This window comes from Rossellomorea oryzaecorticis (assembly GCF_038405515.1).
GTDB lineage: Bacteria > Bacillota > Bacilli > Bacillales > Bacillaceae_B > Rossellomorea > Rossellomorea oryzaecorticis_A.
The window spans coordinates 1-57,671 of record NZ_JBBYAF010000021.1; the positions used below are offsets into that span (position 1 = coordinate 1).

The 57,671-nt window shown below is 46.4% G+C and carries 57 protein-coding genes; 29 read left to right on the forward strand and 28 right to left on the reverse strand.

Annotated elements, in window-relative coordinates; genetic code table 11:
* Nucleotides 1-390 precede the first annotated feature (390 nt).
* The 3 genes from AAEO50_RS11695 (at nt 391) to AAEO50_RS11705 (ending at nt 4,257) form a co-directional block, all read left to right on the forward strand.
* Complete coding sequence (locus AAEO50_RS11695) at nt 391-1,581, forward strand: glycine C-acetyltransferase (RefSeq protein WP_341983778.1); 1,191 nt, start codon at nt 391-393, stop codon at nt 1,579-1,581.
* A gap of 90 nt (nt 1,582-1,671) precedes the next feature.
* Nucleotides 1,672-2,613, forward strand: a complete 942-nt coding sequence (locus AAEO50_RS11700; RefSeq protein ID WP_341983779.1) for an L-threonine 3-dehydrogenase — start codon at nt 1,672-1,674, stop codon at nt 2,611-2,613.
* Between the two features lie 375 nt (nt 2,614-2,988).
* The gene (locus AAEO50_RS11705; protein WP_341983781.1) at nt 2,989-4,257 is read left to right on the forward strand and encodes an ATP-binding protein; all 1,269 of its coding nucleotides are present in this window, start codon (nt 2,989-2,991) and stop codon (nt 4,255-4,257) included.
* A gap of 323 nt (nt 4,258-4,580) precedes the next feature.
* Here the strand turns inward: AAEO50_RS11705 and AAEO50_RS11710 are convergent, their stop codons facing one another.
* From AAEO50_RS11710 to AAEO50_RS11720, 3 genes are all read right to left on the reverse strand, one after another.
* Entirely contained in the window at nt 4,581-5,939 is a 1,359-nt protein-coding gene (locus AAEO50_RS11710) for a YjiH family protein (protein ID WP_341983783.1), read from the reverse strand.
* Nucleotides 5,940-6,198: 259 nt separating this feature from the next.
* A complete protein-coding gene (locus tag AAEO50_RS11715; RefSeq protein ID WP_341983903.1) occupies nt 6,199-7,479 on the reverse strand; it encodes a short-chain fatty acid transporter in 1,281 nt (426 codons plus the stop codon).
* A gap of 437 nt (nt 7,480-7,916) precedes the next feature.
* On the reverse strand, nt 7,917-9,434 hold the full coding sequence (locus AAEO50_RS11720) for a BCCT family transporter (protein WP_341983785.1): 1,518 nt from the start codon (nt 9,432-9,434) through the stop codon (nt 7,917-7,919).
* Between the two features lie 217 nt (nt 9,435-9,651).
* Here AAEO50_RS11720 and AAEO50_RS11725 point away from each other — a divergent pair, with 217 nt between their 5' ends.
* Together AAEO50_RS11725 and AAEO50_RS11730 are read left to right on the forward strand one after the other, a co-directional pair.
* Nucleotides 9,652-10,521: an HAD family hydrolase gene (locus tag AAEO50_RS11725; protein ID WP_341983787.1), complete on the forward strand. Its 870-nt coding sequence runs from the start codon at nt 9,652-9,654 to the stop codon at nt 10,519-10,521.
* A 60-nt stretch (nt 10,522-10,581) separates the two neighbouring features.
* On the forward strand, nt 10,582-11,673 hold the full coding sequence (locus AAEO50_RS11730) for a sorbosone dehydrogenase family protein (protein WP_341983789.1): 1,092 nt from the start codon (nt 10,582-10,584) through the stop codon (nt 11,671-11,673).
* Nucleotides 11,674-11,775: 102 nt separating this feature from the next.
* On the opposite strand, the gene AAEO50_RS11735 is transcribed toward AAEO50_RS11730, so the two are convergent.
* From AAEO50_RS11735 to AAEO50_RS11795, 13 genes are all read right to left on the reverse strand, one after another.
* Complete coding sequence (locus tag AAEO50_RS11735) at nt 11,776-11,940, reverse strand: YvrJ family protein (RefSeq protein WP_175989946.1); 165 nt, start codon at nt 11,938-11,940, stop codon at nt 11,776-11,778.
* A gap of 58 nt (nt 11,941-11,998) precedes the next feature.
* A complete protein-coding gene (locus AAEO50_RS11740; RefSeq protein WP_341983792.1) occupies nt 11,999-12,547 on the reverse strand; it encodes an N-acetylmuramoyl-L-alanine amidase in 549 nt (182 codons plus the stop codon).
* Between the two features lie 18 nt (nt 12,548-12,565).
* A complete protein-coding gene (locus AAEO50_RS11745) occupies nt 12,566-13,198 on the reverse strand; it encodes a D-Ala-D-Ala carboxypeptidase family metallohydrolase (protein WP_341983794.1) in 633 nt (210 codons plus the stop codon).
* A 343-nt stretch (nt 13,199-13,541) separates the two neighbouring features.
* A complete protein-coding gene (locus AAEO50_RS11750; RefSeq protein WP_341983796.1) occupies nt 13,542-13,760 on the reverse strand; it encodes a hypothetical protein in 219 nt (72 codons plus the stop codon).
* Between the two features lie 2 nt (nt 13,761-13,762).
* Nucleotides 13,763-14,332, reverse strand: coding sequence for a sigma-70 family RNA polymerase sigma factor (locus AAEO50_RS11755; RefSeq protein WP_341983798.1), 570 nt, complete (start codon nt 14,330-14,332; stop codon nt 13,763-13,765).
* Nucleotides 14,333-14,809: 477 nt separating this feature from the next.
* Nucleotides 14,810-15,601 carry an SDR family oxidoreductase gene (locus tag AAEO50_RS11760; RefSeq protein WP_341983800.1) on the reverse strand — a complete coding sequence of 264 codons (792 nt, stop codon included), beginning with the start codon at nt 15,599-15,601 and terminating at the stop codon, nt 14,810-14,812.
* A 163-nt stretch (nt 15,602-15,764) separates the two neighbouring features.
* Nucleotides 15,765-16,412, reverse strand: a complete 648-nt coding sequence (locus AAEO50_RS11765) for a TetR/AcrR family transcriptional regulator (RefSeq protein WP_341983802.1) — start codon at nt 16,410-16,412, stop codon at nt 15,765-15,767.
* Nucleotides 16,413-16,441: 29 nt separating this feature from the next.
* Nucleotides 16,442-17,458: an ABC transporter permease gene (locus AAEO50_RS11770; protein WP_341983804.1), complete on the reverse strand. Its 1,017-nt coding sequence runs from the start codon at nt 17,456-17,458 to the stop codon at nt 16,442-16,444.
* Nucleotides 17,448-18,176 (reverse strand): ABC transporter ATP-binding protein, encoded by a 729-nt coding sequence (locus tag AAEO50_RS11775; RefSeq protein ID WP_341983806.1) that lies wholly within the window; start codon nt 18,174-18,176, stop codon nt 17,448-17,450. Before AAEO50_RS11775 ends, AAEO50_RS11770 begins: the two co-directional genes overlap by 11 nt.
* 414 nt (nt 18,177-18,590) lie before the next feature.
* Nucleotides 18,591-19,274 carry a bacillithiol biosynthesis deacetylase BshB2 gene (gene bshB2 / locus AAEO50_RS11780; RefSeq protein ID WP_341983808.1) on the reverse strand — a complete coding sequence of 228 codons (684 nt, stop codon included), beginning with the start codon at nt 19,272-19,274 and terminating at the stop codon, nt 18,591-18,593.
* Nucleotides 19,275-19,290: 16 nt separating this feature from the next.
* The gene (locus AAEO50_RS11785; RefSeq protein WP_341983811.1) at nt 19,291-19,638 is read right to left on the reverse strand and encodes a YojF family protein; all 348 of its coding nucleotides are present in this window, start codon (nt 19,636-19,638) and stop codon (nt 19,291-19,293) included.
* Between the two features lie 521 nt (nt 19,639-20,159).
* The gene (gene pdxK / locus AAEO50_RS11790; protein ID WP_341983812.1) at nt 20,160-20,969 is read right to left on the reverse strand and encodes a pyridoxine/pyridoxal/pyridoxamine kinase; all 810 of its coding nucleotides are present in this window, start codon (nt 20,967-20,969) and stop codon (nt 20,160-20,162) included.
* Between the two features lie 150 nt (nt 20,970-21,119).
* Complete coding sequence (locus tag AAEO50_RS11795; RefSeq protein WP_341983814.1) at nt 21,120-21,470, reverse strand: general stress protein; 351 nt, start codon at nt 21,468-21,470, stop codon at nt 21,120-21,122.
* 162 nt (nt 21,471-21,632) lie between these two features.
* On the opposite strand from AAEO50_RS11795, the gene AAEO50_RS11800 reads away from it, so the two are divergent.
* The 5 genes from AAEO50_RS11800 to AAEO50_RS11820 all read left to right on the forward strand — a co-directional run bounded on the left by AAEO50_RS11800 (nt 21,633) and on the right by AAEO50_RS11820 (nt 24,295).
* Complete coding sequence (locus AAEO50_RS11800; protein WP_341983816.1) at nt 21,633-22,391, forward strand: DUF4230 domain-containing protein; 759 nt, start codon at nt 21,633-21,635, stop codon at nt 22,389-22,391.
* Nucleotides 22,392-22,406: 15 nt separating this feature from the next.
* Nucleotides 22,407-23,081, forward strand: a complete 675-nt coding sequence (locus tag AAEO50_RS11805) for a uracil-DNA glycosylase (RefSeq protein ID WP_341983818.1) — start codon at nt 22,407-22,409, stop codon at nt 23,079-23,081.
* A 152-nt stretch (nt 23,082-23,233) separates the two neighbouring features.
* Nucleotides 23,234-23,410, forward strand: a complete 177-nt coding sequence (locus tag AAEO50_RS11810) for a uracil-DNA glycosylase (protein ID WP_341983820.1) — start codon at nt 23,234-23,236, stop codon at nt 23,408-23,410.
* A gap of 90 nt (nt 23,411-23,500) precedes the next feature.
* Nucleotides 23,501-23,797 (forward strand): YwdI family protein, encoded by a 297-nt coding sequence (locus AAEO50_RS11815; RefSeq protein ID WP_341983821.1) that lies wholly within the window; start codon nt 23,501-23,503, stop codon nt 23,795-23,797.
* 126 nt (nt 23,798-23,923) lie between these two features.
* Nucleotides 23,924-24,295 (forward strand): DUF423 domain-containing protein, encoded by a 372-nt coding sequence (locus tag AAEO50_RS11820; protein WP_175989961.1) that lies wholly within the window; start codon nt 23,924-23,926, stop codon nt 24,293-24,295.
* A 161-nt stretch (nt 24,296-24,456) separates the two neighbouring features.
* On the opposite strand, the gene gerQ is transcribed toward AAEO50_RS11820, so the two are convergent.
* Both gerQ and AAEO50_RS11830 read right to left on the reverse strand, forming a co-directional pair.
* Complete coding sequence (gene gerQ, locus AAEO50_RS11825; protein ID WP_425383194.1) at nt 24,457-24,954, reverse strand: spore coat protein GerQ; 498 nt, start codon at nt 24,952-24,954, stop codon at nt 24,457-24,459.
* 36 nt (nt 24,955-24,990) lie between these two features.
* On the reverse strand, nt 24,991-25,413 hold the full coding sequence (locus tag AAEO50_RS11830; RefSeq protein WP_341983826.1) for a cell wall hydrolase: 423 nt from the start codon (nt 25,411-25,413) through the stop codon (nt 24,991-24,993).
* Between the two features lie 255 nt (nt 25,414-25,668).
* Between AAEO50_RS11830 and AAEO50_RS11835 the strand changes: the two genes are divergently transcribed.
* A complete protein-coding gene (locus AAEO50_RS11835; RefSeq protein ID WP_341983828.1) occupies nt 25,669-26,589 on the forward strand; it encodes a LysM peptidoglycan-binding domain-containing protein in 921 nt (306 codons plus the stop codon).
* Between the two features lie 88 nt (nt 26,590-26,677).
* Here the strand turns inward: AAEO50_RS11835 and hemQ are convergent, their stop codons facing one another.
* Nucleotides 26,678-27,421 carry a hydrogen peroxide-dependent heme synthase gene (gene hemQ / locus AAEO50_RS11840; RefSeq protein WP_341983830.1) on the reverse strand — a complete coding sequence of 248 codons (744 nt, stop codon included), beginning with the start codon at nt 27,419-27,421 and terminating at the stop codon, nt 26,678-26,680.
* A gap of 317 nt (nt 27,422-27,738) precedes the next feature.
* On the opposite strand from hemQ, the gene pta reads away from it, so the two are divergent.
* Nucleotides 27,739-28,710: a phosphate acetyltransferase gene (pta, locus tag AAEO50_RS11845; protein WP_341983832.1), complete on the forward strand. Its 972-nt coding sequence runs from the start codon at nt 27,739-27,741 to the stop codon at nt 28,708-28,710.
* Between the two features lie 406 nt (nt 28,711-29,116).
* Nucleotides 29,117-29,959: a lipoate--protein ligase family protein gene (locus tag AAEO50_RS11850; protein WP_341983834.1), complete on the forward strand. Its 843-nt coding sequence runs from the start codon at nt 29,117-29,119 to the stop codon at nt 29,957-29,959.
* 102 nt (nt 29,960-30,061) lie between these two features.
* On the opposite strand, the gene AAEO50_RS11855 is transcribed toward AAEO50_RS11850, so the two are convergent.
* Entirely contained in the window at nt 30,062-30,721 is a 660-nt protein-coding gene (locus AAEO50_RS11855) for a peroxiredoxin (protein WP_341983836.1), read from the reverse strand.
* Nucleotides 30,722-31,286: 565 nt separating this feature from the next.
* Entirely contained in the window at nt 31,287-32,096 is an 810-nt protein-coding gene (locus AAEO50_RS11860; RefSeq protein WP_341983905.1) for an RsfA family transcriptional regulator, read from the reverse strand.
* 472 nt (nt 32,097-32,568) lie between these two features.
* Here AAEO50_RS11860 and AAEO50_RS11865 point away from each other — a divergent pair, with 472 nt between their 5' ends.
* The 3 genes from AAEO50_RS11865 to AAEO50_RS11875 all read left to right on the forward strand — a co-directional run bounded on the left by AAEO50_RS11865 (nt 32,569) and on the right by AAEO50_RS11875 (nt 35,100).
* On the forward strand, nt 32,569-32,793 hold the full coding sequence (locus AAEO50_RS11865; RefSeq protein WP_341983838.1) for a DUF1450 domain-containing protein: 225 nt from the start codon (nt 32,569-32,571) through the stop codon (nt 32,791-32,793).
* Between the two features lie 406 nt (nt 32,794-33,199).
* Nucleotides 33,200-34,501, forward strand: coding sequence for an HD domain-containing protein (locus AAEO50_RS11870; protein WP_341983840.1), 1,302 nt, complete (start codon nt 33,200-33,202; stop codon nt 34,499-34,501).
* An 89-nt stretch (nt 34,502-34,590) separates the two neighbouring features.
* Nucleotides 34,591-35,100, forward strand: coding sequence for a YwgA family protein (locus tag AAEO50_RS11875; RefSeq protein ID WP_341983842.1), 510 nt, complete (start codon nt 34,591-34,593; stop codon nt 35,098-35,100).
* Between the two features lie 459 nt (nt 35,101-35,559).
* Here AAEO50_RS11875 and AAEO50_RS11880 read toward each other — a convergent pair whose 3' ends face one another.
* Nucleotides 35,560-35,745, reverse strand: a complete 186-nt coding sequence (locus tag AAEO50_RS11880; protein WP_032086972.1) for a 2-hydroxymuconate tautomerase — start codon at nt 35,743-35,745, stop codon at nt 35,560-35,562.
* Between the two features lie 173 nt (nt 35,746-35,918).
* On the opposite strand from AAEO50_RS11880, the gene AAEO50_RS11885 reads away from it, so the two are divergent.
* Both AAEO50_RS11885 and AAEO50_RS11890 read left to right on the forward strand, forming a co-directional pair.
* A complete protein-coding gene (locus AAEO50_RS11885) occupies nt 35,919-36,602 on the forward strand; it encodes a site-2 protease family protein (RefSeq protein WP_341983845.1) in 684 nt (227 codons plus the stop codon).
* A 15-nt stretch (nt 36,603-36,617) separates the two neighbouring features.
* A complete protein-coding gene (locus AAEO50_RS11890; protein ID WP_341983847.1) occupies nt 36,618-37,124 on the forward strand; it encodes a YwhD family protein in 507 nt (168 codons plus the stop codon).
* 213 nt (nt 37,125-37,337) lie between these two features.
* On the opposite strand, the gene AAEO50_RS11895 is transcribed toward AAEO50_RS11890, so the two are convergent.
* Both AAEO50_RS11895 and AAEO50_RS11900 read right to left on the reverse strand, forming a co-directional pair.
* The gene (locus AAEO50_RS11895; protein ID WP_341983849.1) at nt 37,338-38,138 is read right to left on the reverse strand and encodes a cytochrome c oxidase assembly protein; all 801 of its coding nucleotides are present in this window, start codon (nt 38,136-38,138) and stop codon (nt 37,338-37,340) included.
* Nucleotides 38,135-38,611, reverse strand: coding sequence for a DUF2243 domain-containing protein (locus tag AAEO50_RS11900; RefSeq protein WP_341983851.1), 477 nt, complete (start codon nt 38,609-38,611; stop codon nt 38,135-38,137). Before AAEO50_RS11900 ends, AAEO50_RS11895 begins: the two co-directional genes overlap by 4 nt.
* Before the next feature lie 193 nt (nt 38,612-38,804).
* Here AAEO50_RS11900 and AAEO50_RS11905 point away from each other — a divergent pair, with 193 nt between their 5' ends.
* Complete coding sequence (locus AAEO50_RS11905) at nt 38,805-39,266, forward strand: GNAT family N-acetyltransferase (RefSeq protein WP_341983854.1); 462 nt, start codon at nt 38,805-38,807, stop codon at nt 39,264-39,266.
* A gap of 57 nt (nt 39,267-39,323) precedes the next feature.
* Here the strand turns inward: AAEO50_RS11905 and AAEO50_RS11910 are convergent, their stop codons facing one another.
* Nucleotides 39,324-41,393 carry a PBP1A family penicillin-binding protein gene (locus tag AAEO50_RS11910; protein WP_341983856.1) on the reverse strand — a complete coding sequence of 690 codons (2,070 nt, stop codon included), beginning with the start codon at nt 41,391-41,393 and terminating at the stop codon, nt 39,324-39,326.
* Between the two features lie 571 nt (nt 41,394-41,964).
* Between AAEO50_RS11910 and speE the strand changes: the two genes are divergently transcribed.
* From speE to AAEO50_RS11935, 5 genes are all read left to right on the forward strand, one after another.
* Nucleotides 41,965-42,795, forward strand: a complete 831-nt coding sequence (gene speE / locus AAEO50_RS11915; protein ID WP_341983907.1) for a spermidine synthase — start codon at nt 41,965-41,967, stop codon at nt 42,793-42,795.
* A 149-nt stretch (nt 42,796-42,944) separates the two neighbouring features.
* On the forward strand, nt 42,945-43,817 hold the full coding sequence (gene speB / locus AAEO50_RS11920; RefSeq protein ID WP_341983909.1) for an agmatinase: 873 nt from the start codon (nt 42,945-42,947) through the stop codon (nt 43,815-43,817).
* Between the two features lie 484 nt (nt 43,818-44,301).
* Nucleotides 44,302-44,751: a DUF1934 domain-containing protein gene (locus tag AAEO50_RS11925; RefSeq protein WP_425383195.1), complete on the forward strand. Its 450-nt coding sequence runs from the start codon at nt 44,302-44,304 to the stop codon at nt 44,749-44,751.
* Between the two features lie 4 nt (nt 44,752-44,755).
* Entirely contained in the window at nt 44,756-46,426 is a 1,671-nt protein-coding gene (argS, locus tag AAEO50_RS11930) for an arginine--tRNA ligase (protein ID WP_341983860.1), read from the forward strand.
* A gap of 121 nt (nt 46,427-46,547) precedes the next feature.
* A complete protein-coding gene (locus AAEO50_RS11935; protein WP_341983862.1) occupies nt 46,548-46,727 on the forward strand; it encodes a XapX domain-containing protein in 180 nt (59 codons plus the stop codon).
* Between the two features lie 47 nt (nt 46,728-46,774).
* Here the strand turns inward: AAEO50_RS11935 and AAEO50_RS11940 are convergent, their stop codons facing one another.
* From AAEO50_RS11940 to cls, 3 genes are all read right to left on the reverse strand, one after another.
* A complete protein-coding gene (locus AAEO50_RS11940; protein WP_341983864.1) occupies nt 46,775-47,437 on the reverse strand; it encodes a diphthine--ammonia ligase in 663 nt (220 codons plus the stop codon).
* A gap of 104 nt (nt 47,438-47,541) precedes the next feature.
* The gene (gene uvsE / locus AAEO50_RS11945; protein ID WP_341983866.1) at nt 47,542-48,495 is read right to left on the reverse strand and encodes a UV DNA damage repair endonuclease UvsE; all 954 of its coding nucleotides are present in this window, start codon (nt 48,493-48,495) and stop codon (nt 47,542-47,544) included.
* 13 nt (nt 48,496-48,508) lie between these two features.
* The gene (gene cls, locus AAEO50_RS11950) at nt 48,509-49,693 is read right to left on the reverse strand and encodes a cardiolipin synthase (protein WP_341983868.1); all 1,185 of its coding nucleotides are present in this window, start codon (nt 49,691-49,693) and stop codon (nt 48,509-48,511) included.
* Between the two features lie 352 nt (nt 49,694-50,045).
* Here cls and AAEO50_RS11955 point away from each other — a divergent pair, with 352 nt between their 5' ends.
* From AAEO50_RS11955 to AAEO50_RS11975, 5 genes are all read left to right on the forward strand, one after another.
* Nucleotides 50,046-52,160 (forward strand): 4Fe-4S dicluster domain-containing protein, encoded by a 2,115-nt coding sequence (locus AAEO50_RS11955; protein WP_341983870.1) that lies wholly within the window; start codon nt 50,046-50,048, stop codon nt 52,158-52,160.
* A gap of 377 nt (nt 52,161-52,537) precedes the next feature.
* Nucleotides 52,538-53,725: an acetyl-CoA C-acetyltransferase gene (locus AAEO50_RS11960; protein ID WP_341983872.1), complete on the forward strand. Its 1,188-nt coding sequence runs from the start codon at nt 52,538-52,540 to the stop codon at nt 53,723-53,725.
* 404 nt (nt 53,726-54,129) lie between these two features.
* A complete protein-coding gene (locus AAEO50_RS11965) occupies nt 54,130-54,981 on the forward strand; it encodes a 3-hydroxybutyryl-CoA dehydrogenase (protein ID WP_341983874.1) in 852 nt (283 codons plus the stop codon).
* 72 nt (nt 54,982-55,053) lie between these two features.
* Nucleotides 55,054-56,190 carry an acyl-CoA dehydrogenase gene (locus AAEO50_RS11970; protein ID WP_341983875.1) on the forward strand — a complete coding sequence of 379 codons (1,137 nt, stop codon included), beginning with the start codon at nt 55,054-55,056 and terminating at the stop codon, nt 56,188-56,190.
* Between the two features lie 281 nt (nt 56,191-56,471).
* Complete coding sequence (locus AAEO50_RS11975; RefSeq protein WP_341983877.1) at nt 56,472-57,611, forward strand: acyl-CoA dehydrogenase; 1,140 nt, start codon at nt 56,472-56,474, stop codon at nt 57,609-57,611.
* Nucleotides 57,612-57,671 lie beyond the last annotated feature (60 nt).

The window sequence follows — 57,671 nt, forward strand, 5'->3', positions numbered from 1 at the left end:
AGTGGAAGACGAAGACTCCTGCGGGAAAAGTAGCTAATGTGAGACCCCACAGGGAGGTACGACCGAGGAGGCTCACGGGCTACCCGCGGAAAGCGGAGTCTTCCACGGAAATCAACTGCGGTATTAACAGACTATACTTATATAAAATTTTGAATAAAAGATCCTTAAGAAAAAAGCTGCAGTCTAACAAAAAACTGCAGTTTTTTTCATTTATCGGGAACACTAAAAAGTATCGATAAAAACATGAATTTTTTTGTCCATCACCAAAAAACATGTTAAACTAATAAGTAGATAAAAAACAAGGAAATATATAGAAATATCTGATATTAACTGTATTTTTGGAGTGGACAATTGTTTGTAAAGCGCTTACATAAAAAGGAGGATATCCAAATGACAAGTAAAACTCTCGATTCTTTTTTAACAGAAAATCTGGAAGATTTAAAATCACGCGGTCTATACAATGAAATCGATCCGTTGGAAAGTGCGAACGGACCAGTCATTACAATCAGAGGAAAGAAGCTTGTGAACCTTTCTTCAAATAACTATTTGGGACTTGCGACAGATGAGCGTCTGAAAAAGGTAGCGATTGAAGCTGTCAAAGAATACGGTGTGGGTGCCGGTGCGGTACGTACAATCAATGGTACGCTTGATTTGCACGTGAAACTGGAAGAAAAGCTTGCGAAATTCAAAGGAACAGAAGCGGCAATCGCTTATCAATCTGGTTTCAATTGTAATATGGCGGCGATTTCTGCAGTTATGGATAAAAATGATGCCATCCTTTCCGATGAACTGAATCACGCGTCCATCATTGATGGCTGCCGTCTATCAAAAGCAAAGGTCATCCGTTTCAACCACTCTGATATGGAGGATCTTCGTGCGAAGGCGAAGGAAGCGAAGGAATCAGGTCAATATAAGAAAATCATGATCATCACAGACGGGGTATTCTCCATGGATGGTGATGTTTGTAAGCTTCCTGAAATCGTTGAGATTGCGGAAGAATTCGATATGATGACATATGTGGATGACGCCCACGGCTCAGGTGTCCTTGGAAAAGGTGCAGGAACAGTGAAACACTTCGGGCTGCAGGATAAAGTCGATTTCCAAATGGGTACCCTATCGAAAGCAATCGGGGTAGTCGGCGGATATGTGGCAGGTACACAGAACCTGATTGATTGGTTGAAAGTACGCTCCCGTCCATTCCTGTTCTCCACTTCTTTAACACCTGCAGACGTGACTGCATGTACAGAAGCGCTCGATCTTCTGATGAACAGTACAGAGCTTCAGGATAAGATGTGGGAAAACAGCGCTTATTTGAAAGACAACCTGAAGAAACTGGGCTTTGATATCGGTGACAGTGAGACACCGATCACACCAGTCATCATCGGGGAAGAGCAGGCGACTCAGAACTTCAGTAAACGCCTGTATGAAGAAGGCGTTTATGCAAAATCGATCGTTTTCCCGACTGTACCAAGGGGAACGGGCCGTGTGAGAAACATGCCATCAGCAGCTCATACAAAAGAGATGCTTGATCAGGCGGTCGCTGCTTATGAAAAAGTCGGCAAGGAAATGGGTATTATCTAAACCAGGAAATTAGAATATATATGGTACCGTGCCGGATGAATGGAAGCTTCATTTAACCGGCTGCGTGCTTTCTTAGCAGGAGGAAACAAAATGAAAAAGATTTTACTAACAGGGGCATTGGGGCAGATCGGCTCTGAGCTGACGGCAAAGCTCAGAAGTGTATATGGACCGGATAATGTCATTGCAACCGATATCCGTGAAACGGACAGCCATGTGGTTCACAACGGCCCGTTTGAAAAACTGGACGTGACGGATGCAGAAAAGATGTTCGACATCGCTAAAAAGAATAACGTCGATACGATCATTCACTTAGCTGCGTTATTATCAGCTACAGCAGAGAAGAAGCCACTCCTTGCGTGGAATTTGAATATGGGCGGATTGGTGAATGCACTTGAAACAGCAAGAGAATTAGATTGCAAGTTTTTTACACCAAGCTCAATCGGTGCATTTGGTCCAAGTACGCCGAAAGACTCGACACCACAGGATACAATTATGCGTCCTACAACGATGTACGGCGTCAATAAAGTATCAGGTGAACTGTTATCCGATTACTATTTCCACAAGTTCGGAGTGGATACAAGAGGGCTCCGCTTCCCCGGCTTGATTTCTTATGAAACACTCCCTGGCGGAGGTACGACGGATTACGCGGTTGAAATTTATTACGAAGCGATTAAGAACAATGCCTATACTTCCTACATCGGTGAAGGAACGCATATGGACATGATGTATATGCCGGATGCACTTCAGGCGATCATTGATCTGATGGAAGCCGACCCTGCGAAGCTTCAGCACCGCAACTCATTCAACGTATCAGCCATGAGCATCGCACCTGAAGATGTAGCAGAAGCGATCCGCGTTCACCAGCCGGACTTCAAACTCGACTATGACGTAGATCCTGTCCGCCAATCAATCGCAGAAAGCTGGCCCGACGCCATCGACTCAAGCGCTGCAAAAGCCGAATGGGGCTTCAAAACAAACTACGATCTGACTAAAATGACAGCTGATATGCTGGACAAACTAAAAGCAAAATAATGACAAAAAGATTGATTGCCTTCTTTTGCAAGGTAATCAATCTTTTTTTATGAATTCTTATTTTTGATGAGACAATTTTATTGCATGGATGTCTGTTAAAGATTGTTCTTATTATGAGCCCGTTCCAACAGTTGATTGGAGTGGAGACCCTGGAGCTGGACAATTTCTCCCCCATTGAGGAGGCTCACCGGCCGCCCGCTGAAAGCGAAGTCTTCCACGGAAATCAACAGCGGTGATTAGATGTTAAAGCTTGTTAAAGATATTGGCCATTCCTATTTGTAATATTCCTAGAATTATAGAATAATACAAATAAAGTTATTCCGAAAATTAAGACATATGATACGATAAAAGAAAAATGATCGCGCAGGTGGCATCATGAAAGAGAAGAAAATTGATTTCAAAAATGAAAAATTCAATAAATCACTGACGCTGATTGGCCTGCTATTCGTACTTCAGCTGCTGTCTGTGCTATTTTTAGCGAAGCCATGGAACATCCTCGTCTCTGTACTCGTACTTGTTCTCGGCGGTTTCCTTCTACTGAGTATGAAAAGAAAAGCAACCTCCTTCTTCTCAGAGTATCACCAATTGATTGAAGAAGAGAATCAATTATCGACTCTTCTCCACTCTTTGCCTGACTTCGTCTGTTTCAAAGACGGAGAAGGACGCTGGCTGAAGGTCAATCAATTCGGCCGGCAGCTGTACAATCTTGAGGATATTGACTATCTTGGGAAAACCGATCGTGACTTAGGTGAAGTGGTTCCGTTTTTCAAAGAAGCCTTTGACTATTGTGCAGATTCGGATGAACAGTCCTGGCAAGAAGGAAACGTGACAAGATGTGAAGAAGGCTTTTATGTTCCGAGCGGGGAGTTCAAGACTTTTGATGTAATAAAAGTACCTTTATTTAACAGTGATGAAAGTCGAAAGGGACTTGTCATCATAGGAAGGGATATTTCCCAGCAGAAAATGGCTGAGGAGATGCTCTTAAGGAAAGAAAAGCTTTCTGTGGTAGGTGAACTGGCGGCAGGGATTGCCCACGAAATCAGGAATCCACTCACAAGTATTAAAGGATTCATTCAACTGCTTGAAGAAAACGAGCATGTGGCTGAAAGTTATTTAGCGGTCATGTCTTCTGAAATGGACCGCATCAATCAAATCGTTGGTGAACTATTGATATTGTCAAAGCCTCAAATGAGGGAATTCACAACGTTTGATATGAAGGAAGTCCTTGATTACACCACAAAAGTAATGGGGCATGAAGCGCTACTGAAAGGGATCACCATTTATGAAAATTGTCCAGATGCACCTATGAAAGTGTACGGCGACAAAAATCAAATCATACAGGTGCTGATCAATATCGTCAAAAACGCAATCGATGCCATGAATGAAGGAAACATTACGGTGGACTGTTCAATAGGAGATAAACATATCAACATCTCCGTTCTCGACCAGGGTACCGGCATCTCACCCGAACGACTAAAACGCCTTGGCGAACCATTCTTCACCCTCAAAGAAAAAGGAATGGGCCTCGGCTTAACAATCAGCCAGAAAATACTCGAGGACCACAAAGGCAGCCTCCACATCGAATCCGAAGTCAACAAAGGTACAAAAGTAAACGTACTACTTCCTCGGTATATGGAAGAATAAAAAGCGAAAGACTGGTGCAAAACGCTGCGCCAGTCTTTTTTTGATGGGGAAGGGTTGGCTGGGATTTCAACCTGTATTTAATGGCTCTGTGTAACATTGTTCCTTTTATTTACCGTTCCAGCGGTTGATTGTAGTGGAAGACGAAGACTCCTGCGGGAAAAGTGACAAATGTGAGACCCCACAGGAGCGCAGCGACGAGGAGGCTCACGGACTACCCGCGGAAAGCGAAGTCTTCCACGGAAATCAAAAGCGGTATTAAGGAATACAAACTAAGTTTTGCACATAAAAAACCAGGTCCCTTCAAAAAGGAACCTGGTTTTCAATTAAAATATCATATGAGCAATCGCCACAATGACAAACAATGTCAAGAACGTACGCTGCAAGAAAATGATCACAAGATCCTTAAAGTCTACAGGAATCTTTGAACCTAGTAACAAACCGCCGACCTCAGACATGTAAATCAGCTGTGTAACAGATAGTGACGCAATCACAAATCGTGTCATTTCACTCTCAATTCCTGAACCAAAAATCGCCGGCAGGAACATATCGGCAAATCCGACAAGAATGGACTTCGATGCTTCCGCCGCTTCAGGAACCTGCAGAAGCTCCAATAGTGGAATGAACGGCATGCCGATCCATTCGAAAAATGGCGTGTTTTCCGCGATGATCAGTGCCGTTGTACCGATCGCCATAACGATAGGGGCAACCCCCATCCACATATCGAGTACGTTCTTCATCCCATCTGTGAAGAATTTCACTGCACTGTTGTTCCCTTTCGCCTGCACAATGGCAGACTTGTAACCATAACCTAAACGGCTGTAGCCTTCAGGAATGACCTCCATCGTGTCTTTTCCTTCCTGGCCGTTATAGTACGTGTTCGGCTTGCGGGATAAAGGAGGAATACGCGGCAGTATGATTGCTGCGATCAATCCGGAAACCGCTACTGTTATATAGAAAGGAATGAAATAGCTGCCCAATCCAACCTCTGAAATGACAACCAGACTGAACGTAATCGATACAACCGAGAAAGTCGTACCAATGATGGCTGCTTCCTTTTTTGTGTAGTATCCTTCTTCGTATTGCTTGTTTGTAAGTAAAACCCCGATCGTCCCATCTCCTAACCATGAAGCGAGACAGTCAATGGAAGAACGTCCCGGCAAACCAAATAAAGGACGCATAACCTTCGTTAAAATAGCTCCGAATAATTCCAGTAAACCAAAATTCAATAATAAAGGAAGAAAAAGTCCTGCAAATAAAAATACAGAGAATAAAATCGTCAGAAGTCCTTCGGCATTTAAAAGCAGTCCTCCCGTTGCATCTGACCAAACCCATTCAGGCCCAAGTTTAAACAGTGTCATTACAGCAAAAATTGCACCCAATACTCTGACGGCCACCCATACAGGACGTACATCAAATAGGTTTAAGAAAAAAGGGTATTTCGTGATAAATGCAGGACGTGCTGCTTTAGTGATGAATGTACCGATGACAGTTAAAATAATGAGAGCTGTCATAATAACGGGTACATAGGACCCGATCTGATCCTGCAGCCATCCGGATAAAACCGCAATTGGAATTGTAATGCCGTCTTCCTGTGGAATAGGCACCATGAAGAGAAAAATTCCTATTAAAGAAGGAATGAGAAATTGTAAATGATTAATGAGTGGAAAACGTTGCTGGTTCATATATTCACCTCTGATGATAATTATGCTCGAATGAAACATTATTCATTTTAATGCATACATATAAATTTGTCTAGATGGAATTATAGGGTAAAGTTTTCTAATTGGGCATGACTGCGTGTATACAGCAGTCATTGCGGCTTATTCGGCACAATCCATTAGTACCCTTTTCATGTAATCCATAAACCAAATTGATTATACCGATATACCTTTAAATGTTGGAAGAAGGCCGATTGAAGGAAAGTCAGCCCTCTCAAATGATTTATAGAAATAATAATCCTAGCGAAATGATGATTCCGCTGATAATAAGAATAAATACGCAATAGCCCATGATGTCCTTTGCCTTCAATCCTGCGATCGCAAGGGCCGGTAATGCCCAGAATGGCTGGATCAGGTTGGTCCATGCATCTCCCCATGCCACGGCCATGGCCGTTTTCGCCACCGACGCATCCAGGGTTTGGGCAGCATCGAGCATGATGGGAGCCTGAACGGCCCATTGTCCGCCGCCTGATGGAACAAAGAAATTGACGATCCCTGCACTGAGGAATGCAAAGAAATAGAATGTCACATCATTTGAAATGGAAACAAATGCTTCTGACATGACGGCTGCCAATCCAGATGCTGTCATCATTCCCATGATCCCGGCATAGAAAGGGAACTGAATGATGATTCCACCCGCCCCTTTGACCGCTTCCTGAACAGCTGTCAGAAAACGTTTAGGCGTCCCGTGGAAAATGATTCCGAGGAACAGGAACAGGAAGTTTACAATGTCTAAGTTGAGGGCAAACCCATTTTTCACAAAATAGTACCCAAGGAAAAGCACACCAAGTATCCCGATGATCATGGAAAGGACCATACTGTTTTCCATTTTTTCAGCAGGAGTCAGCGAACCTGTTTCAACCGTAGCAGCTGTCTCATTGAATAATGAGGGGTCCACCGTCACGGTTTCATCCTTCGGAGGCATCAGGAACCTTGCAGTAATCGGAAGTACGACGAATAAAACGGCAACAATAATGATATTGAATGAAGCAAAAATCGTATCACTGGTCGAAATGACGCCGATCAGGTCTTGAAATGGATGCCCCTCGGTCGCAATCGATAATGGAATCGAGCCTGAAAAACCTGCATGCCAGACAACGAATCCTGAATAAGCACTTGCTATCAATAAGCGGTAATCGACACCTTTGACCCTTTTGGCCAGCTCTTTTGCAAAAAGGGCACCGATGACCAGCCCGAATCCCCAGTTGATCCAGCTTGCGATCATCGATACGACCGTAACGATGACAATCGCGGAGCCTGGAGATTTGGCAAATGATGCAAGGAAGCCCAAGAAGCGTTTGAATACCGGGCTGCTTGCCAGCACATACCCCGTTACAAGCACCAGTACCATTTGCATGGAAAATGCCAGAAGCGCCCAGAATCCTTCACCCCAGAACTGGACCATCTGCATGCTTGAACTGTCTGTGAAGATCAGCCCCAGCCCGAATACTACCAGGGTCAAGATGACCACAAACAGAAATGGATCTGGCAGATATCTCTGCATAATCCTATTTGATAATGAAATTAGCGGTTTCAATTCTTTTCCTCCCCTTTGTCTGTTTTTTTCTATAAAACCATCCCCATTTCCTATTCTTCTATAATGATATGTGAAAACCCTTTCAAAATTATAAATTTTCTTATTATTTTGTTTGGATGGTACATCGTTGACCGTGCCTCTGCGCTTCAGGCATTTGCTTTCCGCGGGGAAGAAGTCGAGCCTCCTCGTCGCTGCGCTCCTGTGGGGTCTCGACCTTTCCTCTTTCTCCCGTCGGAGTCAAATGCCTTCCGCTCCAATACACTTCGTACTTTCAATTTTTAATAATGTTCAATGTCACTTTATTAGTAAATTTGACAGATTATTATCCAATAAATAACATTCTTGAATAATAAAAATGCCCGGTCCCTCTTTAAAGGAGAAACCGGGCATTTTATTCAGTGCAGTTATTTCTTTGGAACTTTCGGTGTTCGTTTTATTTCTTTTCTCAGCAGCTTGTAGAGGGTGAAGCACATGAGCAGCAGGATGACTGTGAATGGCAGTGCCGATACGAGGGAGGCGGTTTGCAGACCCTCCAGGCCGCTTGAAAGGAGCAGCACGGCTGCGATCGCTGCGATGAGAACGCCCCAGACGATTTTTACAAACATCGGCGGGTTCAGGCTGCCTTCTGTTGTCATGCTGCTAAGAATATATGTTGCCGAGTCTGCTGACGTAATCAGGAATGTGAAGATTAAGATGATGGACAACACATTCAAGAGCATCGTAAATGGCAGCTCTGCATACGTCGTGAATAATGCCTTGGCCACATCCTGATTGACGGCTTGTGCGATGGACGTGCCGCCGAATAAGTCGAAATGCAGGGCCGTTCCGCCAAATACGGCGATCCATAATAAAGCGATCATCGGCGGGATGACCAGCACCCCGATAATGAATTCCCTGATGGTACGCCCTCTTGAGACCCTCGCAACAAAGGCTCCGACGAATGGGGACCACGCGATGGCCCATGCCCAGTAGAAAATTGTCCAGTCCTGCACCCATGATCCGCCCTGATAAGGGGTGAGGCGCAAGCTGTACCGGATGAAGTTGGTGATATAATCACCGATTCCAAGGGTGAACGTATTGAGGATGAATACGGTCGGTCCGGCGATAAAGACAAAGACCATCAATAGGAGAGCCAGTGACAGATTAAGGTTACTGAGCCACTTGATTCCCTTATCAAGCCCTGTAGTGGAAGATGTCAGATAGAGGATCAACAGCACCAATATGATCAGTAATTGTGAGAGGGTGCTGTCATCCATCCCGAATACGGTATTCAGCCCGCCATTGATCTGCAGGATCCCAAGCCCGAGTGACGTCGCAACCCCCATGACGGTTGCGATGACGGCAAGGATATCAATCGTGTTTCTAATTCCTTTGGCGCGTTTACGCTTGCCGAACATCGGGGACAGGGAAGTGGAGATCAACCCGTTCTCCCCTTTCCTGAATTGGAAGTAGGCAATGATCAGCCCGACGACCGCGAACACCGACCATTGGCTGAGTCCCCAGTGGAAAAAGGAATACGCCATCGACAGGCGCGCCGCTTCTTTCGTCAGCGGTTCTGTCGAAGGATAGGGGGTCTCGAAAAAATGACTCATCGGCTCTGCGATTCCCCAGAAGACAAGGCCGATTCCGAACCCGGCTGAAAATAACATCCCAATCCACGTGAAGAACGGGTATTCAGGCCTCTCGTCGTCGCGACCGAGACGTATCTTTCCATACTTACTGATGGCTAGAGCCAATAAAAATAATACGAAAATGAGAACAGCTAATAAGTAAAACCATCCAAATGCATATGTAGTGAATCCGAAAGCTGCATTTGCCCCTTTCGCAAATAACTTAGGAAATGCTGCCCCAAATACAACTAAAATGGAAATGACAATTCCCGATATCCAAAAAACTTTATTTAAATATGTACGATTCTCCAAATGAAAAATCCCTCCTTTTATAGTTATGCAGAGTTGCCTATTATTCTCATACCCCAATCTCAAACAAAACATGCATGAACATTCAAATAACGTGCATAAAGCGGAAGAATGTTAAAAATGGAAGTGTTCTGATACAATGACTAAATAACAAAAGCACAGAGAGTAAAAGCTATAACAAAGCATCATTAGAAAAATACAGAATGAAAGGTGACGGACGATGATTACAAGCATTACCAGCGATATGGATGGAACGTTATTAAATGAACATCAAGAAGTCAGTGAAGCCAATAAAAAAGCGATTCTTGACGCACAAAAGCAAGGGATTGAATTCATGGTGGCAACGGGACGTTCTTATGAAGAAGCACGGTACGTCCTGGAGGATGCAGGCATTTCCTGCGATATCATTTGTGTCAATGGGGCAGAGGTGCGAAACAAGGACGGAGAAATCATCCATCAGGCCGGTATACAGTCTGCACACGCGAAAGAAATCGCAGCAGCCCTTAATGAAACGGGTATTTATTTTGAAGTATATACAGACAAAGGCACCTATACGGAGAACTATGAGATGGGCATTGAATTAATTGTGGATATTTTTACGACAGCGAATCCTGAAGTGACCGAGGAAGAAGTGAGACAGGCCGCGCGTGAACGTTTTGAAAAAGGTCATATCAATCTTGTCGAAGATTATGAAAAGATATTCAATGATGAATCCCAGCTCGTATATAAATTCCTCGTGTTTTCATTTGACGATGAGCAGTTGAAGGCAGCGGATGAAAAGCTGAAAGGCATCGGGGGGATCGCAGTCAGTTCCTCAGGTAAAGAAAACCTTGAAGTGAACAGCATCGACGCGCAGAAAGGCGTGGCCCTGCAGAAGCTATTAAAAGAAAAAGGCTTATCGGCGGAGCAGGCAATGGCAATGGGAGACAACCTGAACGACCTGTCTATGATGAAAGTGGCCGGCCGTCCGGTCGCGATGGGGAACGCACTCGATGAGATCAAAGAGTACTGTGCGTATCAAACAGCCCTTAACCGTGAAGACGGCGTGGCCAAAGCCATCAGGGAAGCCCTGCAATCCCCTGTAAAATAAGATTGAACGCTTCAAAACTTGTCCATACTGATGAAAAAATGAAAAGGGAGCCAGTGACCGATGAGATCAATTTTATTTCAAAAAAGATTGGCAGTGACAATCGGACTTCTGCTCATTCTTGCATCATGTTCAGGACAACAAGAAGAAGAAAGCGAGTCAGTCAGCAAGCACGAAACCGAACATGAAGTAATGGCCGAAAATCTTTCCATTCCATGGTCGATTGTAAAGGATGGGGAGGATTTCTACCTGACAGAGCGGACCGGGGGCATCGTTGAAATCAAGGACGGCAAGCAGGCCGAGAAGAAAGTCAACCTCTCCAAACCGCTTGCCAGCCAGCCGGAAGCAGGTTTCATGGGGCTGGTCCTGCACCCTGATTTCAGCGATAATCAGCAGGCATTTGCCTACTACACCTATAACGATGAAGACGGAACGCCTTATAACAGGGTGGTGGTGCTCCAAAGGTCAGAAGCTGCATGGGATGAAACAGATGTCCTCCTCGATAGAATCCCAAGCGGGGCACAGTATCATCACGGTGGCCGCTTGAAAATCGGGCCGGACGGGAAGCTCTACATCACCACGGGCGATGCCACCAAGGAAGAAAAAGCCCAGGAACTGTCCTTCCTTGGCGGAAAAATCCTGAGGGTCAATCTGGACGGCAGCATCCCGGAAGACAATCCGTTCAGAAACTCCCCGGTTTATTCATATGGCCAACGCAACCCACAAGGCCTGGCTTGGAATGATGAAGGGAAATTATATGGCACAGAGCACGGCCCGAACGGCTATGATGAAGTGAACCTCCTTGAAGCCGGGAAGAATTATGGCTGGCCGGAGATCACCGGAGACGAAACAGCCGAAGGGATGGTGTCCCCCCTTGCCCATTCAGGTGAACCTTCATGGGCCCCATCGGGAGCGGATTTCTGGAAGGATAAGCTTGTATTCGCCGCCCTCGGCGGACAGAGTGTCAAACTCTTTGATCCTGCAACGAGGGAAATTACGACTCTGATCGAGGGGTTCGGCCGGATTCGTGACGTGCTGGTTGACGGGGACACCCTCTATTTTGTATCGAATAACACAGACGGCAGGGGAATCCCTAAGGAGAATGATGATAAGCTGTATGAAGTTGATTTGGGTTCTTTGACGTTGGAAGAATAAATGAGAAAAAGCCTTCCCTGAGATAAATGACAGGGGAGGCTTTTTAGGTTTATTTGAAAAAACTATCAGCACAAAAGTGACAAATTTTTACGATCAGGGGTTCTACTTATCGATTTTCCCTTCTTGTTTTGAGAAGGCCTTGGATAAGGCATGGATGGCAAGTTCAAGCTGTTCGAGTTTCTTCTCTAATTTGACGAGCAGAAAAAGAGTGACTGCAATCGGAAAACCGAAATTGCCCAGTAATTGGATGAACACAGAATATTCCATTGCGAGACCTCCTTAAATATAGTTGTGCAGAAAATCTGGAGTCCGGACTCAGATCCGTTTAAGGCTGAAGGTTGACTGCTTTTGCAATTCCAGAGGCTACCGCCTGGGATAACCCTTGGATGAACGTGGGGTTTTTTAGATAAGAAGCATCGCCAGAATGGTCGATGAATAGGTTTTCGAGTAAAATCGCTGGCATCGCGGTCTCCCTCAGGACAGCAAAGTTTGCTTCTTTCTGTCCTCTGTCACGAAGGCCGTAGCCGGCATAAAATTTCATTATTTCAGCGTGGACGACATCCTGGCGCCTTCCCGTTTCTGTTCCTGAAGTGCCGGGATAAATATAGCTTTCAAACCCTGTCCCGCCGCCGGCATTGTGATGGAAGGAGACGAAGTAATCTGCGCCAAGCCCGTTCGCAAACTGCGCCCGCTCCGATAATCCGACGTAGACGTCTGAACTCCTTGTTAAGATGGCGTCTACGATATATTGTTCTTCCAAAAGTGTCTGAACCTTTGCAGCGATGGTCAATGTCAATTGCTTCTCTTGCAGGCCGTTCCCTGTCGCACCGGGGTCATTCCCGCCATGGCCGGGGTCTAGTATGATTTTTGGCATATTCTTGATCCTCCCTTCTTAAGCCCAATACCAGAATTGTGATCCGTATGGGTATTCGATGCGGCTGTCGACATGGACAAAGGTATTGTATTTGATGATGCCGCTGAATCCGCACGTTTTCGCGATCTCGGCTGTTTGGTAAGGTGTCTTGCCTGAAGGGTCGGTATCGGCTGCCACCCCGTACAAGTGCATGCTGTTCGAAGCTCCGCCTACATTGCTGTTATGATTGATGCTTCTGAAGCCTGAATTGATCGTTATTGGCGCATTACCAAGCTTCTTACGGAGTGCTTCTAGCTTGTACATCAAGCGGCGTACATTTTCCCTCACCTGACTTGAACCGACTTTCCCGCCAGAAAAACCGCTGCCGTCTTTTGAGTGGAATTCACTGAAGTTGAAATTGGCAGTGGATCCGTCGCTGCTTTCAAGTGCATTCAGCTGATTGTGAGTCTGTGGACCGGCAATTCCATCCGCTGTCAGCCCGTATGCGCGCTGGAATCGCTTGACGGCTGCCTCCGTTCCCGGACCGAAAGCCCCGTCGATTGTCACTTTGGTCTGTGAAGCAGAGTCAGAAGCCCAGCCAGCTACGCGTATTTGAAGTTCCTTTACATCACTGCCGGAATCACCATTTCTCATTGTTCTCGTCCAGTTCATACAAACATCTCTCCCTCAAGGTTTAGTGGATTTTTGGTTGGAAGCCCTTCCCTTAGTGCTATAAAGCGATAAGGGAAGGGCTTCAATGGTGAGACAGCCAAAAGGGATGCAGAGTAAGGATGACCATCCCTGCCGCGCTTACTCTGTTTTGTTTGCCTTACACTTTATAAAGAAGAGGGGGTGCGGAAAATTACAACCTCGGATGTGAAACTTTTCAACCGGGACGGCCCCGTCTTTAATCAAAAAAAGGACAAGTAAACACGAGGAGGGCGCGTTTGCTTGTCCTTTTTTAGTAGGGAGTTCAGATTCATCTTCAATATCTGTACACTGATCGGCAGACCGGCTATTTCGTTAAATCGAATAATCCGGGCACATCTTCAAGGGAGTAGTTCCGGACATAGCCAATCACTTTGATTCTTAATTCCTGTTCAAGGTCTTCGCGGTTTTCCTGCTGAGTCAAATGCAGCGACTTCCTGATCTTGGGTTCAAAGGTGCGGACCACGTTCACTTCATATAACGAGTTATCCTTCGCTTCTTTCACCATGTCATATAGTGCGTTCATTCTCATGCTCCTTTCTGCAACTCTTCTCTTAATCTTGCCAAAGCGTTTTTGTGGGATTTTGAAACAGCCTGCTGCGAAACCAGGAGGACCTTGGCAATCTCTGTATCACTCATTTCTTTCACATATGCGAGGTCAAGGATCTCCCTTTGTCTGTCCGTCAGTTTTCTGAACGCGGCCAGCAGTGCCTCGTCACTGATTGCATCTTCCAGGGATTGTTCGGGTAAGGTGACGGGTTCCCCGGAATCGGGAATCATGTCCTTAAACGTCCCGTCCTCATCCCCGCCAAGCGGCTGGTCAAGGGTCAACAGCTGCCGGCCGCGATGCAGACGGATTTTCTTATCAAAATTAACGCTATGAAAATATAAGGATGAACTTACATAGGAAGTGAACCTGATACCAAAATAATGAGCCTTGAATGCCTCATTCAAACGATTCTCCGCTGAAGGGCTGGATGACGTCAAAAATTCTTTCAGAAGTTCCTGGTGTTCGGGCTGGGTCATAAACGATTCCACTGCTTTATTTCCTTTTAAATCAGGATAGATACGATAAAATCTTTCTTTTAATGAGTCCATTTTTTTCACCACCATTAGAACGTATGTTCGGTTAAATGTTTAAAAAAAAAGCGGCGGATACAATTCCTGCTTTTAGTATATAAAGAAACCTCTATCAAAAAAATGACAACCTCATTGTTTAATATCGTTCCAATGTACTATTCATTAAACCATATGCCGGTTTTTTTATGAAGGGAGGATTGCACTAATTTTTCCTGAAAAGGGAGGAATAGTTAGGAGCGGGGGGTTTTGCTGAAGCATGAGGTGAGACAGTGGTGGGATTTGATAATAAAAATGGATTTTTGATAATAAAGCGTTCGATTTTGATAATATAAATGGATTTTTGATAATAAAACCTTTGCTTTTGATAATATATGTAAAGTCGCAAGCTGATTTCACCACCGAATCGACGTATTTCCTTCCAATACAGCCCGAAAGTCAGTAGATTCTCCATAAACAGCCCGCCGCTTCGAATAACGGCAGGCTAAAGTACAAAAATCACCGCATCACACTGCCGCCGGAGATCTTAACGGACTCCCCGACGATGTTCCCCGCAGCATCACTCAATAAATAGACAATCGTGTTCGCCACTTCCCCCGGGGAAGTCAATCGGCCGGATGGGATGCTTTCTTTAGCGAGCTCCAACTGCTCCTCGTAGCTGCGGCCGTTGCGTTCGCCCTTGGATTTGATGGCATTCCGGCCCATGGCGGTGTCCACATATCCCGGACAGATCGCGTTGACACGCACTCCATGCTCGATGGCTTCAAGGGCGAATGCCTGCGTGAATCCTATCACGGCAAACTTGGACGCACTGTATGCCGCATTTCCGTGCGTACCTCTCAAACCGGAAAGGGAGGAAATGTTGACGATCGACCCTTTTCGTTTCTCTTTCATGCCTTTATAAAGGAGCTGTGTGAGCTCGACCAGTGAAAAATAATTGAGTTCCATGATTCCGCGCAAATCATCTTCCGACAGGTTTTCGACGACGTCCCCGCCGCCGATCCCGGCTGAATTGACGAGTCCTGTGATCGGCCCGAATTCATTCACGGCAAACTCTGCCAGCTGGTCACGCGCTTGCGGCTTGGTAAGGTCTGCTTTGACAGCGAATACCTTATCGGAGCCGCATTCCCGTTTCAGCTCATTTAACTTTTCCTCATTCCTGCCCGTTATCGTCACCCGGGCGCCGGCCGCAGCGGCCGCTTTTGCAGCCTCATATCCGATCCCGCCGGTCGCTCCGGTTATCAAGATATGCTGTCCTTCCAACGTCTTATTATGAAATGGAAAGTTCATTATTTTCCCTCCTCTTCTTACTATGTTCTGTATTCTACCCGTGAGGCTGGAGAGTAAAACAGCCATTTTGAAGGCCCGTCCCAGAGTGCTTTAAAGTGCTAAAGTGAAAAGGCCATAAAAGAAGAGCACTGACAGCTTGGTCAGCGCTCTTCATACCGAAAATTTATTCTTTTCCCACACCATTCATGATCATCTGCACCGTCAGGTCGATTTCTTTTTCGTCATCCCAGTCCTCTTCCGGCAGGAAAACATAGCGGACGAGCAGAAGGCCGAAGATACTGGTAGCCGAAAAGCGGACGACTGCCGGCGAAGGAAGGTCGATGATCTGGCCTTTTTCTTTATAGTGATCGACGAGTGCTGTGAATTTTTCAAAGATTTTCTGAGCAATATGTTCTTTGAATTGCTCCTTCAGTTCCGGGTGGAATGGAATCTCCTGAATCAGTATTTTGAAGACGGTCATATTATCCTTCAAAAACTCCTGGCGGTTCAGGATCATCGCCTTCAGGAAATCTTCATAGCGTTCGTATTTGGCATCCAATACTTTGTTGATATCACGGATCACGAATGGAGCGATCAACTTTGCCATTGTTGGAGATACGATCGAAAGAAGCAGGTCCTTCTTTGTTTTATAATGACGGAAGATCGTTCCCTCCGCCACGCCCGCTTTCTTGGCGATCTGGCTTGTGGAGGTAGAGGCATAGCCTTTGTCGGCAAACATCTCGATCGCGGCTTCCACGATTTTCTGCTGCTTCTCCGTAAACGGTTCTTCCTGGTCGAATAATTGTTTGAATATATCTTTTTCTTCAGCCATGCGTAAACCCCTAACGTATTCGTTATACCTTATATTTTACGGTATTTTTTAAGAGCTGCAACATTTAGGGTGATGAACAGCAGGGAAAACCCTGCGAGGACACCCAGATTGAAAAGCAGATCACTGAACCCGAACCCTCGTATCATCACATCCCGGAGCGCATTGGCTGCATAGTAGAGCGGCGTGATCGGTCCTACCCAGCTGAGCCATTCCGAAATCGTATCCAAGTTGAACAATCCGGAAAAAAAGATTTGCGGGACGACCACAATCGGGATGAATTGCATCATCTGCAGTTCATTCTTTGCAAAAGCGGACAGCAATATTCCGAGCGTCAGAGCCGTAAATGAAAGCAGTACGATCACAATCAATACATTGAAGAAGCTGCCTGCCATCATCATGTCGAGAATATAAATGGAAAACCAGGAAATCAGCGCCGCCTGCAAGAGCGTCACAATCCCGAATCCAATGACGTAGCTTACGACCATTTCCCAAATCTTGATCGGTGAAGCTAACAGCCTTTCGAGCGTGCCCGTCGTTCTTTCTCTTAAAAAAGAAACACCGCTGACTAAAAAAACGAAGAAAAAGACGAAGAAGCCAAGCAGTACCGGCCCGAACGAGTCAAACATCCCCATGTCTTCATTTCCATATAAAAACGTCACTTGATCGGATAGATTCATAGATTGAGAAGGAAATAGAGTCTGGACCTTCTTCATGACGGCTCCGTTTACCGATGGATCGCTCCCTTCCACGACAACATCGGGGGCGGCGGAGGAATCGAACGTGACATATCCGTCCAATTCGCCATCTTTCATGGCATCCAATGCTTCATCTTTATTTTCATAGCGTTCAAATCCGCTGAGGTCAAGCTTTGCTTCAAGAGGCTGGGGCACATCGACGACCGCCACTTTTGCCTCATAATCTTTAGTGGAAAACACAAGCGAAAGCATCGTCAAAATTAATATAGGGGCCAAAAACATGAGGGCCAGCGTGCGTTTATCCCGGAAAAGCTGTCTGATGATACGAAGGACGAAACCACTAATTCTCAAGGGAAACACCTCCATTTTTCAGAAATACATCTTCTATTGAAGCCACACCATAGTGCGTTTTAATTGCAGCAGGCGTGTCGCTCGAAATGATTTCTCCATGCTGCAGGAGACCAAGACGGTCGCAGCGCTCTGCTTCGTCCATGACGTGTGTCGTGATGATGATCGTTCTGCCTTCTCGTTTAAGCTGATGAAATCCATCCCAGATTTCTTTTCTCAGCACCGGATCGATTCCGACAGTCGGTTCATCGAGAAAGAGAACATCAGGATCGTGTAAAAGTGCGCTCGCCAGCGACAGCCTTCTTTTCATTCCTCCTGAAAATTGGTGAACCGGCTTTTCGAGGTGGGGAAGGAGGTCGACCATCTCCATCACCTTTGTGATTTGTTGTTTTCTCTGTTCCTTTTTCAGCCCGTAAAGAGAAGCCGTGAAAGCCAAATTCTCCTTTGCGGTCAGCTCTTCGTAAAGGGCATCGGACTGTGCCATATAGCCGATGGACGGATACACCTCTTTCGCTTTCAGCTTATTTCCTTTGAACGTGACAATCCCGTTTGAAGGAAGCTCAAGGCCGATCATCATTTTGATCAGCGTCGTCTTGCCGGAACCTGATGGACCAAGAAGCCCGTAGATTTCCCCTGGCCGGATATCAAGCGATACATTTTTTAACACGTGCTGCGTTTTAAATGATTTTGATAAGTCGTTTAATTGAATGATGGCGTTCATTTTTTCACACCTTTCAAGAAGTTGATGTGTAAGTGAGTGATTACTCACTTTAAAATATAAATGATTTGGTCGGGTTTGTAAAGTGAGTAATCACTCATTAATTAAAAAACCTTTTAATCACCGCTGTTGGTTTCCGTGCAAGACTTCGCTTTCCGCGGGCGGTTGGTGAGCCTCCTCGTCGCTATACTCCTGCGGGGTCTCACCTAACACGCTTCTCCCGCAGGAGTCTACGTCTTGCACTCCAACCAACAGCTGGAACAGGTTAAAACAACGTTCACAATTAATAAGAGTTTGGAAAAATTAATACTTTATCAATGGTTTTTTTAAAAAAAAGCATGAAACCCTAAAAAAGGTCCCATGCTCTAATAAATGCATTCACTTACCGAAAAATATGGATTTTTTGCCGACAAATAATCAATCGACCTTGTCATTCTCCCACTGATAGCTCCAGAAGTTCTCGACGGTTACCCATTTTAACGCTTCGGGGTCGTTGGCTGCGAGGCCTTTTTCGAGATCCTTCAGCATCCAGGCGGTTTGGGAGATGTGGGCTTCCAGCGTTTTGATCTTTTGATCCCTTACCGGTGTGATATCAATGATGATATCCGGCTCGCCAAGTTCCTCCCGGCAATTCTTGGAGAAAGCCAGGCAGTGCAGTTTGGGACGCGATTCTTTCGGGAGGCGGCGCACCGCACGGACGACCGCTCTTGCCGTCGCTTCATGATCGGGATGTACAGAGTAGTCCGGATAGAAGCTGATTATGAGAGAAGGATCGAGTTCTTCGATCAGTTCCGTCACCATGTTCGCCAGTTTTTCGTCGTTTTCGAATTCGAGCGTTTTATCGCGGTATCCCATCATGCGCAAGTCCTCGATACCCATTGCTTCAGCTGCCTTTTTCAGTTCTTTCTTACGGATGAGAGGCAGTGATTCCCTTGTTGCAAACGGGGGATTTCCGAGATTGCGTCCCATCTCACCGAGTGTGAGGCAGGCGTACGTGACGGGGGTGCCGTTATTTATATGAGTTGAAATCGTTCCCGATACGCCGAATGCTTCATCATCCGGATGCGGGAAGATGACAAGGACTCTTCTTTCTTTTTCCATTCTTGTCTCTCCTTTCTTATTTAAACGGAGCTGGGCTGATTTCAAGTGCAACGGCAAGCTTCCCATCGGCACCATGACCTGCCATCAGCAGGCGGCCATGTTCATCCATTTCGTAGTGGGTGAGGCCTTCAGCATAAATCCAGCCAAGTTCAATTTTTAATCCGACACGGAAAGGTCCGTCCCCGATGATTTTCCCATGCTCATAGTTGACTTTCGCATTTCGTATATAGGCTCCGGCGTTAAAGAAGCCTTCGTTAAAATGAGCAGCGTATGCTCCATTGGTCGTTTCCAGATGTATGTAGACATCCTGACGAGCGAACTGATTGATCAGTCCCTGCGCGTCATCGATCTTGATCGGCTCCATTCCATTTCCTCCTTAGGTACAGAAAAGACTCTTACGTATTATGTTCCATTTTACTAAAGTTTTTCCGTGATTGCGAAAAGTCTGTTTCGAAAGGGGGGCTGAGGTTTGAGGTGAGAGGGTGAGTCGGGAGCTTATGAGTTGGCAGGTGCAGCGGGCAATGTGGGAAAACAAAATAGATTATCGTCAATTTAAAAGGTTTTGCCCAATTTTCCTTTGTTTTCATTAAGTTATTTCTCTTTACGGAGAAAAATGAACTTTTTTATAAAATTCTTCTCTAGGCATGCTTTGAAGACAGACCCTGAGACTGGAATATTAATATAGTTATTTTAATTGCGCCTCATTTCGAATTATTGCGCCGGTTATTCATTAATTACGCCACTTTCAGGATAATTGCGCCGGATTCCAGTTTATTGCGCACATTTTTGAAAAACCTTTATCCACAGGTTTCATTCCGCCCGCTATACATAAAAAAGTGCCAGGCACAAATCATCAAATTTGTGCCTGGCACCAGTAAGGACAACTTATTTCTCGAAACGATTATAAGCACCGTGCATGACAGGGCCTACGTATTCGTTCAGTTTAAATCCGTGCTTGATCGCAGCTGTTACAAATTTCTTTGCGTTCCCAACGGCTTCCTTCACATCTTGTCCGTTTGCAAGGTTGGATGTGATCGCTGCGGCGAATGTGCAGCCTGCACCGTGGTTGTAGGTTGTTTCTACCTTTTCTTCTTCTAAAAGAGTGAACTCGCTGCCATCATAGAACAGGTCGAGTGCTTTCTCATGCTGAAGCTGCTTGCCGCCTTTGATGATCACATTTTTAGCTCCGAGGTCATGGATCTTCTTTGCTGCTTCTTTCATGCCGTCAATGGTTTTGATCGGACCGGTCTCTGCAAGCTGGCCAGCTTCAAAAAGGTTCGGTGTGACAACTGTCGCGCGCTTGAGTAGATGTTCTCTCATGGCATCCGTTGTTTCAGGGTTCAGAACTTCGTCTTCTCCTTTACACACCATAACAGGGTCGATGACGACTTTATCCAAGCCGAATTGGTCGATTTTTTTCGCTGCAAGTTCGATGATTTCGACCGTGCCGAGCATGCCTGTTTTCATTGCGTCAATCCCTACGGAAAGAACCGTTTCCAATTGAGCTTCCAGCGTGTCGATGGAAAGCGGATGAACGTTGTGGTGCCAGTGGTTATTCGGGTCCATCGTAACGACTGTCGTCAGGGCAGTCATTCCGTATACGCCGTGCTCCTGGAATGTTTTCAGGTCCGCCTGGATCCCGGCTCCGCCGCTTGTATCGGATCCTGCGATCGTTAGGGTCTTTTTCAAAGTCATGGGTGATTACCTCCTAGTGATCATGTCGATTTTAGTCTGAATAAAGAATATAATACTGCAGGCTGAATTACAAATTTTCTATCTTCTCCAGAATGAAGAAGGCCCGTCCCTCGCTGCTTTAAAGCAATGAGGGACGGGCCTTCTGTTTCATTAGAATGGATTTGTATTGTTTGCTCTTGCTTCTTTGGATGCGACGATGACCAGTTTACCTTTGTCGAGTTCTTCTTCGTAGGTTTCGGCTTCCGTGCGGTTCATGCCGACTGCTTTCATCTTGGCACGAAGCTCGTCTCCGCGGCTTTTGAACAGATTTCCCATGCTTTCGATGATTCCCTGTTCTTTTACGCCGATTGATTCGGTACCTGTTCCTTCAGTGATGTCTTCGGAACGATGTTTGTCGTGCGCAAAGACATAAATATCGTCTTTCGTGTATCCTTCTGCTGTTAACGTCTCGATTTTTGTTTTTGCTCCGACTACATTTTCAACGACTTCTACTTTATACATACATTCTCAACCTCCTGAAAAATTTCGTTTTGCTGTCTTATTTAAGCTTTTCCCGCTGTGAACAGATTAAAACTTCCATAATATAGCAGTGTTATTTACGAGAATAATTGTTTCCAAGATTCGACAGATTTTCTTATAATAGAAGGGAGGATGGTGAAGTGTGTGAGTACACAAAATGAAAAGATTCGACAGATGGAAAGGATTTTGGAAGAGTTAAAAGCGAATGAGAGAGAAGCTAGCGCTGCGGTGGCTGTTAATCATAGAACAAGAAGCAACAGGAATTCATGGAAGCTGATGACCTCGGTTCTTTCTTTTTGGAAGAATCGGTTACTTCTCATTCTGCTTTTGCTCATTGTTTTGGTAGGGGGAACCGCCATCGGGATGTATGTATGGCTCGGGGGCTCTACTTTTACAGAGGAAAAAGGGGCGTTTGTTGAGCGCATTCAGGAAATGAGTTCGCTGGCGACGGCTCAAGGATTTGTGAAAGCAGTCATCGAGCAGGAGGATAATCAGTTATTCGGAAAAGATATCAGTGCTGACATTCCGGGCACCAAACGGAAGCTGTTGATGGTGGTGCCGGGGTCGGTGCTCGCAGGCGTGGATTTACAGCAGATCGATAAAAACGATATAGTGGTCGATGAAGAGAAGAAAGAGATTCAGCTGACGCTGCCGCGTGCGGAGATCCTGCACGAACCATCGATCGACACTGAAAAGATCAAAACATTTTCAGTGGAAGGGGTTTTCAGGAGCGATGTCGATTGGAATGAAGGGTTTGCCCTTGCAGAAGTCGCAAAGGATTTGATCAGCCAGGAAGCGATTGAACAAGGCCTCTTGCAGGCTGCAGAGAAAAATGCCGAAAAATCGTTAAAGGGATTCTTTGAACAATTAGGTTATAAAGTGACGATTACTTATCAGGACTAGAAAGGATGTCTCGCATTGTCTTCTGCTATTTTTGAAAATGATTGGTCTGAGATTCTGGAGGAAGAGCTCCGGAAAGACTATTATCTGAAATTAAGAGAGTGGTTAAAGGGAGAATATCATTCGGCGAACACGTATCCGTCCATGTATGACATCTTCAATGCGTTTCATTATACGGCTTATCAGGATGTGAAGGTCGTCCTGCTTGGACAGGACCCTTATCACGGGCCGAATCAGGCGGAGGGGCTCAGTTTTTCCGTAAAAAAAGAAATCAAACCGCCTCCGTCCCTGCGCAATATGTATAAAGAGCTTCATCAAGATATCGGGTGCGATATCCCAGCGCACGGTTCGCTTATAAAATGGGCGGAGCAGGGTGTTCTGCTGTTAAACACCGTCTTGACGGTCGAGGAAGGGAAGGCTAACTCTCACCGTGGTAAAGGGTGGGAGCAGTTTACCGATAAGGTTATCACTCTATTAAATGAGCGAGAAAAGCCGATGGTGTTCCTTTTATGGGGAAAACCGGCTCAGAGCAAGCGGTCACTGATCGATGAATACAGGCATAAAATCATTGCCGCCCCTCATCCGAGTCCGCTGTCTGCTCACCGCGGTTTCTTCGGGAGCAAGCCTTATTCTAAGGCGAATCAATTTTTAAAAGAGCAAGGGATGGATGAAATTGATTGGTGTATTGAATGATGCTCTTTTCGCTGATTATGTCGTTTTAGATTAAAAACTTGGTGTAAATACGAAAAACAGCTATTGAGAAAGTTGTTTCACGTGAAACATATCTGAACCCCTCTATCCGCAAGTATGAGAGGGGTTTTAGTTAGCTTCGGGAGGCGAATCTGGTGAAAAATGAAAAGCGAGTCAATTGCTTTCAGTGCCGCTATTTTTATACCACGTGGGAACCGTCTCATCCGAGGGGATGCAAGGGATACGGCTTTAAGACGAAAGCGATGCCGTCCATGGTCGTCCTCCAGTCATCAGGCAGTCCATGTTTGAAGTTCTCGCCTAAATCAAAATGAAGAAACAGATTTGATTATTCTTCGAATTAGAATTAGGATTATGTAGTAGATAACGAACGATAGCTTTTGCAAGTTGAAAGGAGGCAAGGGATGAATATTCCTCATCAAAGTGTGATCAAAAGGATCGAACATGAATTGGGTAAAGCGAAATCTGCCGAAAAATCTCAGCAGGTCCGAGAGCATATAAATTCGATTAAAGTGTTATGCGAAGTGCTGCTGGAAGAGAACAATCAAGGAGGCAGCTATACTGTCCCTGTTCCGTCACAGCAGGCAGTCCCATTCGTTCCCCAGCAGCAACAGCCTGTCCAGAGACAGGTGTCGGTCCCTAAAGAAGAACCGCTGGAGACAGGCGATGGAGCCAATGGAGATTCATTATTTGATTTTTGATAACGGGTGGTTTACACAAGTAGTGGAAGAAGACTGCGGGTCCCATTTAAGGGAGCGGATTCTCCCACTTAGCCTATTCAACATTGCAGGTTGATAGAGTTTTAATATAAGCGGAGGAGTAGAACGATGAAAACATTTATTATCATCGGGGCGCTGAGTGCGTTCCTGTCAGTTGGACTCGGGGCGTTCGGTGCCCATGCACTGGAAGGCAAGATCGAGAAGAAATACATAGACACGTGGAATACCGGGGTTCTTTATCAAATGTTCCATGCGATCGGCATCATCATCATAGGTGTCCTGATGGGGACGGTTTCCCCGACGTCACTGCTGTCCTGGTCAGGCTGGCTGATGCTGATCGGAACGATTTTATTCTCGGGAAGTCTGTATGTCCTGAGCATATCCGGCATCAAAATCCTTGGGGCCATCACGCCGTTCGGCGGAGTGAGCTTCCTTGCCGGATGGATCCTGCTGGTGATTTTTGCTGCAAAAACGATGTAATGATAGTGAAGGCTGACTCTGAAAAATGGAGTCGGTCTTTTTTTGATTGGCTGGTTTCGCTTGTAAAAGAAGGCCCGTCCCTCGTTGCGTTAAAGCAACGAGGGACGGGCCTTCAAAATAAAAAGTGTTCAAAATTGGATTTTGAACACTTGAAGGTGGGGTTACCGTGGTGAATAGCTTGTCAATCCGGTTCCGTTGAATGGATATTCGTATTCGATTTCTTCATCGAATGTGATGTAGTCTAAGTAAATCATTGGGATCAGGTAACGCATACCGGTTTGGGGGTCACTTAAAATAAGGTGATCTCGGCCGGCGGCTTCGATGACGCCTTTGAATACTTTCGCATTCCATTCTGTGTTATTTTCAAATGTCGCATAAACGGTCGCCACTTTCCCTTTATTCAGGCGCAGGATGTTCTCGATATAGGATTCCTCTACAGGGAGCATGCCGGGAATGTTCTGCGATGGTCCCGGGGCATTTTGCTGTGCAGGGGGCTGAATGGCGTTATATTGCCCCTGGACCTGCTGGGCACCCTGAACCTGGCCTTGCCCCTTCATGCCGCCTCCGTAGTATTGACGATAAGGATCATACGCTTGATACCCTTGGTAATATGGGTTGAATTCTTGATTTGACAAGTGATATACCTCCTTGGAAATCATGATTTTTACGTTTCTGCCTAAAGAGAGCCTGGCAGTTTAATAGGCTTTTGGACAATCTTGTCTGGTTGGAATGAAAAAACAATGTGACTTGAAGCGGCCTGAATTGGACTGATTAAACCATTTGTCGGGACAGTTTCCTTCCGGCCGGAAGAACCATAATGAATTTGAAGCAGGATGAGTTCTTTCTCCTCTTATCGACCTTCTGGCAAGATTGATATCTTTCTCCCTGGCCCGTTGATAGAAATAACCCTTTTGTGTAGCTTCGAATCCTCCAGGTTTTTGAAACACCATTCTCTGGATCGTATTGATATCTTTGAAGTCCAGGCATCTTACCCTTACTCGGTTGACTCCCGTGTTTCCAACCATCAGCATCCCGAGCTGACCATCACCCTCGGCTTCGGCCCTCATCAATCGAGCGAGGAGCTTCACTTCCTTCTCGTTAAAAGGAACAACAGCCATCTTCCCACCTCACTTTAGAAGATGCATTCTGTCTCACTATTTCATGTCTATGTTCCATCGGGAAAAGATATTCTTACATTTAGTCAGATAAAAAACCTCCTGATGATGACCGGGTGAATCAACTGCCATGTATAATACAGCCTGCTTTTCTAAATCCTTTAAAATAGGCTCATCTTCATGTAACTTGCGGTTTTTTTCAGCCGTCTAATAAGGTGCAGGGAAGAACATCATGAGAAACCAAAATGGGGGATTACTATGAAGAAAGGGAAATTTTTCAAATCAGCTGCCCTGGCTTTGACCATATCTGCGCTGAGTGTCTCCAGTGCAGGGGCGGCAGGCTTCCATCTGATCCAAAAAGGAGATACACTCTGGAGTCTGTCGAAAAAGTACGGAATGACAGTGGACCAACTGAAGGAAGGAAACAACCTGGATTCAAGCTTGATTTATGCAGGTGATAAGCTTCAGGTCAAAAAAGTGATCACCGTCAAAAAAGGCGACACGTTATGGAACCTGGCGAAAAAGCATACCAGTACAGTCGGGCAATTGAAGCACGTGAATATGCTGAAGTCAGATACCATTAATATCGGGCAGAAGCTTGAAATTCCAACGGTTGTATTAGTCAGACCGGGCGATACAATGTGGGGAATCAGCAAGAAATATGGATTGACCGTAGAAGAACTGAAGAGAAGGAATGGGTTGAATAGCACCCTGATTTTTGCCGGTCAAGTATTAATGGTTAATAAGACTGCCGCTGACAAAGCACAGGGTTATGATGCAGATAAGGTCGTTCCGGGCTTAACGCCTCATATCGGGTACTACTACACTGCAGAAGAACCGCGAAGATTCATCCTTCAATCTGCCAATGATGATGACTATTTTGCCAGGATAGAAGTGTTGGATTCCAATGCGGATATCCGTACCGTAAAGAATCATGCACAAGTTGAGCTTGCGAGTCTGGGCGAGGTCACCGAACTCAGGACGGACAATTCATTGCCATTCTACAAAGGTGCTGAGTTTTTGCTGCATGCACACAATTCAGACACCCAGAAGAATATCGTTTTGAAAAAGGTGGATGGCGTCCTGTTGAAATTTACGATTCATTATCGGAATGCGGAGGAGTCGGAGGGAATTGTTCCTGAGATGTTGAAGATGCTGAATACGATTGAAATAAAATAAAGATGTTGAGCTGCTTCGTGGTTGAGGCAGCTTTTCAGGTAAAAAAAGCACGGAGATCGATGTCTCCGTGCTTTCCATTAAAAACAATTTATACATGAAGAAACTTTGAAATCCCGTCTTCTTCTAATAGGTTACCGACATAGAATGCACCGAATTCGCCGTAGCGTGCGCTCACTTCATCGAAACGCATTTCATATACAAGCTTTTTGAATTGAAGAACGTCATCTGCAAATAGCGTAACGCCCCACTCATAATCGTCAAAACCGACAGAACCGGTAATGATTTGCTTGACCTTGCCTGCATATTGACGGCCGATCATTCCGTGGCTCTTCATCAATGAACGGCGCTCGTCCATCGGGAGCATGTACCAGTTGTCATTGCCCTGGCGGCGCTTGTCCATCGGATAGAAGCAGACATGCTTCGCTTTCGGAAGGATCGGGTAGATGCGCTCCTGAACATAAGGGTTCTCATAAGGATCGCCCTCAGTAGGCATATAGTTTCCAAGCTCAACGACTGATACATAAGAGAATGTTGGAATCGTGAATTCAGCGATTTTAAGCTTGTTGAATTCATTTTCGATTTCATTCAATTCTTCCATCGTAGGACGAAGGATCATCATCATGAAGTCCGCTTTTTGCCCAACGATCGTGTAAAGGGCATGGCTTCCTTCTTTTGCAGCCTGCGTACTGTTTAACTTATCTAAGAAACGGTGAAATTCAGCAATCGCCGTTGCTCTTTCTTCACTCGGAAGCATCTTCCATGTCGTCCAATCGATCGCACGGAAATCATGCAGTGAATACCAACCGTCCAATGTTTGTGCTGGTTCTGGCATGTTCAATCACTCCTTCAAGTTCTTTTCATTTTCACTATATCATAGTTTGGTCAAAGAAGAGGAATGAGAAACCCAAATGTCGCTAAAATGGCACAATTATGGGATAGGAAGCGTTTTTACAGAACACACTAAGATGTGTTTATGGAGTGGAATGTTTACATGATGTACCGGGTATAGGGAGGGTGAAAGGAAAAGGGAAGTTTTTTGAAAACAAAGACTTTAATAGTGTAACCGAATTCATTTTTCCTTTTCCTTGAATTCCTATATGAGTAGAGTATTCTAAGAATGGATATGTATAAATCAAGGAGGTTCCTCTATTGAGTAACTTATTTACGACACTGACAGATAAAATCAAAGGCAAAGAACTGAAGATCGTTTTTCCAGAAGGCAAGGATGAACGTATTCTGCGCGCGGCTTCCCGTCTCGCAAGCGACGGAGTATTGACTCCCATCGTCGTAGGGAATGTAGATGAAATTCAAGCGGTGGCAGACCAATCAGGTGTGAAGCTTGAAGGTTGCGAACTGATTGACCCTGCATTATTCGATGGCATGGACGACCTAGTGAAAAGCTTCGTTGAGCGCCGTAAAGGGAAAGCGACAGAAGAAAACGCGAAGAAAATCCTTCTCGACGGCAATTACTTCGGAACGATGCTTGTGTACACTGGACAAGCACACGGACTTGTGAGCGGTGCTGCCCATTCAACGGCTGACACGGTCCGCCCTGCTCTTCAAATCATCAAGACAAAAGAAGGCGTACGCAAGACATCAGGCGTATTCATCATGGTGCGCGGTGAGGAGAAATACGTATTCGCCGACTGTGCGATCAACATTTCACCTGACAGCCAGGACCTGGCTGAAATCGCGGTTGAAAGTGCAAAGACAGCAGGCATGTTCGACATCGACCCGCGTGTTGCGATGCTGAGCTTCTCCACAAAAGGATCTGCTAAATCAGCAGAAACGGAAAAAGTGGTCGAAGCCGTGACGATTGCAAAAGAAAAGTCTCCTGAACTTACAGTAGACGGTGAATTCCAATTCGACGCAGCATTCGTTCCATCTGTTGCAGAGAAAAAAGCTCCCGGCGCAGACATTCAAGGAAATGCGAACGTTTTCGTATTCCCGAGCCTGGAAGCGGGTAACATCGGCTACAAAATCGCTCAGCGCCTAGGAAACTTCGAAGCAGTAGGTCCGATCCTTCAAGGATTGAACGCTCCTGTGAACGATCTTTCCCGCGGATGTAATGAGGAAGATGTGTATAAGCTGGCATTGATTACGGCTGCTCAGGCGCTGTAATTGCTTGTGTTGCGGAAAGCTGGACTCTTTTTGGGGTCCGGCTTTTTTTGTGGGGGCGTGGGGTGTGTACCAGGTACATTGGGGTTGATTTGTAGCGGGTACAATGTGGCTTTTTTGTACCAGGTACAAGTGAAAGGGTTTGTACCTGGTACACCCATCATATGAGGGTGGTGCCTGGCTCGATTGGGTTGATTTGAGCCAGGCTCAAAGTGGGCAATCTGAGCCAGGCTCGTTTTGACCGGATTGAGCCAGGCTCAAATAAGAGGATCTGTGCCAGGAACAAATCGCCCTATTTGTGCCAGGCACAATCCCGCAGCCCCGGACAAATCCCCGCCAAGAGCCAGGCACTCCCAACCCCATTTTATGTTATAATAAACCCGCATGTTTTCAGTGAAGGAGAAGCGTTATGGATAAGGAAAAAGCGTATGCACTGCTCCGTCAGGAACGATGGAGAGTGATTGATCAGTCGAGTCTCGGGCCGATGTTCGGTGCACTGCAGTCTTTTGCAATGGATGATACGTTGTGTACGGCTGTGGGAGCGGCTCAATCTGATCCGGCTGCACGTTCGTGGGTCCATCATCAGACGGTGGTCCTTGGTATACAAGATACGAAATTGCCGTTTCTTTCTGAAGCGTTAAACACGTTGGAGGAAGCTGGTTATCAATATATTGTCCGGAATTCCGGGGGTCTTGCGGTTGTACTGGATGCAGGGGTCCTGAATTTGTCTTTGGTGTTCCCGGATTCTGAGAAAGGGATCGATATCAATCGGGGCTACGACGCCATGTGGCTGCTTGTGCAGGAGATGTTCAAGGATTTTGAAGTAGAGATGGAAGCGAAGGAAATCCCGGAGTCGTACTGTCCGGGGAGCTATGACTTGAGTATCCGTGACCGGAAGTTCGCCGGGATTTCGCAGCGGCGCATCCGGAATGGTGTGGCGGTTCAAATCTATCTGTGCGTCAATGGAAGCGGCTCGGAGCGGGCGGAATTGATCCGACAATTTTATGAAATGGGCCTTAAGGGTGAACAGACGAAATTTACGTTTCCGTCCATTCAGCCTGAGGTTATGGCTTCGTTATCAGAGCTGCTCGGCGTGGAACTTTCCGTGCAGGATGTGATGCTTCGGTTCCTGCAGTCGTTGAAGGCACTAAGCGGTGAGATTTACTCCAGTGCCCTTCAGGGTGAAGAGTACACGATGTATGAAATGTATTATCAAAGAGTCGTGGAACGGAATGAGAAGGTTTTGGGGTAACTTCATATGCAGTATAAAGATCAAATGGCCGATTGGTGCATTTGGTCTTTTTTTATCGTGGAGGAAATAAAAGACTATCCAAGTAAGGATAGCCTCGTTTGTTTAAATATCTTTTTTTGATATATACCAGTCGATATACTCGATGTCTTTTTCCTCTGCCCTTTGTGCCGCTTCTTCCTGTGATTTTGGAGGAGAAACCACCGCTTTATCGCCTTCCTGCCAATTGGCAGGTGTTGAAACACCATGTTCATCAGTTACTTGCAGGGCTTTAACCAGTCTCAGTATTTCCTGCATATTTCTCCCGGTGGTCAATGGATAATAGATGATCGATCGGATCATTTGCTTGTCATCGATGACAAAAACCGCCCTGCTCGTTTCTACCTGGCTTTCTCCTGGCATGATCATTCCATACTTCATCGCTACCTTTCTATCCAGGTCTGCAATAACGGGAAAATCAATAGAAGTATTGAAATTCTCTTCGATGCTTCTAATCCATGCAATATGAGAAGGCACACTATCGACACTTAACCCGATGAGTTCTGTATTTAACTGTTTAAGGTCTGGATGAATTTCTTGAAATGCAACGAACTCCGTTGTACATACAGGAGTAAAATCAGAAGGATGCGAGAATAATACAACCCACTTCCCTTTATAATCTTCCAAGCTTATATTTCCACGGCTGGTAGCTGCTTCAAACTTTGGCGCTGGATCCCCGATTCGAGGCATTGTCATTTTCTGATCTTCTGTTTGTACCTGATCCATCTTTATTACCTCCTATTAGATAAATACGTACATAGGTATAGTTACCACGCCTTGATGAAACTTAATCAGGATATCGAAGGATTGAATCAAAAGTCGTACAGTCCTTTTTTGCGGTCTTCCATTTTGATTAAGCAGCGGCGGATTCAGTCTGGATCCGATTTAAGAAACTATTCGCTTTTCCGGTGATTGGTTTGGCGGGGGCATTGGCGGTTTTTCTAACAATTATTGAGAATATCGGATGGATGTGATGGTCAGATTGGAGAATGGTAGAGCTGGTTTTATTAAAGGTGTGAGTGTCGGGTATACCTCGTAGTGTATATTTGAACTGGATGGTCCTGTTTCGCACATATATTAAAAAGATCGCACATAAATTTGAGATTTCGCACATATATTCAAAATTTCGCACATAAATCCGCAAATATCGCACATAAAAGTGGCGCTTGCTTTGAAATGAGCGGCTAATACCCTACATAATCCCGTGAAATAATAAAAGCCAGTACACCCTTTATTGAAAAAAGGCATACTGGCTTGGAAACTCTATTAAAAGGGGGGATCACTATAAATGTTACTCCGCGACCTTTTCCAAATTCCCGTTGCGGTCCATCTTGAAGCGCGGTGCTTTCGCTTCGCCTTCTTCGTCGAACAGGACAAGCTTGCGGGCGCGGTTCATGATTTGCATAAGTGTTTCGTAGTCTTCCTGCATCGTGACTGAGTTGTTTTCGAGCTCGGCGACTTTCTTTTCAAGGTCTTTGTTTTCTCTTCTAATCTCCGCGATTTCGTGCTTCAATCTCTGATTCTCGATTTTTACGATATCCGAGTTAATGCTTGATTGCGCCATGTTTTGCAGGAAGGCGATCACCTTTTCAAGTGTCACTTCACTGCGAAGGCCTGATGGATTCACCATGTGGTTACTGGCTTGTGCCTGTGGTGCGACGGTTTGCTCTTCGACAGGTTCAGAAGCTTCCACTTCCGGCTGACGCGCATTTTGTGAAAGCTGCTCGGTTGCAGGTACATAATCTTCGAACTGGAACTCCATTTCCTCTTCCGCTTCCTCCATTGATAGAGACATAGCATCCAGTTCTTCATATGAAGGTGTAGGCGGCTTGTATAATAGCTTCTTCTTTCCGCCTTGATCTTTCCCCAGTAATCGGTGGCGCTGTTTGCGTTGTTTTTTTGCTAGTTGAAGAGCTTTCTCATACTGGTGGCGCACCACTGCATTCCAGCGGAACCCGCAGGCTGCGGATGTGCGGTTCAGTTTATCCCCAACTTCTTCAAAAGCGTTTAGCTGCGTACTGCCTTCGCGTACATGACGCAAGACGGTTTCGGCTAATAGTAAATCATTTTCATCAGTCCAGGCGTCCTGTCTTGTTTTCATCATACTCATCTCAACTCCCATCAATTTACTTAAATGACTCTTTGATTAAAGGATGGGCAGTTTTATAGATTTTTATACGAATATGTTAAAAAATTTTTGAAGTTGGTAGTTTCGTTGTTCATTCCTTCAATTACCGCTTATTGATTTCCGTGGAAGACTTCGCTTTCCGCGGGCGGCCGGTGAGCCTCCTCGTCGCTGCGCTCCTGCGGGGTCTCACCTGTCTCGCTTTTCCCGCAGGAGTCTTCGTCTTCCACTCCAATCAAACGCTGGATTCGGTTAAACCAACGCAAGCTCCATTTATTACGAGAGGCGGCCATCCTCGCAACTGCATCAATAATCAATGACCCGTTGCAATTGAATCACCACAACCTGGAAAATACACTCTCTTGCAAATCCGTGCAGAAAACTGTATTCTATAAAGCGATGTTTCATAAAATAAATGATTTCAATAGATAGAAAGGGTTGTTGGCAGATGGCAAACGAATTCCGGGTTTGCGATGATTGTCAGGCCGTAAACTTAAAGACCTTGATTCCCAAATTAAAAGAGGTGGACCCTGACGCACCGATCGATATCGCATGTCAGTCCTATTGTGGTCCAGGACGCAAAAAGACATTCGCCTTTGTCAATAATCGTCCGGTAGCGGCATTGACGGAAGAAGAACTAATGGAAAAGATCGAAAAGAAAATTAAGAAATAAGCATGGTTTTCAACAAACTTCCGATTAGGGAGTTTTTTCTTTTCCCCTTTAAACCACTAAACTCCCGTCCCTCGTCACTTTAACGCGTTGAAAGCCCGTCCCTCGACACGTTAACGTGCTAAAAGCCCGTCCCGCGGTGCTTTAGCGCGGTGAGGGACGGGCATTGGGCTGCGGAGGTTTATGTTTGGTGGTTAAAGGAAATTATTTATGGGGAAGAGAATTATGATAAGAGTGTAAATTTTTTGTCAAGATGGTGTGAATGGATGAAATTTTTTTGAGGAGATTTGAGTGCCCGGTATGATGTGTTTAGGGGACATTTTTATATTTTTTTCGACAAAATTCGAGATGAAGACCGGGTACAAAGTCGCTATAATAGAAATATGCTAGTTTAGGAAGAGGGTAAAAGATGGAGTATTCCAAGCAGAAATTACATGAAGAAAAAGTATTTAAAGACCCTGTTCATCGATATGTTCATGTAAAAGATCGCGTGATTTGGGATCTGATTGGAACGAAGGAGTTTCAGCGTCTCAGAAGGGTCAGGCAGCTGGGAACCACGTATCTGACCTTCCACGGTGCAGAGCATAGCCGGTTCAACCACTCCCTTGGGGTGTATGAAATCATCCGCCGTATTGTGGATGATGTTTTCGATGGGCGTCCTGAATGGGATCAGGATGAGCGTCTGCTATCCCTTTGTGCTGCGCTGCTTCATGACCTCGGGCACGGACCTTTTTCACATTCATTTGAAAAAGTGTTCCACCTTGATCATGAGCATTTTACCCAGGCGATCATTTTGGGGAATACAGAAGTGAATAGAGTTCTCTCGAAAGTCGGGAAGGATTTTCCGAAGCATGTGGCTGAGGTCATCGCGAAGACGTATGAGAACAAACTCGTCGTTAGCCTGATTTCGAGCCAGATCGATGCTGACCGCATGGATTACTTGCAGCGGGATGCTTATTTTACCGGTGTCAGCTACGGTCACTTCGATATGGAACGGATCCTGCGCGTGATGAGGCCCCGTGAAGATCAGGTCGTGATCAAGCAGAGCGGGATGCACGCTGTTGAGGATTACATTATGAGCCGTTACCAGATGTACTGGCAGGTTTACTTCCACCCTGTGACGCGAAGTGCAGAGGTGATCCTGACGAAGATTTTACATAGAGCAAAGGAGCTTCACGAAACGGGATACTCTTTCAAGCAGAAGCCCCTTCATTTTTACTCCCTGTTCACAGGGGATGTGGCACTCCAAGACTACTTAAAGCTCGATGAATCGGTGATTATGTATTATTTTCAGATTTGGCAGGAAGAAGAGGATGGAATTCTGAGGGATTTATGCGAGAGATTCATGAACCGCAATCTCTTTAAATATGTCGAATTCGATCCGGCGAAGGAATATAAGAAGCACAGTGAGCTTGAGACCTTATTCAAAAAAGCGGGAATCAACCCCGATTACTATCTGGTTGTGGACTCATCTTCAGATCTTCCTTACGATTTCTACAGGCCGGGTGAAGAAGAGGAACGTCTTCCGATCCATCTTTTAATGAGAAATGACGAACTTCGGGAGCTCTCGAGGGAATCGGATATCGTGGATTCCATTTCGGGCAAGCGCAGAACCGACCATAAATTATACTATCCAGTGGATTTACTATACGACGAATCAACGAAGAAGAATATAAAGAGACAGATCCGTACGATTCTGGAACTATCTTAGAAGAGCGCTGTTTTTTTAAAAAACAGCCGTGACACCAAAGCCAATGGGAATCTGCTAAACGCAATACTAGGAGTAGGAGATGACGTACATTGTTGAAAGAACATGCAAAACTGATGAGTGCCTTTTTAGCGTCCGGTGAAGTGGTGGGAAGAAAGAAGCTGCAGAAGATGATTTTCATCGCGAAGAAGCTGGCATTCCCGTTTCAGGAAAAATTCCAGTTCCATTTCTACGGACCTTACTCAGAAGAGTTGACCCTGCGCGTGGAGGAGCTCTGCAATATGGGGTTCATCTCGGAAGTGCGGGAGAAAAAAGGCGGCTACTACCAATATCGTTACACCGTCACGAAAGAAGGGGAAGAATTCCTTTCCATCTATGAAAAGGAAATCCCGTCCCTCAAGGACTGCCTGACGGACATGAACGGACAGTCCGCACGCTTTTTGGAGCTCGTATCGACGGTCTTATATTTTGATAATCTTTCTAAAGAAGAAGTTTGCGAGAAGGTTTTCACGCTCAAAAGCAAGCAGAAGTATACGGAAGAAGAAATTGATGAGGCGTTTGCCTACATTGACGGATTGAAGAAAGTTAAGGTTGTTCAATAATTGGATGGAGGGACTGCTCTTGTGGGAAGGGCGGTCTTTTTGTTTATACGAAAAGTCCTCTTCGAACACCGCTGGTGATTTCCGTGGAAGACTTCGCTTTCCGCGGGCGAGCAGGGAGCCTCCTCGTCGCTGCGCTCCTGTGTGTTAGAAAAGCGGAGGGGCTTTGCTCAGAGGCGGGGAGCATAAGGCGAATCGGCCACGAAGGCGTTCTTTGCCTTCTTGGACGAGTTGACTTATGACATGTGCCTCTAAGCCCCGGAGCTGGACACGTCTCCCCAGCTTCGCTTTTCCCGCAGGAGTCTTCGTCTTCCACTCCAATCAACAGCTGTAACAGGTTAATAACAAGGTAATATCCCCTTATTAATCTCGTTAAGAACTGACAAACTCCCCATATCAAAACCTGTGAGCCAAAAATAAAAACACCCAAAGCATCTGCTTTAAGGGTGTTTCATCATGCAACTACTGATCACTCAATCTCTTCCCGCCAACTGCGTAGTGGCCCTTCGTCATTTCTTCAATGAATACGACGATTTTGTCTTCTGAGGCACCGGTCGTTTCGCTGACGGCCTGTGTGACTTTTTCAACGAGGGCTTTCTTTTGGTCTTCTGAACGTCCTTCGAGCATTTTTACGGTAATGTAAGGCATTATGATTCGCTCCTTATCTCTGATTTTGATACAATCGTGGGTAGAACCCTGCTACTTTACTGTAATCGGAGAAGGGCGGGGAAGCAAGCTTGGATGATGAAAGTCATGAGCAGGACTTTTTCGGTATACTATTGAATAAGAAAGTAAAACATTTTTAAAGGAGTACATATATTTTGGATACTTTTCGCAGTTTGTTTGAGTCTGTTTCAATCTTTTCGCTGGAAGAGCTTCCGTTTGTGGTCATCGCATTGGTGCTCGCCTTCACGGTCCATGAGTTTGCGCATGCGTATGTGGCCTACAAATTCGGGGACACGACAGCGAAGGATCAGGGAAGACTGACGCTGAATCCTGTTCAGCACTTGGATCCGTTCGGGACGATCTTGATCCTGATTGCAGGCTTCGGATGGGCAAGGCCCGTTCCGGTGATGCGTTCGCGGTTTAAGAACCCAAGGCTTGCGGGCATTCTGGTATCGGCGGCGGGTCCGCTGAGTAACTTCCTGATTGCGTTCATCGCGTTCGGAATCTTTTATTTTTTCGTGGGTGTAAGTGGTGGAGGGGTTCCTCCGTTCGCCGTCGATCTGCTTCAGATGATCGTTGAGTTGAACATTCTCTTATTTGTGTTTAACCTGCTGCCATTCCCTCCGCTGGACGGGTACCGGATCATCGAAGACCTGTCGCCGCCCAATGTCCGGGTGAAAATGAGCCAGTTTGAGCAATACGGCATTCTGCTGTTTCTGATCCTTGTGATCACACCGCTTGATCAATATACGATCTGGCCTTTCTTGAATACAGGAATGAGTGCGACGGGTCAGGCATTCAGCACGATTTATGGAACAATCTTTTCAATCTTTAGCTAATAGGAGTGAGTAACGATGGAAAAGAAAAAGAATATCGGATTTAATATTATAAAAAGTGATCCGACTGACGGTCACGGAGGTTACGGGGTCGGATCGTTGAGTCTTGATAATGTTTCTCCAGTCATGATTGATGTCGAAGAAGGGGAAGCGACGATTGAAATAGGTGCCCTGCACGCGCGGAGCCCGATTGAAAAAAGGATCAAATTTACGAATAACCGCGAGGATTCAGCCGGCGGTAAACCGTACTGGCTGATCTGGGTGACGATCGACCTCATGGATGAAGGTCCTTATTATGCTGGGGTGACAGCTTGTGAATTAGTGGTCAATCCAGAAAAGCGCAGAGGCTACAAGTCGATGCCTGAGCACGTAAATCATATGGATAAGTCCATCAAGCGTCACATCATCGTTGATCAAATGGACGATAAGTCAAAAGGGGTTCTCGCAGAATTCCTTAAAAACCATGACAAGGGCATGTGGGATCGTTCCAAGCCTGAACTGAAAGAAGCACTGAAAGCAGAATAATTGTTGAAAAGGCCCGTCCTTCACTGCGTTAAAGCGGCGAGGGGCGGGCCTTAAATATTATTTTCGGTGTTTTGTGAACAAAGTGTGACATTTTTTGAAAATGACAATCGCATCTTGTACTTGTCATGGAAAAAAAGTACACTTAAGTCACAGTTTGCACATAAACTAGGACATGAAAAACCTCGGGTTCGCACAAACCCGAGGTTTTTCGTTTTATAGATGGATAATAGCCGGTTTTGGTCTGGCGGCTTTGTACCATTGTAGACAAAGGATAAAAATAATGATCAAATCGATTGCATCTCCTCCGTAATACATGAGCATGCTCCCCGCTTCCGCTTGATTTACCGGGACTCCCTCCGGCGGGCTGGCATAAATGACCTTCGAAAGAATGCCATGGGCAGCGAGGGCAATCAACAATACAATAGCCCGATATAAATGGCTTGTACGGTGCGGGATTGGATCGAAATAAATCAAACTGATCGTAAATAGATAGCCTGCAAGGAACACATGCAGATGGATGAAAATATGCAGGAGCATATTCTCATGCATCGCGCTATACAGGGGCGTGGTGTATAGTAGCCACAGTCCTCCAATATTCAGGATGGAAGCAAAAAAGGGGTCGCTCAACACCCGGAACGGGCTGCTTTTTAACAGCCGGGTTAGCATTCTTGCTTTATCTCTGGATAGGGTGCGCAGTGTAAGAGTCATGGGTGCGGCCAATGCCATCAACAGCGGGGCGAGCATGCCGAGGAAGAGATGCCCGAGCATATGCACCTTAAAATCATGATGGGCCATCTTGGCAATGGGGCCCGCAACGGCAGCAACGGCCAGAAAAATCCCGGCGGACCAGGAAACCGTGCGATATAATGGCCATTTTTTATAACGGCGGTTTGAATGGATGACCGCCCAGACATAGAGAATCAATGCACAAACAAAAGGAAGGGCCAGGATTAATTGTGGCGCAGGCCCCATCAGGCTGCGGGCAGCTTGTTCATGGACGTGATCCATGTTCATTGGCTGAGTTCCGCCTTTGCCTTTTTGCCTGTACGGATCGTCACGATGATGCCGGCAATCAGCAGCACAAGCGCAATGGCATTCCAAATTAAATCGTACACGAGGACATTTTCAACATAGCGAATCTCATGAATACGCATGACCTTATGCTGAATCGTGCCATCATACAGTTGGAATCCGCCGGTGCCGAGCAGAACACCGCCCCACCATCTCGTCTGCCAAAAGGCGTTCCTCCGTCTCAGGTCTGCCAGCAGAAAAAATCCGCCAACCGTGGCAAACCAGCTGAATGCATGGAAAAAGCCATCCGATACCAGCCCGATATCTGTGGTGGATCTGTCATAAAAATGATGCCAGTGAAGCAGCTGGTGAAAGACCGTTTCATCAATAAATGCCACAAGGCCGAGCCCACAGAGAAATCCTGACCACAGGTTCCGTGTAGAGTAAATGCTTCTTGTTCCCAGAACTTTAACCATCGCCAAACCTCCCCTTGATTTCTTGTCACCATTATTCCCTGATAAAGAAGGGATAAACTAAGACCGGGAGTATCCTCGTCAGCTCAATACATAAGGAGAACTTATTCATAATGATAATAATCTTCTAATTTCCTTATGGCTCTCCGCTCCATACTATATTGGTAGAGAGTGATATGAGAAGGAGTGGCTGATTTTGAAGGATGCTATTGCGTTTAGAAGAGCTCGGAAACAGGATGTAGATGCCATTGTGAAAATGCTTGCGGATGATGTACTCGGGAAAGAAAGGGAACGATACACGAATCCCCTTCCAGAGAGTTATCTGCAAGCCTTTCAGGCGATTGATGCCGATCTGAATAATGAACTGGTACTTGCCTGCCGTGAAAGTGAGGTCATAGGCGTCATGCAGATTACGTTTACGCCTTACCTTACCCATCAGGGAAGCTGGAGGGCGACGATTGAGGGTGTGAGGACGTCTTCGTCTGTCCGAGGGCAGGGAGCCGGCACTCAGATGATTGAATGGGCGGTCGAGCGTGCAAAAGAACGCGGCTGCAGCTTGGTGCAGCTCACTACAGATAAACAGCGTAAAGACGCTCTGCGATTCTACGAGAAGCTCGGATTCATCCCGACACACGAAGGAATGAAGATGAAACTTTAACGTGCTAAAGGCCCGTCCCGCACTGCTTTAAAGCAGCGAGGGACGGGCCTTTCAAGGTTAGAAGATCCAGTCTTTCAGTTTTTTGTACCATGGTTTATTGTCTTTTTTGGATGGTTCTTTTTCTTTTGGTGCTTCGTGTTCTCCAAGGTGTTCTGTACAGTATTCAGTCGGTTCTGTGCCTTTTACGAAGTAGGTGAAGCGCTGGACGGGGCAATCCTTCGTGGCAAGTTTGCCGTTATGGGGATTGACCGCCACACCGACCACGCCTTTGGTGGGCTTGAATGCTTTGACGGGTTCGTCCTTCAGTGCTTCCTCCATGAACTCCACCCATATTTTCTTCGCATAAAGCTTATCGGTTATCAGGGAGATATCTTTTCCTTTGTCGTACCCTGTCCATACCCCCGCCGTCAGCTGCGGTGAAAAGCCGATCATCCAGTTGTCGGTGTTGGTCGTCCCGGATTTTCCGGCGTAGTGTCGTGTCGCGTCTTTTTTGATCTGGATGCCGGTGACGGTCGAGTAATCGTTCAGCTTGGGGTCGAATATCCCGCTCAACATGTGTGTCATGACATAGGCTGTGTCAGGGTCGAGGACTTGTTCTTTTTTCACTTCTTTTTCATAGATGACATTGCCGGACCAGTCTTCCACACGGGTAATGAAGACAGGCTTCACTTTATAGCCGCCGTTGGCGAACATATTGTAGGCGTTCACCATATCGATCACCCTGGCACCGGACGTCCCCAGCGCGGATGATGGATATTTTTTGACCGGGGTGGTGATGCCGAATTTCTTTTTTGCCGTTGCAGTCAATGTATCCTGACCCATGAACAGGTGTGTCTTTACGGCATAGACGTTATCGGACAGCGCAATCGCCTGTGCAAGTGTGATGTCATCGTTCGCGTATTTGTTGTTGTAGTTGTGGGGTGAGTATTTTTTATTGCCGTCAAACGTGAAAGAAGTGAGCTCGCTTTTCATTGTCGTTGCAGGTGTAAAACCTTGTTCAAGTGCCGAATAGTAAAGAAGCGGCTTGATCGTCGAACCAGGCTGTCGCACTGCTTGGACAGCGCGGTTGAAAGGACTGTCCTCATAATTCCGCCCGCCAACCATGGCTGTGACATATCCGTTCCCAGGGTTCATCGATACGAACCCGAGCTGGATGTCAGATGCCTCTTCTATTTGTTTCTCAACCACATCTTCAGCGATTTCCTGATGCTTCGTATTCAAGGTTGTAAATACTTTGAGGCCGCCCATTTCAATCGTACGTTCTTCAAGTCCGAGTTCGGTGCGGAGGATATTTTTCACAACATCCTGGAAATAGGGTGCCGTTTCGACGGTTTTATGTGCATGATGTCCGTTGATTCTGATCGGTTTGGCTTTTGTGATTTCACTTTCCGCTTTCGTAAGGAAACCATCTTCCCTCATTGAATCAAGAATGAGCTCCTGACGCTTCTTGGCATTCTCCGGCGATTCGAGTGGAGAATAGTAGGATGGTGCTTTCGGGACGCCGGCGAGCATGGCTGCTTCTGCGAGAGTCAGCCGGTCTGCGTCCTTCCCGAAATAATATTGACTTGCAGCCTGAACCCCGTAGGCGCCATGTCCATAATAGATGGTGTTCAGGTAGCCTTCGAGAATTTCCTTCTTGGAATAGTTCATTTCGATCCGCAGCGTATAAAGTGCTTCGGAAATCTTTCGTTTCCATGTCTTGTCGTGCGTTAAAAATAGATTACGGGCGTACTGCTGGGAAATCGTACTCGCCCCCTGGACCTTGGCCATGGCCTTCATGTCGGCAAGTGCCGCGCCAGCGATCCGCTTCATATCAAATCCGTAATGCTGATAAAAATTCTTATCTTCGATTGAAATCGTGGCTTCGATGAGGGCGGGTGAAATATGGTCTAGTTCCACCCAGTACCGTTTCTCTCCGGTATTCGTCTCACCGATCACCTTGCCGTCACTCCCGTATAGAAGGGTGGATTGCGGTACGGCAAGCGGCGGCGGCCCTTGAATCTTTGCGTACGTGAGCACACCGATCAACCCGGCCAGAACAAGAACAGAAGATAACAGAGACAGAATAACGGCTGCTCTCACATATTTTTTTGTTTTCTCCATTCTAGAACGAGTGATCAATTCCATCCCTATTCCCGCTTTCTTTATAAAATAGTTTTCTATGAGAATCGCTGCTGGGGGACAGCCCCTCACTGCTTTAAAGCGGCGAGGGACGGGCCTTATACCGGACATAAAGTGTATATATACAGTATGAAAGGTTTGCAGAGTTTTTAAACGTAGTAGAGATAGAAAAAATTTCACTTGAATTTTTGCTAGATTCCACTATACTTTTTCTCATGTTTGTATTTATCATGATAGGGAAGGATAAAAATGACGTCTGTCGATGATGTAATTTATTTGATTTTAGTGCCCTGTGATGTAAAGTGACTTTTGCATTGAAAGGCAAGCATATTTTATAAACTGCAGTGAATGGTTTTCAACTAGAATAAACATAATAGCTCTTTAAGTTTTAAACGGATCCAGCTGTTGATTGGAATGGAAGACGAAGACTCCTGCGGGAAAAGTGACTAATGTGAGACCCCGCAAGAGCGAAGCGATGAGGAGGCTCACGGGTCACCCGCGGAAAGCGAAGTCTTCCATGGAAATTAACAGCGGCGTTAAAAGAGAAAAAATAAAATCAAGAAGGGAAGTTGAAACAATGAGTGGACTTTGGTACACAGAAAAACAAACAGAAAACTTCGGAATCACGATGAAAATCAAGAAGACTTTACATACAGAACAAACGGATTTTCAATACCTTGAAATGGCAGAAACAGAAGAATGGGGCAACATGCTCTTCTTAGACGGAATGGTCATGACAAGCCAGAAAGACGAATTCGTCTACCACGAAATGGTCGCTCACGTACCGTTATTCACACACCCGAACCCGGAGAAGGTATTGGTTGTAGGAGGCGGCGACGGCGGTGTCATCCGTGAAGTCCTTAAGCACCCAAGCGTGAAGAAAGCCGTACTGGTCGATATCGATGGAAAAGTAATCGAGTACTCCAAGAAATACCTCCCGGAAATCGCTGGAGAGCTTGAAAACGAGCGCGTCGATGTCCAGGTTGGAGACGGATTCATGCATATCGCAAAAAGTGAAAATGAATATGATGTCATCATGGTCGATTCCACTGAACCTGTAGGCCCTGCAGTAAATCTATTTACAAAAGGCTTCTATGCGGGAATCTCTAAAGCTCTTAAAGAAGACGGGATCTTTGTCGCACAATGTGACAACCCTTGGTTCAAAGCAGATCTTATCCGCCAGGTGCAGCGCGACGTAAAGGAAATCTTCCCTGTTACACGCCTGTACACAGCGAATATCCCGACGTACCCAAGCGGCATGTGGGCATTCACGATCGGATCAAAAAAACACGATCCAATCGAAGTGTCACAAGAGCGTTTCCATGAAATCGAAACAAAATACTACACACCGGAACTGCACAACGCAGCATTCGTACTTCCTAAATTCGTCAAAGACCTGACGGAATAATCGAAACCGAAGCAGATGTATTGTCATGTCCCTTGCTTCCACTTCAACACTCTAAAGGAACGAGGGACGGGCGTTTAGCGGTTTAATGCTTTAAACAAGCGAGGGACGGGCTTCCATAAGTTCCCCTCGATAGAGAAAGGTTGAATTTGATGCGATTTGATGAAGCTTATTCAGGTAATGTGTTTATAAAGAGCCATCCTTCTTATGAAGAGAGCTCGGTCGTCCTTTACGGGATGCCGATGGATTGGACGGTCAGCTACCGTCCGGGTTCACGTTTCGGCCCTGCCCGCATCCGTGAAGTATCGATTGGGCTTGAGGAATACAGTGCGTATCTGGACCGTGAGCTTGAAGAGGTGAAATACTTCGATGCCGGTGATATTCCGCTGCCGTTCGGAAATCCTCAGCGCAGCATCGATATGATTGAGGATTATATCGACCAGCTTTTAGCCGACGGGAAAATCCCGTTCGGAATGGGCGGGGAGCACCTCGTTTCATGGCCGGTCATGAAAGCTGTTGCGAAGAAAAATCCGGATTTAGCGATCATCCATATGGATGCGCACACGGATCTTCGCGAAGAGTATGAGGGAGAGCCTCTTTCCCACTCGACCCCGATCCGCAAAATCGCCGAGCATATCGGACCTGAAAATGTGTACTCTTTCGGAATCCGCTCCGGCATGAAGGAAGAATTCCAATGGGCGAAAGAAAACGGCATGCACATCTCGAAATTCGAAGTGCTTGAGCCGCTGAAGGAAATCCTTCCAAAGCTTGAAGGCCGTCCGGTATACGTGACGATCGACATCGACGTATTGGACCCTGCCCACGCCCCTGGAACCGGAACCGTGGACTGCGGCGGAATCACATCCAAGGAGCTGCTTGCATCCATCCATGCAATCGCACACTCCGGCGTAAACGTAGTAGGTGCCGACCTAGTCGAAGTAGCACCAATCTACGATCCATCCGAACAAACAGCCAACACAGCCAGCAAACTCATCAGAGAAATGCTACTGGGCTGGGTGAAATAATATCTATAAAAATAGGATTGCCTTGTAAAGGGTGATCCTATTTCTTTTATGAAAGTTTTGAAGGTATGGGGGATTGAACTGCCTTCATCTCATAAAAGAGGTAAGGTTATTATGTCCAGCCTACGGAGGGAAAGTATGGAGTATTAACCGAATCCAGCAGTTTATTGTAGTGGAAGGCGAAGACTCCTGCGGGAAAAGCGAAGCTGGGGAGACCCCGCAGGAGCGCAGCGACGAGGAGGCTCCCCGCTCGCCCGCGGAAAGCGAAGCCTTCCACGGAAATCAACTGCGGTATTAAGAGGGATAGAACTGTATTTTTGAATGTTGGAAACGGTGCGCGCATACTTTCACAAACTTCCAACCCAAAACTCACCCCCATTCATTGCATTTTGCCCCAATACTTCTTATACTTAATTAGTTAGAAGGAACACTTTCCTCCAAAAGGGACGGAACAGTTCCATGAACGGACCCTAAAATAGAAAAGGATGTGAGTGGTTTGACAGAACTTAACAACGAATCCACCCCTGTCAAAATTCACTTGAAAACGAATATCACAATCGGTGACGAAAGCGACTCTTTTGAACTCGTTTCATTTGGCCGATACTATGAAAAAGGGGATGCCTTTTTTCTGAAGTACGATGAGGTTCAAGAAGAAGGGACCACCCATACGATCGTCAAAGTCACAGACGAACAGGCGCTGATACTGAGAAGCGGTGCCGTAAAAATGAGAATGCTGTTTAACGAAGAAGAAGAGATGAGCGGCTCCTATGAAAGCGAGCTCGGTACACTCTTGCTGACGACAAAAACAAAAAAACTTTCACATACGAAAAACCTGTCCAAGACAGAAGGGGATTTCAACCTTTCATATGAGCTGATCATGCAGGGCAGCTCGGTCGGAGATTATGAGATGTCGATCAATTTTAAGGAGGAAGAATAAGCGCATGAATATCGTCGAAAAAGTACAAGAAAACCTGAAATCCGAAATCAAGGAGGCGGTCCTGAAAGCGAATCTGGCAACAGAAGAGCAAATTCCGGACATCATCCTGGAAATACCGAAGGAAAAGACACACGGTGATTACTCCACAAACATGGCGATGCAGCTTGCGCGTGTGGCGAAAAAAGCGCCGCGCATGATCGCTGAAGACATCATGGCAAACTTCGATCAATCAAAGGCTTCCATTGAAAAAATGGAAATTGCCGGACCCGGCTTCATCAACTTCTTTATGAACAACGATTACTTAACGGACCTGATTCCGATGATTCTCGATCAGGATCATGAATATGGCGGGTCTGATGCAGGAAAAGGTGAGCGCGTCAACGTCGAGTTTGTTTCGGCGAACCCGACCGGAGATCTTCACCTCGGACATGCACGCGGTGCGGCTGTCGGTGATTCGCTTTGTAATGTACTTGAAAAAGCAGGCTATAAAGTGACTCGCGAGTACTACATCAACGACGCCGGAAACCAGATTCATAACCTGGCTAAATCAGTGGAAGCCCGTTACTTCCAGGCGCTTGGTCAAGATGTGGCGATGCCTGAAGACGGCTACCACGGTGCAGACATCATTGAAATCGGAAAGAAGCTTGCTCAGGAATTCGGTTCTCAATATGCGGATGCAAGTGAAGAAGAACGCTACAAGTTTTTCCGTGAGTATGGACTGAAGATTGAAATGTCAAAGCTTCAGAAGGACCTCGAAATGTTCCGTGTACCGTTCAATGTTTGGTACTCTGAAACGTCCCTGTATGAAAACGGGAAAATCGATGCAGCGCTTGCAAAGCTTCGTGAAAATGGACATGTGTACGAAGAAGACGGTGCGACTTGGTTCCGTTCCACTGAGCTAGGCGACGATAAAAACCGTGTGTTGATCAAGAATGACGGCACCTATACGTACCTGACTCCGGACATCTCGTATCACCAGGATAAATTCGAGCGCGGACATGACGTTTTGATCAACATCTGGGGAGCGGATCACCACGGGTATATCCCTCGTATGAAGGCGGCAATCGAAGCACTTGGCTTTGACCGCGAGAAGCTGGAAGTCGAAGTGATCCAGCTTGTCCACCTTTATAAAAACGGTGAGAAGATGAAGATGAGTAAGCGTACCGGTAAAGCCGTGACGCTGCGTGAGCTTGTGGAAGAAGTCGGCCTCGATGCCGTTCGTTATTTCTTCGCGATGAGAAGTGCAGATACACATATGGACTTCGACCTGGACTTAGCGGTTTCTCAGTCCAATGAAAACCCTGTATACTATGCACAATATGCGCATGCGCGTATTTGCTCCATCCTTCGCCAGGCAGAGGAATCCGGACTTGCATCAGAAGACCGTATCGACCTTAGCCTGATCGGAACGGAAAAAGAAGTCGATCTTCTCAAGAAGCTGGGAGAATTCCCGCAAATGATCGCCGATGCAGCAGAAAAGCGCACGCCGCACCGTGTTGCAAACTACATCAATGATCTGGCTTCAACGTTCCACAGCTTCTATAACGCCAACAAAGTTCTGGACGCTGAAAACCGCGAGCTTACAACCGCTCGTCTGGCACTCGTCAAATCCGTGCGTGTAACCCTTCAAAACGCACTTGCCCTGATCGGTGTCGACGCTCCTGAAAAAATGTAATGTTCGAAGGCCCGTCCCTCGCTGCTTTAACGCAGAGAAGGGCGGGCCTTCTTTTTAATATTTCCTGCCATTTAACGTATAATAGTGGGTAGAGTGATGTTATCATCTTAGGAGGTTGTTCATGAAGACTGTTGTGTTGGCCATTGTTACAGGATTTTTGGTAGGATTCATCTTTGCCCTGTTCAAGCTTCCGATACCAGCGCCGCCTGCGTTAGCGGGAATCGCCGGGATTGTCGGAATCTATTTGGGATTCAAGGCGTTTACGGCAATTCAGCCCTGGATCGAATCGGTATTCAGATAAGAAAGGGTGAGGGGAGGCTCTTATCGCGAACCATCAACACCACTGACCTATCCCAGCAATTCTACATATGTAAAACGGTCCCATTTTCGATACGTGGTGCCCACTTTAAACGCCACCGCATGCTGAAAGAGGGGACCGTCAAATACAAAGCTGTGAAATTCCCCGTTTTCACCGCAGGGATCCACAGCGTCCGGCAAGTCGCGAAGAAACTCTTCATTGTATTCCCGCCCGACAAAGCCTGGATCGAGCTGCTCTTCATCGACACACACAATAATGGCTCTGTTTCCTTGTGACAAAAACTGTTGTGAAAGCTCCGACGTCATCTTTCCCCATAGCGGAAAGAGGGGATCGAGCGCAGACTGCTCCATTTGTTTTTCCCGATATTTACGGATATCCTCTAAATACAAATCACCGAAGCTCATATGAGTGAAATTTTCCTTTTCCAGGCTCCGGACCGCTCCAGCCATTCTCTTCTCGTACTCCGTGTTATCGACCTGTTCTCCGAACCAAACCGGAAAGAGCGGAAGCCCAAGTGCCTTCGCCTGCTGCTCAACCAAGGAAACCGGCACCTCATGCATCATCATCTTCCCCGAACCTTCCTGAAACGTGGTCAAAAGCCCCTCTACTGGTTCATTCAATCGTTTAAGCTCATTCAGCATCATCATACTGTCACGCCCGCCGCTCCACGATAAACAAATTTTCTTCTCCATCATAATTCCCCCTTTTTGAAAGGCCCGTCCCTCACTTCAGTAAAGCATAAAAGGCCCCGTTCCCCAAATGTTTAGCGGGGGACGGGTCTTATTTTGAATCTTATTTACCATTCAAGGACCCCGCCGCTGATGCGTTTGACGCCCCGGATGGAGGAGAGGTCTTCGATCAGCTTCAGCATGGCGAGGTCCTTGTGCTTGGCTTCGATCATGAAGTCCACATCCTGATCGAGTTTCTTTAATGTCTTAAAAAAAGGTATCACGAAATCCGGGTCCACATAATCGGAGTGTGAACGGAAAGCTTTTTCTGATTTGGGCGAAGAGATATGTATCTTCGGGACAAGATCCCGCCTGTCCCATGTTCGAAAGATGTCCTCAAGGTATGTCTCAACCGGCTGGCTGCTAAGGTTCGCTTCATGATGGTGGATATCAAGCACCATCGGTATATCTTCTTTTTGACAAGCTGAAAGTGTCTCCTCTACGTTATACGTCTTGTCATCGTTCTCCAATGTCATGACTTCTTTCACCTCAGGCGGAATCGCATTCAGATTCTCATGAAAATTCTCAAGCGCCGCTTTCTTATCCCCATAAGTCCCGCCGATATGAATATTGATCACCGACTGTTTTTCCACACCCATATATTCAAGCATCCGGTAATGGTACACCATATCCTTCACTGCATTGTCGGTGACATGCTGCTTCGGGCTTGTAAATAGCGTGAATTGATTCGGATGGAAGCTCGCGCGGATGCCGAACGTTTTGATCAGCTTCCCGAGCTCTTTCCATTCTCTTTTAAAAGGGGAGTAGAAGTCCCAATCGACATCAGGATGCGTCGCAAGAGGGACGATTGAGCTTGAAAGCCTGTACAGCTCGATTTCATGGGCTGCACAATAATAAATAATTCGTTTTGTATGCTCAAGGTTCTTCCTCGTCACTTCGATGAGCTTTTCCATCCGTTCATGTTCAGGAAGCTCGGTAAATCGTCTATATGTCATCGTTTTGGAGGGACTTGAATCCCACAGGGCAAGAGAATTTGCCACAAACCCCAGTCTCACTCTCATGCTGCAACCCCTCCTAAAGCAAAATCGAAATCGCCGAAGCGACCTTTTCCTTGAACCGAGTGAATAACGACACAGACTCCAAGTCGCTTGCCGACAGCCTGTCTGATGCCTTTATATCCTTATCGATTTCTTTTTTTACTATTTCAATAAAATGTTTATCGTAAATTAGATTATTCAGCTCAAGGTTGAGATAAAAGCTTCGCTGATCAAAGTTCGCCGTTCCGAGATCACAGAAATGATCATCCACGATCATGATTTTCCCATGGTAAAAACCGTTCATGTATTGGTACACCTCTGCACCTTTTGCAAGAAGCGGCCTGAAATAAGGGAAGGCCGCTTCCTTGACAAGCGAATGATCCGCCTGGTCCGGAACGATGATCTTCAGCTTGACACCCCGGTCGAGTGCGTTCATCAATTTATCCATCAAATGACGGGTCGGGATGAAATAAGGTGTCCCAATGATAATGCATTCCTCTGCTTCTTCGATGAATTCACCGAAAAACTGTTCGATGTTGACTCCCTCTGTCGGGAAAATACGATGTTTGATGCTTCCTTTAGCAGAAGGCGGGAAGTAGAGGGCCTCGTTTGTCAGATCCTTCTGCGTTGAACGGTGCCAGTCGACACAGAACTCGGATTGAAGGTCAAGAACCCCTTCACCCACAAGCCTCATATGATAATCCCTCCAAGGGGACAGCTCCGGCTTATCATTTTCATCGATGTATTCTTTCCCGACGTTGTATCCCCCAAGATAGCCGATCTTTCCGTCAATCACCGTGATTTTCCGGTGATTCCGCTGCTGGGAAGTAAAGAAAAGATAAGGAAATTTGACTTTTTGGCAGTATGCCACTTCGACTCCGACACTTTTCAGCATATGCACCTTTGACCTTGGCACCTGCAAGCTTCCCATCTGATCCATGAGCAGCCTCACCTTGACGCCCTGCTTTGCTTTTTCCTTTAAAAGGTCCATGAACCGGTAGCCGAGATGGTCATTCTGCACAATGTAAAACAGCACATGAATAGAAGATTCCGCATTCTTAATATCCATGAACATTTGATCGAACAATTCAGGTCCGCGGGAAATTAAAGATATATCACTATAACGATCTTCATAGTTTCGTCTCGTTCGGGTGCGAATGAACTTGTTTCGCCCCAGCTTGAAATCAATCACCATCCAGGCAATCAATAATCCAATAATCAACAGTATGTAGAATAACCACATTTGAATCACTCTCTCATTATCAATAAACTTAGTATGTCCGTAAATATATAATGTGTTCCATCTTTTTTATTCCCTGAAGAGAGAAAGCTTGAAACCTTTTTTTCATACTTTTTAACCATGGGGGAAAAAGTGTGAAACGAACTACTATAGGGTGTATTTGAGTTGCCAGATAAGAAATTATTTGTAAGTTAGTTTATAAAAAATCGTTGACTGAATGCTCATTCATTATATAATGGAACTAAGAAGATTTTTCTGAATATTAATTTGGTTTGTAAAAGTTTGAACAAAGGGGAAGTTCAGATGCGAGCCGAAAAAGGGGGAGAGACTTGAGATGAATATACTACTCATTCTCAATTGGATTGCGTTCATTTTTGTAACCGTTTACGCAGTAAGTCTGTTTGTGTATGTGGTCAAAACGAGAATTGAATATATCAAGCTTGGAAAGAAAGTTGACTTTGATAAACGATTCAAGGAACGTTTCGAAAAAATCATGGTCAATGTATTCGGACAGAAAAAGCTTTTGAAGGATAAGAAAAGTGGAGCGATCCACGTCATGTTCTTCTATGGCTTCATCCTCGTCCAATTCGGAGCGATCGACTTCATCATTAAAGGACTGGCACCGGGGAACCACTTGCCGCTGGGACCATTGTATCCCGGATTCACGTTCTTCCAGGAGCTAGTGACACTGATGATTCTGGTCGCAGTCGTATGGGCGTTCCACCGCCGTTATGTGGAAAAACTCGTCCGTTTAAAAAGAGGGTTCAAATCAGGACTCGTTCTTTTATTCATTGGAGGTTTGATGCTTTCAGTCCTTGTCGGAAACGGGATGAGCCTGATCTGGCACGGTGAAGAGCTTGCCTGGACAGAGCCGGTCGCATCACTGATTGCAGGGGCATTGGGAGCCATCGGAGAAACAGCATCCATCGTCATTTTCTATATCGCATGGTGGATCCACCTGATTTTCTTACTTGCTTTCCTGGTATACGTGCCGCAATCAAAGCACGCCCACTTGATCGCAGGACCTGCCAATGTATTTTTTAACCGCTTAGACAACCCTGGAAAACTGAAGCCGATCGACTTTGAAGACGAAACGGCAGAAAGCTTCGGGGTAGGAAAAATAGAAGAATTCACCCAGCATCAGATGATTGATTTCTATGCCTGCGTGGAATGCGGACGCTGTACGAATATGTGTCCCGCAACCGGTACTGGTAAAATGCTTTCACCGATGGACCTGATCGTAAAACTGCGTGATCACTTGACGAATCACGGAGCAGCCGTCACTCAAAAGAAACCTTGGGTGCCGACATTCGCTTTCAATGGGACACAGGGAAATCAGATTGCAATGGCGAGCGCGACACAGGCAGCTGAAGAAGCAGCGGCCGGTGCAGCATACAGCCCATCACTTATCGGAGACGTCATCACGGAAGAAGAAATCTGGGCGTGTACAACATGCCGTAACTGTGAAGACCAATGTCCGGTCATGAACGAGCACGTGGATAAAATCATCGACCTTCGCCGTTATTTAGTACTGACAGAAGGAAAAATGGATGCCGATGCCCAGCGTGCGATGCAAAACATCGAGCGTCAGGGAAATCCTTGGGGCCTTAACCGCAAGGAACGTGAAAACTGGCGTGAAGCAAGAGAAGACGTTCACATCCCTACTGTGAAAGAAATGAAAAAAGCAGGGGAAGAGTTCGACTTCTTATTCTGGGTCGGTTCCATGGGTTCATTCGATAACCGAAGCCAAAAAATCGCCCTGTCATTTGCCAAGCTGATGAACGAAGCCGGCGTAAAGTTCGCGATTTTAGGAAATAAAGAGAAAAACTCAGGAGATACACCTCGCCGCCTAGGAAATGAATTCTTATTCCAAGAGCTTGCGACAAACAACATCGCCGAGTTCGAAAAGCATGAAATCAAGAAAATCGTCACAATCGACCCTCATGCTTATAATATTTTCAAAAATGAATACCCGGACTTCGGACTTGAAGCAGAGGTCTATCACCACACCGAGCTTCTTTATGACCTGGTGAAGGAAGGCCGACTGAAGCCTCAGTATGAAGTCAACGAAACGATCACATTCCACGACTCCTGCTACCTGGGCCGTTACAACGAAGTGTACGATCCGCCGCGTGAAATCCTTAAAGCGATTTCCGGCGTGAAGCTCGTTGAAATGGAACGTAACCGTGAAAAAGGAATGTGCTGCGGAGCCGGCGGAGGACTCATGTGGATGGAAGAAGACACAGGCCACCGCGTCAACGTATCACGTACCGAACAGGCACTTGCCGTCAGCCCATCCGTCATCAGCTCCGGCTGCCCATACTGCCTGACAATGCTGTCCGATGGAACAAAAGCAAAAGAAGTCGAAGAAAACGTCTCTACACTGGACGTTGCTGAACTTCTTGAGAAGGCAGTCTGCGGTGATCGGAAAGATGAGATAGTGGCGTAAGCTTTACGTTTTTGCAAAGTAATATGCATCAGGAGTGAAACAACATAACCATTACATTATGGCGTTTCACTCCTTTTTATTTTTCTACAATAGTAATTTAAATGAAAAATAAAAACTTTCTAAAAAGTCATTACGTTTTACACAATTTTGAAGTACAATAAAGAGAGTGGAAAGGGACGGAATCTGTCCCTTACTCTTTTGGGGTTTGGTCGAGCGAGCGTTCAGTCAAAAGAGCGGAACCGCGTTGTTAACGAGATTCCATCAGAAACAAAGTCAAATACCTTTGAACAAGATAACAACACCATACTTAACGGGTTTTTTGAAAGCGTATACAAAAATTTAGTTCTCAAACTGAAAGAAAAAGGAGAGGGATTTACATGGGAAAAACGGTTATTTTAGATGGAGCCAGAACTCCTTTCGGTAAGTTTGGAGGCGGATTGAGCAGTTTTACAGCTTCCGAGCTTGGCGGTTTTGCAGTGAAGGAAGCATTGAATAGAGCAGGAGTCAGCGGTGAAGACGTTGAGGAAGTCATCCTTGGTTCGGTATTGCAGGGAGGACAGGGGCAAATCCCTTCACGTCAGGCTTCCCGCCATGCAGGACTGCCTTGGAACGTGAAGACAGAAACAATCAATAAAGTGTGTGCGTCCGGAATGAGAAGTGTGACGATGGCAGATCAAATCATCCGCGCCGGGGACGGAGAGGTCATCGTGGCCGGAGGAATGGAATCCATGTCCAACGCGCCGTATATTTTACCTAAAGCACGATGGGGGTTCAAAATGGGCGACTCAAGCGTGAAGGACTTGATGGTCCATGACGGCCTCACTTGCAGCTTCAACAATGTTCACATGGGGACATACGGAAACGCAACGGCGAAGGAATTCGAACTGACAAGGGAAGACCAGGACCGCTGGGCACTCCGAAGCCACGAGCTTGCGGTAAAAGCAACTGAAGAAGGGAAGCTTGGCGAAGAAATCGTGCCAGTGGAAGTACCTCAGCGCAAAGGGGATCCTGTGGTTGTCGACCATGATGAAGCGCCCCGTAAAGAAACTTCCTATGAAGTGCTGGCTAAATTAGGTCCGGTATTCGGCTCCGATGGCACAATCACAGCCGGAAACGCACCGGGAGTCAATGACGGAGCGGCAGCGATGATCCTGATGAGTGAAGAACGCGCTGAAAAAGAAGGCAAGAAACCATTGGCTACGATTCTCGGCCATACGGCAATTGCAGTGGAGGCGAAGGATTTTCCGCAGACGCCAGGTCTTGTCATCAATGAACTATTGAAGAAAACAGGCAAATCATTAGAGGAAATCGACCTGTTTGAAATAAATGAAGCATTCGCGGCAGTGGCACTGACAAGCGGGAAAATTGCCGGTTTGGACCCTGAAAAAATCAATGTCAACGGCGGCGCGGTTGCTCTTGGTCACCCGATCGGGGCAAGCGGAGCGCGCATCATCCTGACACTCGCTTATGAACTGAAACGCCGCGGCGGCGGAATCGGAATTGCGTCCATCTGCTCCGGAGGCGGCCAGGGCGATGCCATCATGATTGAAGTGCCGAAGCAGTAGTTTGCGCGGTGTGTATTGGTAGATTGGCAGAGTTTTAGGTTAGGGTTTGGGTTGGGTGCCTGGCTCGATTTGATGGTTTTGAGCCAGGCTCAAATGAGGTGTTTTGAGCCAGGTACCATTTGAAGATTTTGTGCCAGGAACAAACCAGCCTTATTGTGCCTGGCACAAATTAAGGGATCTGTGCCAGACACCGCATAAAACTAAAACTACTTATTATTAAATTTAACTGGTTCCAGCAGTTGATTGGAGTGGAAGACGAAGACTCCTGCGGGAAGAGTAGCTAATGTGAGACCCCGGAGGCAAAGCCGAGGAGGCTCACGGGCTACCCGCGGAAAGCGAAGTCTTCCACGGAAATCAACTGCGGTATACAGAGTGCAATTTTCAATCAAAGGGGAGAACAATCAATGAACATAAAAAAAGTCATGGTCATCGGAGCCGGTCAAATGGGCTCGGGGATCGCCCAAGTATGTGCACAGGCTGGATTTGAAGTATTTTTAAATGACCTAAAAGAAGAATTCGTCCAAAAAGGAATCGGCGTCATCACCAAGAGCCTTTCCCGTTCAGTCGAAAAAGGCAGAATGGGTGAAGAGGACAAAGAAGCGGCGCTAAACAGACTGACGGCTTCAACGGATATCAACGATGCGAAAAACGTCGATATCGTGATTGAAGCAGCGGTTGAAAATATGGAGATAAAAACGAAAATCTTTGCGCAGCTGGATGAGATCGCTCCTGAGCATGCGATACTTGCTTCAAATACGTCTTCACTTCCGATCACGGAAATTGCAGCGGCAACGAAGCGTCCTGAGCAGGTAATCGGGATGCACTTCATGAACCCGGTGCCGGTGATGAAGCTTGTAGAGATCATCCGCGGCCTTGCGACAACGGATGAGGTTTATCAAACTATTGAGGATATGACGAAATCACTGAGCAAGGTGCCGGTCGAGGTGGAAGACTTCCCTGGATTCGTATCGAACCGCATTTTGATGCCGATGATCAACGAAGCGATCTACACGTTGTATGAGGGTGTGGCAAGCAAGGAAGCGATCGATGAAGTAATGAAGCTTGGTATGAACCATCCGATGGGGCCGCTGACGCTGGCTGATTTCATCGGTCTCGATACATGCCTGTACATCATGGAAACCCTGCACGAAGGCTTCGGCGACGACAAATACCGCCCATGTCCGCTGCTTAGAAAATATGTGAAAGCAGGCTGGCTGGGACGCAAAACGGGCAGAGGTTTTTATTCATACGAATAAATGGCCGGCTGGTGCCAGGCACCAAACGATCATTGTTAATTAAAGCATACGAACAGCCGGGAGGGGACAATCATGAATTTACGATTCACGGAAGAACAGCAGATGATGCGTAAGATGGTGCGGGATTTTGCTGAAACAGAAATACAGCCTTTTGTGGAAAAAATGGAAGAGGGGCATTTTCCACGTGAGATTTTAAATAAAATGGCAGAGCTCGGCCTGATGGGGATTACGGCCCCTGAAAAATACGGCGGCTCGGAGATGGATTTTACATCGTACATCATTGCAATCCACGAGTTGTCAAAAGTAAGCGCAACCATCGGGGTGATCCTGTCAGTCCATACATCGGTGGGGACTAATCCTATTCTTTATTTCGGAAATGAAGAACAGAAACAGAAATACATTCCGAAGCTTGCTTCAGGAGAATATTTAGGTGCATTCTGTTTGACGGAACCGAGTGCGGGGTCTGACGCGAAGAGCTTGAAGTCAAAAGCGGAAAAGCGCGGCGACCACTACGTATTGAATGGTTCGAAGGTTTTCATCACAAACGGAGGCGAGGCGGATACATACATCGTGTTCGCTGTGACCGATCCTTCAAAGGGAAGCCGCGGCGTATCAGCATTTATCGTTGAAAAGAATATGCCGGGTCTGATCATCGGGAAAGACGAACACAAAATGGGGCTTCACGGCTCAAGAACGGTTCAGCTGACCTTCGAAGATATGAAAGTACCTGCAGAAAACCTTCTCGGTCAAGAAGGGGAAGGCTTCAAGATCGCGATGGCGAACCTTGATGTCGGCCGCATCGGGATTGCCGCTCAGGCACTCGGCATCGCAGAAGGTGCGTTCGAACACGCGACGGCTTATGCCAAAGAACGCGTTCAGTTCGGCAAGCCGATTGCTGCTCAGCAGGGCATCGGATTCAAGCTCGCCGACATGGCGACGGCCGTCGAGGGGTCGAAACTATTGGTTTACAGAGCTGCCGACCTCCGTTCTCAAGGCATCTCCTGCGGAAAAGAAGCCTCCATGGCCAAACTATTCGCATCAAAAACAGCCGTCGAAGTCACAACCGAAGCCATCCAAGTCTACGGGGGCTACGGCTACACCAAAGAATACCCAGTCGAGCGCCTGTTCCGAGATGCCAAAGTAACCGAAATCTACGAAGGCACAAGTGAGATTCAGAGAATGGTGATTGGGAAGAATTTGCTGGTTTAAGTGTTAAATAGGTTTTATCAATAGAAGTTATTTTCGCAAATGATGATGAGATATTGGTTCTTTCCAGCAGTTGATTGGAGGGGAAGACGAAGACTCCTGCGGGAGAAGCAGCTAATGTGAGACCCCACAGGGAGGAACGACCGAGGAGGCTCACGGGCTGCCCGCGGAATGCGAAGTCTTCCACGGAAATCAACAGCGGTGATTAAACCTGTGCCTGATTGAAAAACGGCTTTTTAAAAAACTATCAAAAATAGATTCCACCAAAGATGGGAGAAGAAATCATGAATTTTAAATTGTCTGAAGAACATGAAATGATTCGCAAGATGGTACGCGATTTTGCACGCAACGAGGTAGCACCGACTGCTGCGGAGCGCGATGAAGAAGAACGCTTCGATATGGATATTTTCCACAAAATGGCGGAACTCGGCTTAACCGGGATTCCTTGGCCGGAAGAATACGGCGGAATCGGAAGCGACTATCTTGCTTACTGCATCGCGGTCGAGGAGCTTTCAAGAGTATGTGCGTCAACAGGAGTAACGCTATCTGCCCACACTTCACTGGCAGGCTGGCCGGTATATAAATTCGGTACGGAAGAACAGAAACAGAAGTATCTCCGTCCGATGGCGCAAGGGGAGAAAATCGGGGCGTACGGCTTGACTGAGCCGGGTTCAGGTTCTGACGCAGGCGGCATGAAAACGACGGCCCGCTTAGAAGGGGATCACTACGTAATAAACGGCTCCAAGATCTTCATCACGAACGGAGGAATCGCTGATACGTACATCGTATTCGCATTAACAGATCCATCGTCCCGTCAGCGCGGCACAAGTGCGTTCATCGTGGAAAAAGATTTCGAAGGCTTCTCTGTCGGCAAAAAAGAGAAGAAGCTCGGGATCCGCTCATCTCCAACGACAGAAATCGTATTTGAAGAGTGTAAAGTGCCGAAAGAAAATCTTCTTGGTAAAGAAGGAGAAGGCTTCAAGATTGCCATGATGACACTTGATGGAGGGCGTAACGGTATCGCTGCCCAAGCGGTCGGAATTGCACAAGGGGCACTGGATGCGTCCATCGACTACGCAAAAGAGCGCGAGCAGTTCGGTAAACCGATTGCAGCAAACCAGGGGATTTCTTTTAAAATCGCAGATATGGCGACTTCGATTGAAGCTTCCCGTCTATTAACCTATCAAGCGGCGTGGCTTGAGTCGGAAGGTCTTCCTTACGGTAAGGAATCTGCGATGTCGAAGCTGATGGCAGGGGATACGGCGATGAAGGTAACGACAGAAGCGGTCCAAATCTTCGGCGGATACGGCTACACGAAGGATTATCCGGTGGAACGCTACATGCGTGACGCGAAGATCACTCAAATTTATGAGGGCACGCAGGAAATCCAGCGTTTGGTTATTTCTCGTATGGTGACGAAATAAATAGAAGTTTGATTGGAGTTGATGGTGCCGTCCTGCGGGGCGTTAAAAAAACAGCCCAGC

Bases quoted from the DNA above. Each gene is read 5' to 3' on its own strand.
- AAEO50_RS11695 (WP_341983778.1), top strand. From the start codon at position 391: ATGACAAGTAAAACTCTCGATTCTTTTTTAACAGAAAATCTGGAAGAT.
- AAEO50_RS11700 (WP_341983779.1), top strand. From the start codon at position 1,672: ATGAAAAAGATTTTACTAACAGGGGCATTGGGGCAGATCGGCTCTGAG.
- AAEO50_RS11705 (WP_341983781.1), top strand. From the start codon at position 2,989: ATGAAAGAGAAGAAAATTGATTTCAAAAATGAAAAATTCAATAAATCA.
- AAEO50_RS11710 (WP_341983783.1), bottom strand. From the start codon at position 5,939: ATGAACCAGCAACGTTTTCCACTCATTAATCATTTACAATTTCTCATT.
- AAEO50_RS11715 (WP_341983903.1), bottom strand. From the start codon at position 7,479: ATGCAGAGATATCTGCCAGATCCATTTCTGTTTGTGGTCATCTTGACC.
- AAEO50_RS11725 (WP_341983787.1), top strand. From the start codon at position 9,652: ATGATTACAAGCATTACCAGCGATATGGATGGAACGTTATTAAATGAA.
- AAEO50_RS11730 (WP_341983789.1), top strand. From the start codon at position 10,582: ATGAGATCAATTTTATTTCAAAAAAGATTGGCAGTGACAATCGGACTT.
- AAEO50_RS11735 (WP_175989946.1), bottom strand. From the start codon at position 11,940: ATGGAATATTCTGTGTTCATCCAATTACTGGGCAATTTCGGTTTTCCG.
- AAEO50_RS11740 (WP_341983792.1), bottom strand. From the start codon at position 12,547: ATGCCAAAAATCATACTAGACCCCGGCCATGGCGGGAATGACCCCGGT.
- AAEO50_RS11745 (WP_341983794.1), bottom strand. From the start codon at position 13,198: ATGAACTGGACGAGAACAATGAGAAATGGTGATTCCGGCAGTGATGTA.
- AAEO50_RS11750 (WP_341983796.1), bottom strand. From the start codon at position 13,760: ATGAACGCACTATATGACATGGTGAAAGAAGCGAAGGATAACTCGTTA.
- AAEO50_RS11755 (WP_341983798.1), bottom strand. From the start codon at position 14,332: ATGGACTCATTAAAAGAAAGATTTTATCGTATCTATCCTGATTTAAAA.
- AAEO50_RS11760 (WP_341983800.1), bottom strand. From the start codon at position 15,601: ATGAACTTTCCATTTCATAATAAGACGTTGGAAGGACAGCATATCTTG.
- AAEO50_RS11765 (WP_341983802.1), bottom strand. From the start codon at position 16,412: ATGGCTGAAGAAAAAGATATATTCAAACAATTATTCGACCAGGAAGAA.
- AAEO50_RS11775 (WP_341983806.1), bottom strand. From the start codon at position 18,176: ATGAACGCCATCATTCAATTAAACGACTTATCAAAATCATTTAAAACG.
- bshB2 (WP_341983808.1), bottom strand. From the start codon at position 19,274: ATGGAAAAAGAAAGAAGAGTCCTTGTCATCTTCCCGCATCCGGATGAT.
- AAEO50_RS11785 (WP_341983811.1), bottom strand. From the start codon at position 19,638: ATGGAGCCGATCAAGATCGATGACGCGCAGGGACTGATCAATCAGTTC.
- pdxK (WP_341983812.1), bottom strand. From the start codon at position 20,969: ATGACTTTGAAAAAGACCCTAACGATCGCAGGATCCGATACAAGCGGC.
- AAEO50_RS11795 (WP_341983814.1), bottom strand. From the start codon at position 21,470: ATGTATAAAGTAGAAGTCGTTGAAAATGTAGTCGGAGCAAAAACAAAA.
- AAEO50_RS11815 (WP_341983821.1), top strand. From the start codon at position 23,501: ATGAATATTCCTCATCAAAGTGTGATCAAAAGGATCGAACATGAATTG.
- AAEO50_RS11820 (WP_175989961.1), top strand. From the start codon at position 23,924: ATGAAAACATTTATTATCATCGGGGCGCTGAGTGCGTTCCTGTCAGTT.
- gerQ (WP_425383194.1), bottom strand. From the start codon at position 24,954: ATGATTTCCAAGGAGGTATATCACTTGTCAAATCAAGAATTCAACCCA.
- AAEO50_RS11830 (WP_341983826.1), bottom strand. From the start codon at position 25,413: ATGGCTGTTGTTCCTTTTAACGAGAAGGAAGTGAAGCTCCTCGCTCGA.
- AAEO50_RS11835 (WP_341983828.1), top strand. From the start codon at position 25,669: ATGAAGAAAGGGAAATTTTTCAAATCAGCTGCCCTGGCTTTGACCATA.
- hemQ (WP_341983830.1), bottom strand. From the start codon at position 27,421: ATGCCAGAACCAGCACAAACATTGGACGGTTGGTATTCACTGCATGAT.
- AAEO50_RS11850 (WP_341983834.1), top strand. From the start codon at position 29,117: ATGGATAAGGAAAAAGCGTATGCACTGCTCCGTCAGGAACGATGGAGA.
- AAEO50_RS11855 (WP_341983836.1), bottom strand. From the start codon at position 30,721: ATGGATCAGGTACAAACAGAAGATCAGAAAATGACAATGCCTCGAATC.
- AAEO50_RS11860 (WP_341983905.1), bottom strand. From the start codon at position 32,096: ATGAAAACAAGACAGGACGCCTGGACTGATGAAAATGATTTACTATTA.
- AAEO50_RS11865 (WP_341983838.1), top strand. From the start codon at position 32,569: ATGGCAAACGAATTCCGGGTTTGCGATGATTGTCAGGCCGTAAACTTA.
- AAEO50_RS11870 (WP_341983840.1), top strand. From the start codon at position 33,200: ATGGAGTATTCCAAGCAGAAATTACATGAAGAAAAAGTATTTAAAGAC.
- AAEO50_RS11880 (WP_032086972.1), bottom strand. From the start codon at position 35,745: ATGCCTTACATTACCGTAAAAATGCTCGAAGGACGTTCAGAAGACCAA.
- AAEO50_RS11890 (WP_341983847.1), top strand. From the start codon at position 36,618: ATGGAAAAGAAAAAGAATATCGGATTTAATATTATAAAAAGTGATCCG.
- AAEO50_RS11895 (WP_341983849.1), bottom strand. From the start codon at position 38,138: ATGAACATGGATCACGTCCATGAACAAGCTGCCCGCAGCCTGATGGGG.
- AAEO50_RS11900 (WP_341983851.1), bottom strand. From the start codon at position 38,611: ATGGTTAAAGTTCTGGGAACAAGAAGCATTTACTCTACACGGAACCTG.
- AAEO50_RS11910 (WP_341983856.1), bottom strand. From the start codon at position 41,393: ATGGAATTGATCACTCGTTCTAGAATGGAGAAAACAAAAAAATATGTG.
- speE (WP_341983907.1), top strand. From the start codon at position 41,965: ATGAGTGGACTTTGGTACACAGAAAAACAAACAGAAAACTTCGGAATC.
- speB (WP_341983909.1), top strand. From the start codon at position 42,945: ATGCGATTTGATGAAGCTTATTCAGGTAATGTGTTTATAAAGAGCCAT.
- argS (WP_341983860.1), top strand. From the start codon at position 44,756: ATGAATATCGTCGAAAAAGTACAAGAAAACCTGAAATCCGAAATCAAG.
- AAEO50_RS11935 (WP_341983862.1), top strand. From the start codon at position 46,548: ATGAAGACTGTTGTGTTGGCCATTGTTACAGGATTTTTGGTAGGATTC.
- AAEO50_RS11940 (WP_341983864.1), bottom strand. From the start codon at position 47,437: ATGGAGAAGAAAATTTGTTTATCGTGGAGCGGCGGGCGTGACAGTATG.
- uvsE (WP_341983866.1), bottom strand. From the start codon at position 48,495: ATGAGAGTGAGACTGGGGTTTGTGGCAAATTCTCTTGCCCTGTGGGAT.
- AAEO50_RS11955 (WP_341983870.1), top strand. From the start codon at position 50,046: ATGAATATACTACTCATTCTCAATTGGATTGCGTTCATTTTTGTAACC.
- AAEO50_RS11960 (WP_341983872.1), top strand. From the start codon at position 52,538: ATGGGAAAAACGGTTATTTTAGATGGAGCCAGAACTCCTTTCGGTAAG.
- AAEO50_RS11965 (WP_341983874.1), top strand. From the start codon at position 54,130: ATGAACATAAAAAAAGTCATGGTCATCGGAGCCGGTCAAATGGGCTCG.
- AAEO50_RS11970 (WP_341983875.1), top strand. From the start codon at position 55,054: ATGAATTTACGATTCACGGAAGAACAGCAGATGATGCGTAAGATGGTG.
- AAEO50_RS11975 (WP_341983877.1), top strand. From the start codon at position 56,472: ATGAATTTTAAATTGTCTGAAGAACATGAAATGATTCGCAAGATGGTA.